This is a genomic window from Amycolatopsis sp. NPDC104775 (assembly GCF_055583325.1).
In genome coordinates this window covers 1,308,354-1,366,024 of sequence record NZ_JBVJOE010000001.1, presented here as the reverse complement: position 1 = coordinate 1,366,024, position 57,671 = coordinate 1,308,354, and the positions used below count along the sequence as shown (strand labels likewise).

Sequence of the window (57,671 nt, the reverse complement as noted above, 5' to 3'; positions counted from 1 at the left end):
AGCACGCCGTGCCGGGCGCAGGTCGGGTCGGCGTGGTGGGAGTTGTGCCACGACTCGCCCATGGACAGCAGCGCCAGCGGCCAGAAGTTCGCCGCGCGGTCGCGGCTCGCGAACGGGCGGTCGCCGATCAGGTGGCACACCGAGTTCACCGACCAGGTCACGTGGTGCAGGAACGCGATCCGCACCAGCCCGGCCCAGAAGAACGCCGTCAGCGCGCCCTGCCAGGCGCCGCTGAACGCCCAGCCGAGCGCGGCGGGCAGCGCGAGGCTGAGCGTGATCCACAGCCAGAAGAACCGGTTCACCAGGCGCAGATCGCGGTCGCCGACGAGATCCGGGGCGAAGCGGTCGGCGTTGGTGACCTCGCGCTGGAACATCCAGCCCATGTGCGCGTGCCAGAACCCGCGCAGCAGCGCCGCCGGCGAGGTGCCGAACAGCCACGGCGAATGCGGATCGCCCTCGCGGTCGGAGAACGCGTGGTGGCGGCGGTGGCTCGCGACCCAGAAAATCACCGAACCCTGCACCGCCATGCTGCCCGCGATCGCGAGCGCGATCCGCAGCGGGCGGCCCGCTTTGAACGCGCCGTGGGTGAAATAGCGGTGGTATCCGACGGTGACGCCGAGCGTGGCGAGCACGTAGAAGACGGTCGCGAGGATCAGGTCGGTCCAGCCGATGCCCCATCCCCACAGCAGCGGCACGGCGGCGATCAGCGCGGCGAACGGCACGAGCAGGAACGTCTTGAGCACGAGCATCTCGGCGGTCCCGCGCCGGCCGGAGAGAAGGGGTTTGCCGGGGCGGGCAGGGGCGGTCGACATGGCGGCACCTCGGGCTTTTCGGAAAGCCGGACGGCGACGACGGTAAGCCGCGGATCTGTCCGCCGGGCCGACGCGCAGTTACGCCAGGATGACCGTCAGTTCGCGGTGGCGAGTTCCCGCTTCGGCGCGGGCTCCAGCGAAGTCACCGGACCGCGGTCGCGGGTGCCCGTCCACAGCACCGCCGTCACGACGATCACGAGCGCCGAGCCGAGCACGTGGAAGGACACCATCGCCTCGGGCACGCCCAGCGCGTACTGCACCGTCCCCAGAACGCCCTGCAGCAACGCCACAATCCACACCCACGCGTACCGCTGCCACACGCTCTTCGGCGCGCCGGCGCGCATCAGCGTGAGCCCGAAGACTCCCAGCACCACGAGGTACGCGATCAGCAACGCGCTGTGGACCCGCGCCAGCTGCTCGATCGGGGCGTCCAGGCGGTGCGTGTTGGCGTCACCGCCGTGCGGGCCCGCGCCGGTGACCGTGGTCCCGGCGATCAGGACCGCCCACATCAGCACGGTCAGCAGCACCAGCATCTGCCGTCCCAGCTTCGGGACCAGCGGGCGCGCCGGTTCGTCTCCTTCGCGGAACGCCTTCAGCAGCAGGACCGCCAGCCACACGAGCGGCGTGGACGCCAGGAAGTGGATCGCGACCGTCCACCATTCCAGTTTCGCCAGCACGGTCATCCCGCCGATGACCGCCTGCAGCACGACGCCGCCGGGCATCGTCCAGGCGAGCTTCACCAGCCGCTTGCGCTCCGGGTGGTCGATCTGGATCCGCCACGCGGCGAGCACGGCCAGCGCCGCCACCACGATCACGACGCCGGTCAGCATCCGGTTCGAGAACTCGATCCACTGCGTGACCTCGTCGATCCCGGAATGCCGCACCGGCACCAGGCTGCCCGCGACGCACTGCGGCCAGGTCGGGCAGCCCAGCCCGGACCCGGTCACCCGCACCACGGAACCGGTGACGCCGATGCCTGCCTGCGTGACCACCGCGGCGATCCCGACGCCGCGCTGGACCCCGGCGGACGGATACGGCAGGCGGGCGATCAAACTGCGAAGGGACACGCGACCACGATACTCGTGCGTGGCAAAGCCGGTTCTCACCGGCATAGGCAGGCACGAGCCCTTGTCCCCAACCTGCTTGCTTATCCACAGTTTTCTGAGACCGCCGCCACAGCTTCGATGCCGCGGCGAAAGTGGATTCATGCCTCTTCATTCACGATGGTCGGAAAACGACCGGATTCCCGAGGAACACGCCGGTGGCTGGCGTTCGATGGTGCGCAGCCAGGCAGGAGTGGTGTCGTTCGCGCAGTTGCGAGCCTATGGGCACAGCCGGCATGACATAGCGTCGAATCTGGCGGCGGGCCGATGGCAGCGTGTTCTTCCCCGCGTCTACGCGACATTCAACGGCAAGCTGGACCGCGCCGCTTTGCTGCGCGCGGCTGTTCTTTACGGCGGGAAGCACGCGGTGCTGAGCCATCGGACCGCCGCGGAAGAATGGAAAATGGTGCCGGTCGGTACCGGCCCGATCGAAATCACGGTGCCGTACGGGAGTTCAGCGGTGTCGCAGATGCCGCTCGTGCGGGTGCACCGGTCTCGCGCGCTCAGGTACTCGACGCTCGCGAGCGATCCGCCGCGAACACGGAGGGCCGACACGATCGTCGATCTGGCAGTGGCTGCAGCCGACTCGCGATCGGCGACATACGTGGTAGTCGACTTGGTCAGCAGTCAGGCGCTGAGCGTGCCGGAGATGCTCAAGTGCGTTGAAGCGCGGCCGCCGCTGCGTTATCGGACGGCGATCGCGCGTGCGTTGCAGCTTGTCGGAGGCGGCCTGATGTCCGCGCTGGAGGTCGAGTATCTCGACAAGGTGGAGAGAGCACACGGTTTGCCGCACGGCCGGAGGCAAGTTCCGGCAGTGGTCGACGGCAAGACGTTGTGGGAGGACGTGGTCTATGAACTCGGCGGGGAAAGCTTAGTCGTCAGGCTGGACGGCCGTGCGACGCACAGCGTGGCCGGGGTCGCCTTTCGCGATCGGCGCCGCGACAACGCAGCCGAACTCGCGGGACGCGCCCGTCTTGTGTACGGATGGTGGGACGTGCATCGGGACAGTTGCGGGGTGGCGCGGGAAGTGAGGACGGTACTCGCGCGGTTCGGGTGGGTGCCGGGACCTCGTGAGTGTCTATGCCGGTTAGAACCGGCTTGAACACTCACAAGCCCCAAGCCGCCCCGCACGCCCCCTCAGGTGAGTTTTGTCGTCCGCGTCGCCAGCGCCCCGGCCGCCGCGGCCCACGCCACCAGCACCACGGCCGGGCCGAGCGGGAACTGCCCGTCCACCAGCGCCGCACGCATGCCTTCCGCCAGCGCGCCCGACGGCAGCAGCGACACCACCACGCCGACCCCGGACGGCAGCGCCGACGGAGCCAGCAGGATCCCGCCCGCCAGCAGCAGCACGAACCAGACGATGTTCGCCAGCGCCAGCACGGCTTCCGCGCGCAAAGCGCCGCCCAGCAGCACGCCCAGCGCGCCGAAGGCCAGCGTTCCCAGCACCAGCAGCACCACCGCGGAGCCGATCCCGGCGGCCGACGGCGACCAGCCGAGGAAAGCCGCCACCGCGCCGAGCACCACGGACTGGAGCACCACCACGACCAGCGCGGCCACGAGCCGTCCGGCTACGAGCAGCCAGCGCGGCAGTGCGGTCGCCGAAAGCCGTTTCAGCACGCCGTACCGGCGGTCGAAGCCGAGTGCGATCGCCTGTCCGGTGAACGCCGACGACATCACCGCCAGCGCGAGGATCCTCGGCGTCATCCAGTCCACTTTGGACGTCGAGCCGAGCTGGCTCGCGGGCAGGATGTCCAGCGAGCTCAGGCCGATCAGCAGCGCGAGCGGGATGATCAGGGTGAGCAGCAGCTGCTCGCCGTGCCGCAGGGTCAGCGCGGCCTCGACGCGGGCGTGCGTGCGCAGCATCTTGCCGAGCGAGCCGCGGCCGGGCGCGGGGGCGAAGGTGCCCGCGGGGAACGGAGAACTCATGCGCGCAGCTCCCGTCCGGTGAGTTCGAGGAACACTTCTTCGAGCGTCCGCCGCCCGACTTGCAGTTGTTCGGGCAGCACGCCCTGCTGCGCGCACCAGGCGGTGACGGCGGAGACCACCTGCGGGTCGACCGCGCCCTCCACCAGGTACGAACCGGGCGCGGTTTCGCTGACCCGGTAGCCCTCCGGCAGAGCCGCTTCGAGCAGCGTCGTGTCGAGCTTCGTGCGGGCGCGGAACCGCAGCTGAGCCGCCTCGCCCGCCTCCAGCGTCAGCGCGTGCGGCGTGCCTTCGACGACCACCTTGCCGTGGTCCACGATCACCACCTGGTCGGCCAGCGTTTCCGCTTCCTCCATCAGATGCGTGGTGAGCAGGACGCTCACGCCGTCCGCGCGCAGGGCCGCGAGCAGGTCCCAGACCAGCCGCCGCGCCTGCGGGTCCATGCCGGCGGTGGGCTCGTCGAGGAACACCAGTTCCGGACGGCCGACCAGCGCGCACGCCAGGGAAAGCCGCTGCTGCTGCCCGCCGGAGAGCCGTTTGAACGGCGTCCGCTTCGCGCCCGCCAGCCCGAGCACGTCGAGCAGCCACGCCGGATCGTGCGGGTTCGCCGCGCAGGAAGCCACTAGCCGCAGCATTTCCTCCGCGCGCACGCCCGGGTACGCGCCGCCGCCTTGCGGCATGATGCCGACGCGCGGGCGGAGCCGCGAACTGTCCGCGACGGGGTCGAGGCCGAGCACGCGCACCTGGCCCGCGTCAGGTCTGCGGAAACCCTCGCAAATCTCGACAGTGGTCGTTTTTCCGGCGCCGTTCGGCCCGAGCAGGGCCAGCAGGGAACCACGCTCCATGCGCAGGTCGATGCCGTCGACCGCGGTGGTGGAGCCGTAGCTTTTCGCCAAGCCGGAGATCTCGACGGCGGGGTTGTCCACAACGGTTCACGATACGACGTCGGCGGGCGCGCGCGGTGCTGGGGACGCCGGAGGTGTCCTGGACAACAGCAGCGGCGAAACCCGGTACACGATCGCGAGCCCGCCGAGGGTGACCAGGGCGGCCGCGCCGTAGGCCCACGGCAGGACGTAGGAGCGGCCGTCGAAGGTGCCGCCGGTGGGCGGCAGCAGGAACGGCAGCCCGGCGCTGACGACCGTGGCGGCCACCCGGAACCGCGACGTCCCGGCCGCCGCGGCGAGCGGGATCACCGCCCACAGCAGGTACCAGGGCTGGAGGTTGATCTGCAGGATCATCGCCGCGCCCAGCGAGACGCCGAGGCCGATGATCGGCCGGTAGCGCCATTTGAAGCTGGCCCACAGGAATTTGACCGTGACGGCCGCGGTGATCACGTTGCCGAGCGTGCCGAGGATCGGCACCAGCGCGTCCGTGTGGTTGCCGAGCCCGAGCGCGATGCCGAGGACGCCGCTGAGGTTCGCGATCTCGGCGGTGGGGGAGATGAACGACCGCACCAGCCCCGGGGTGCTCGCCGTCGCGCCGATCCAGCCGAAGCCCAGCCCGGTGCCGACGCAGATCGCGGTGAGCACCACGCCGAACAGCACCGCCATCGGCGCGCCCGCCCACACCAGGTCTTTCAGCCGCCCGTGCCATCGGCGCGCCACCATCACCGAGAGGAACGGCAACGCCAGCACGGCCGGGATCTTCACGGTGGCGCCGATCGTGATGACGACGACGCCGAGCGCGATGAACAGCAGTTCGCCCTTCGCCAGCGGCGGCGGGCTGTCGCCTTTGACCCGCACCGGCAGCCGCCGGATGCCGATCTCCAGCCCGGCCACCATCAGCCCGATGGCCAGCGAATCGTTGTGCGCCCCGGCGACGAAATGGAAGATCAGCAACGGGTTCGCCGCGCCGAGCCACAGCGCGGTGGCCGGCTGCACGCCGAACCGCCGGGCCAGCCGCGGCACCGCCCACACGATCAGCAGCACGCCGACCATCGCGAGACCGCGCTGCAGCAGCACGCCGACGACGATGTTGTTGCCGCCGACCGGGGCCAGCCAGCCGCCGAGCCGCAGCAGCAGCGGTCCGTAGGGGGCGGGTGTCTCGCGCCAGATGTTGGTGACGCCCGCGGTGAGCGGGTCCGCGACGCCGAGCGCCTGCGCCGGGCCCAGCTGGTACGGGTCCATGCCGCGGTGCACGATCTCGCTCTGCGCGAGATAGCTGTAGACGTCGCGGGAGAACAGCGGCGGGATCAGCAGCAGCGGCGCGACCCACATCGCGACGGTGCGGGCGAGCTGGCCGCTGGTCGCGAGCCGGGCGCTCGCCGGACGGGCGAACCGGGCGAGCATCAGCCAGCTCAGCACCAGGATGCCCATCCCGGAGAAGGCGATCGCGAGCGAGACCGTCGGGATCCGGATGAACAGCCGCAGCACCGGCAGGTCCTGCACCGGGTTGATCACCGGCGCGGCCCCGGCCCCGAGCGAGCCGAGCGCGAGGAACAGCGAGCCGACCGTGCCGAAGCGCCGGACCACGTCGAGGCCGCGGGTCTCGGCGGCGTTCAGCGGATCGGTGCGGCGCGGGCCGACCGGGGACGGCGGGGCAGCGGTGGCGGCAGGGGAGACAGCGCTGCCGGAGACGCCGGAAAGGTCCGGTTCCGGGGCCCGCTGGTCCGGGTGCTCGCCGACTGCCACGTCCGGAAGCGTATCGAGTCCGGTCCGGGCGGCGTGGCGAGTCCGGCCGGAAGGCTGTTGCCGGGTGCGGTGAGGCGGGTTGCAGGGTGGTTCGGGAGTGGGCGGAGGGTGGATCGAGTCGGGTCGGGGCGGCGGGTCCGGGCGGAAGGTCGTGGCCGGGCGTGGCGGGGCGGGTGCGGCGTTTCGGTGGATTGAGAGGGGCGCGGATCAAGTCTGGTTCGGGCAGCATGGCGAGTCTGGCCGGGAGGCTGCTGGTGGGCGTGCCGCGGCGGATTGCGGGGTGGTTCGGTGGGGCGGGGCGTGTCGAGTCCGGTTTGGACGGCGTGGAGAGTTCGGCCGGAGGGCTGTGGGCGGGTGCGCCGGGGCAGGTTGCCGGACTGATCGGCGGATCGGAGCGGAAAGGCGGATCGGGTCCGTCCGGAAGATCGTTCTGGGTGTGCCGCGGCGGGTTGCCGGGCTGATTCGGCGGATCGGGGCGGCGGGGCGGAGCGGGTCCGTCCGGAAGATCGGTCCGGGCGCGCCGCGGCAGGTCGCCGCGCTGATCCGGCGAACCGGAGCGGATCGGCGGATCGGCTCCGGTTCCGCGTGAGTCGGGTCACTGCGCGAGACCCCGCCTTTGCCCGGCGGCCGGAAATAAGACACACTTGTGTTGTGAAAAAGAACGGGAGCACCGGCGAGGGGCGCGGCGAGCAGCCGCGCACCGGGTCCGCTGGCGTTCCCGTGCAGGTCAGCGCCGCGAACGTGGCCGAGGGCCGCACCCGGCACGAGGTCGCCCGGCTGCTGCTGGAGCAGGGGCCGATGACCGCCGCGGTGGTCGCCGAGCAGCTCGGGATCAGTCCCACGGCGATCCGGCGGCACCTCGACGCGCTGCAGGCCGACGGCGAGGCCGAGACCCGCGACGCCCCGCGCAGGGGCCCGCGCGGACGCGGCCGCCCGGCCAAGCTGTTCCTGCTCACCGAGGCGGGCCGGGCCCGGTTCGGGCACGCCTACGACGACCTCGCGTCCTCGGCCATCCGCTTCCTCGCCGAGCACGCCGGGCCGGACGCGGTGCGCGCGTTCGCCGAGCGCCGGGTCGAGGGACTCATCGGGCCGCACCGGCAGGCGATCACCGGATCGGATGATCCGGTCGAGCGCGCCGAGGCCCTCGCCGCCGCGCTGAGCAGGGAGGGCTACGCTGCCTCGACCCGCCAGGTCGGGGCGGGAGCCGCGGGCGCGCAGCTGTGCCAGCACCACTGCCCGGTCGCGCACGTCGCCGCGGAATTCCCGCAGCTGTGCGAGGCCGAGACGGAAGCGTTCGCGAAGCTGCTGGGCACCCACGTCCAGCGGCTGGCGACCATCGCGCGCGGAGACAACGCGTGCACCACACACGTACCCGCCGGACCGGCGGGTATCCCGGCCCATCCCGAGCCGGACCGCACGACGACGCCTGGAAAAGCGGTTCCGCCGCCGGAAGGGCACGCACCACGGATCCCGAATGGAGGGAAACCCGCATGACTGCCGCTGCCGAGCAGCGCACTCCCACCACCGAGCCGTTGAGCCAGGAAGAGACCATCGCGTCCCTTGGCAACTACGCCTTCGGCTGGGCGGACTCCGACGAGGCTGGCGCCAGCGCCCGCCGCGGCCTGAACGAGGATGTCGTCCGCGACATCTCCGCGAAGAAGTCCGAGCCCGAGTGGATGCGCGACGCCCGATTGAAGGCGCTCAAGCTGTTCGACCTCAAGCCGATGCCGAACTGGGGCGCCGACCTCTCGGGGATCGACTTCGACAACATCAAGTACTTCGTGCGGTCCACCGAGAAGCAGGCGGCCAGCTGGGAAGACCTGCCCGAGGACATCAAGAACACCTACGACAAGCTGGGCATCCCCGAGGCGGAGAAGCAGCGCCTCGTGGCCGGCGTCGCCGCGCAGTACGAGTCCGAGGTCGTCTACCACCAGATCCGCGAGGACCTGGAGGAGCAGGGCGTCCTGTTCCTGGACACCGACAGCGCGCTCAAGGAGCACCCGGAGATCTTCCAGGAGTACTTCGGCTCCGTGATCCCGGCGGGCGACAACAAGTTCTCCGCGCTGAACACGGCGGTGTGGTCCGGCGGCTCGTTCATCTACGTGCCGAAGGGCGTGCACGTCGAGATCCCGCTGCAGGCCTACTTCCGGATCAACACCGAGAACATGGGCCAGTTCGAGCGGACGCTGATCATCGTCGACGAGGACGCCTACGTCCACTACGTCGAGGGCTGCACCGCGCCGATCTACCAGTCGGACTCGCTGCACTCCGCGGTCGTCGAGATCATCGTGAAGAAGGGCGCCCGCTGCCGCTACACGACGATCCAGAACTGGTCGAACAACGTCTACAACCTGGTCACCAAGCGCGCCAAGTGCGAAGAGGGCGCCACCATGGAATGGGTCGACGGCAACATCGGCTCCAAGGTGACCATGAAGTACCCGTCGGTCTTCCTGATGGGCGAGCACGCCAAGGGCGAGGTCCTGTCGGTCGCGTTCGCGGGCGAGGGCCAGCACCAGGACGCCGGGGCCAAGATGGAGCACCTCGCGCCGCACACCTCCTCGACCATCGTGTCGAAGTCGGTGGCGCGCGGCGGCGGCCGGACCTCCTACCGCGGCCTGGTCAAGGTCGCGAAGCGGGCGCACCACTCGCGCTCCAGCGTGGTCTGCGACGCCCTGCTGGTGGACACCATCTCGCGGTCGGACACGTACCCGTACGTGGACATCCGCAACGACGAGGTGTCCATGGGCCACGAGGCCACCGTGTCCAAGGTCAGCGAAGAGCAGCTGTTCTACCTGATGTCGCGCGGCCTCGACGAGGCCGAGGCGATGGCGATGATCGTGCGCGGGTTCGTCGAGCCCATCGCGCGCGAGCTGCCGATGGAGTACGCGCTCGAGCTGAACCGCCTGATCGAGCTGCAGATGGAAGGGTCCGTCGGCTAAATGTCCGTCGCAGAGAACAACGTTTCGGAAGCCCTCCGCGAGGGGGCCGTCGTCCCGGCGGCCTCCCGCGCGGAGCGGTTCACCTCTTACGACGTCGAGGCCTTCGAGGTCCCCGGCGGGCGTGAGGAAAACTGGCGCTTCACGCCGATGAAGCGCCTGCGCGGCCTGCACGACGGTTCCGCCGTCGCCTCCGGCGAGATCACGCTGGAGACCGAGGCCGCGCCGGAGCTGAAGATCGAGACCGTCGGCCGCGACGACGCGCGCCTCGGCGAGGCGGGCGTGCCGAGCGACCGCATCGCGGCGCAGGCGTACTCGTCTTTCGCCAAGGCCACGATCGTCACCGTGCCGAAGGAGACCGAGGCGTCGAAGCCTTCGGTGCTGCGCGTCCACGGCCCCGGCGAGGGCAAGGTCGCCTACGGCCACCTGCAGGTGCGCGCCGAGGCGTTCGCCAGCGCGGTGATCGTGCTCGACCACGTCGGCTCCGGCACCTACGCGGACAACGTCGAGTTCGTCATCGGCGACTCGGCCAAGATCACCGTCGTCAGCGTCCAGGACTGGGCCGACGACGCGGTGCACGTGTCCGAGCAGCACCTGCGGCTGGGCCGTGACGCGACGCTCAAGCACACCGTGGTCACCCTCGGCGGCGACCTGGTGCGGGTGTCCCCGACCGCGACCTTCGCCGACAAGGGCGGCGACGTCGAGATGCTCGGCCTGTATTTCGCCGACGCCGGCCAGCACCAGGAACACCGGCTGTTCGTGGACCACGCGGTGCCGAACTGCAAGTCCAACGTGATGTACAAGGGCGCCCTGCAGGGCGACGACGCGCACACGGTGTGGATCGGCGACGTGCTGATCCGGGCGGCCGCCGAGGCCACCGACACCTACGAGCTGAACCGCAACCTCGTGCTCACCCCCGGCGCGCGCGCCGACTCGGTGCCGAACCTCGAGATCGAGACCGGCGAGATCGAGGGAGCGGGCCACGCGAGCGCCACGGGAAGGTTTGACGACGAGCAGTTGTTCTACCTCCAGTCGCGCGGGATCGGCGAGGAGGCCGCGCGGCGGCTGGTCGTGCGCGGGTTCTTCCACGAGATCCTGGCCCGCATCGGCGTGCCCGAGGTGCGCGAGCGCCTCGAAGCCGCGATCGAGGCCGAGCTCGAAGCCGTGGGCTCCTGAGCCCGTCGTCCGTCCACTTCAGACTCTTTTAGGAAAAGCAGAATGGCTACCCTGGAAATCAAGGACCTGCACGCGTCGGTGAACACCGACGAAGGCGCCAAGGAGATCCTCAAGGGCGTCAACCTGACCATCCGGTCCGGCGAGACGCACGCGATCATGGGCCCGAACGGCTCCGGCAAGTCCACCCTGTCCTACGCGATCGCCGGCCACCCGAAGTACACGGTGACCTCCGGCGAGGTGCTGCTGGACGGCGAGAACGTGCTCGAGATGAGCGTCGACGAACGCGCCCGCGCGGGCCTGTTCCTCGCCATGCAGTACCCGGTCGAGGTGCCCGGCGTCTCGATGTCTAACTTCCTGCGCACCGCGGCCACCGCGGTCCGGGGCGAGGCTCCCAAGCTGCGCCACTGGGTCAAGGAGGTCAAGGAGGAGATGGGCAAGCTCGGCATCTCCCAGGAATTCGCCGAGCGCTCGGTGAACGAGGGCTTCTCCGGCGGCGAGAAGAAGCGCCACGAGATCCTCCAGCTGGCGCTGCTCAAGCCGAAGTTCGCCATCCTCGACGAGACCGACTCCGGCCTGGACGTCGACGCGCTGCGCGTCGTGTCCGAGGGCGTCAACGAGTACAAGGCGGGCAACGAGGTCGGCGTCATGCTGATCACGCACTACACCCGCATCCTGCGGCACATCACCCCGGACTTCGTGCACGTGTTCGCCGACGGCCGCGTCGTCGAGTCCGGCGGCCGCGAGCTGGCCGACGAGCTGGAGGAGAACGGCTACGTCAAGTACGTCGGCTCTCCCGAACCGGCCAAGGCCTGACCCTTTCCGCGCCCCGTTCCCGACGACACCGAGAGAGAGGAGTTGGCTCGATGACCACCACGGCTTCGAACAGCCCGACCAACTCTGTTCCCCTTGACGTGGCGGCACTGCGTGCCGACTTCCCGATCCTGACGCGCACCGTGCGCGACGGGAAACCCTTGGTGTACCTGGACTCCGGAGCGACCTCGCAACGGCCGGTGCAGGTGCTCGACGCGGAACGGCGGTACGTGTTCACGTCGAACTCGGCCGTGCACCGCGGTGCCCACCAGCTGTCCGAAGAGGCCACCGACGCCTACGAATCCGCGCGCGCGAAGGTCGCGGAGTTCGTCGGCGCGGACCCGGAGGAGCTGGTGTTCACCAAGAACGCCACCGAGGGCATCAACCTCGTGGCGTACGCGATGAGCAACGCCGCCACCGCCGGGCCGGAGGCGGAACGCTTCCGGATCGGCGAGGGCGACGAAATCGTCATCACCGAGATGGAGCACCACGCGAACCTGGTGCCGTGGCAGCAGTTGTGCCAGCGCACCGGGGCGACGCTGAAGTGGTTCAAGGTCACCGCCGAGGGCAGGCTCGATCTGTCCGATATGGACAGTGTGATCACGCCGCGCACCAAGGTGGTCGCGTTCGCGCACCAGTCCAATGTGCTCGGCACGGTCAACCCGGTGGCGAAGCTGGTGGCCAAGGCCAAGGAGGTCGGCGCGCTGACCGTCCTCGACGCCTGTCAGTCGGTGCCGCACTTCCCGGTGGACTTCCACGCGCTGGGCGTCGACTTCGCGGTGTTCTCCGGGCACAAGATGCTGGGCCCGTCCGGGATCGGCGTGCTGTACGGCCGGACCGAACTGATCGAGGCGATGCCGCCGTTCCTGACCGGCGGCTCGATGATCGAGCTGGTCACGATGGAGCGCACCACGTTCGCCGCGCCGCCGCAGCGGTTCGAAGCCGGGGTGCCGATGACGTCGCAGGCGATCGGCCTCGGCGCGGCGGTGGACTACCTGTCCGCCATCGGGATGGACCGCGTCGCGGCGCACGAGCACGAGCTGGCCGCCGCGGCGATCGCGGGCATCAGCGAGATCCCCGGCGTGCGCATCATCGGGCCGACCGATCTGGAGGACCGCGGCGCGACCGTCGCGTTCGTGATCGACGGCGTGCACCCGCACGACGCCGGCCAGGTGCTCGACAGCCTCGGCATCGCCCTGCGGGTGGGGCACCACTGCGCGTGGCCGCTGCACCGGGCCTGTTCGGTGCCGGCGACCGTGCGGCCGAGTTTCTACCTGTACAACACCCTGTCCGAAGTGGACGCTCTGGTCGCCGGGATCCGCGAGGCGCAGAAGTTCTTCGGAGTGGGCCAGTGAACCTGGAGAGCATGTACCAGGAGATCATCCTGGACCACTACAAGAACCCGCACGGGCGCGGCCTGCGCGATCCGTTCGACGCGGAGTCGTTCCAGGTCAACCCGACCTGCGGCGACGAGATCACCTTGCGGGTGAAGGTCAGCGACGGCAAGGTCGAGGACGTGTCCTACGACGGGCAGGGCTGCTCGATCAGCCAGGCGTCCGCGTCGGTGCTGACCGACCTGGTCGTCGGGCACACGGTCGACGAGGCGTTCGCGACCATGGACGCCTTCGTGGAACTGATGCAGGGCAAGGGCAAGGTCGAACCGGACGAGGACGTACTGGAGGACGGCGTCGCGTTCGCGGGCGTCGCGAAGTACCCGGCGCGCGTGAAGTGCGCCCTGCTCGGCTGGATGGCGTTCAAGGACGCGGTCTCCAGTACCACCACAGGAGCTGAGAAGGCATGAGCGAAGAGACGGTCACCGACCCGCGCGAGGGGCGCACCGCCGCGGACCTGCCCGAGCAGGCCGCCGTCCCCGCCGACATCGCCAAGATCGAGGACGTCGAGGAAGCGATGCGCGACGTCGTCGACCCGGAACTCGGCATCAACGTCGTGGACCTCGGTCTGGTCTACGACATCCGGGTGGAAGCCGACAACACCGCGACGCTGGACATGACGCTCACGTCCGCGGCCTGCCCGCTGACCGACGTGATCGAGGACCAGACGTCGGCGGCGCTGACGTCCGGCGGTCTGGTGAACGACTTCCGGATCAACTGGGTCTGGATGCCGCCGTGGGGCCCGGAGAAGATCACCGACGACGGCCGCGAGCAGTTGCGGGCGCTCGGTTTCACGGTCTGAGGATCGCTTGCGAAGGCCGCTTCCGGTTCGCCGGGGGCGGCCTTCGGCGTATCCGGAGTGGTGCGTTCGGGCGTACCTGGGCGGAACGCCGGATTCTGTCGGTACCGGGTGCTATCACTGATCAATGACCGAACCCGTGCCCGAATCCGTGTCCGAAGCCGAAGAAAGACCGAGCCGCGGCTTGGCCGTGGGAGCGGTGTCCGTGGCCGCGGTGAGTTTCGCGCTCGCGGTGCTGACCTGGCTGGCCTGGCTGCTGGTCCGGCCCCGGCTTCTGACGACCGGGGTGTACCCGATCGTGGCCGAAGTGTTCATTCTGGTGCTCGGCGCGCTGTGGTTCGCGGCGCTGCTGGCCGGGGTGCTGGCGGTGGTGCTGGGGATGCTCGGCGGGGGACGGCGCTACGGCGGCGACCTGGCCCGCAAAGGCGCGCTGCTGGGCGGGCTGACCGTGGTGGTGGCGCTGGCCGGGACGGTCGCGTTCACGGTGAGCCCCGGCCTGATGCCCGTTTATGGCGACAGCGGACGGCCGCTCAATTCGATCCTCCGCGAATGAATACCGTATAACGACCTATACGGCCGCACGGGTTGCCTATGTCCATTATGGACAGATCAGGATAATCCGCCCGGACGATGCCCGGCCGCGTAACGGATTCTCGGCAGCCGCCGATCCTCGCGAGGTGATCGACGGTTCTCCGGCCCCGCCGCCGGGTTCCCGCGCCCCTCGCCGGTTTTCGGCGGTGCTGGCGCTGTTCGTCGTGGTCGCGCTGGCCGGGGTGGCCGGGTGCGGGTCTGGGTTGCTGACGGTGTTCAGCTATCGCTGGGTGAAGGTGCCGACGAACGTGATGGCGCCCGCTGTGCCTGCCGGGACGGTGATCATGATCGGCAAGCGAGAGCGGCAGCTCTACCACCGCGGCGACGTGGTGCTGGCGCGCATGCCCGCGCATCAGGGCGACCGGGCTTTTACCGTGCTGGGCCGGGTGATCGGCGTCGGCGGCGACGACGTGCGTTGCTGCGACGAGAAACACCGGATCGTGGTGAACGAAAAATCCGTCGACGAGTCCTACTCGAGCGGTGACGGACCCACGTTCCGCGCGCTCGTGCCAAAGGGCGCGGTCTTCGTGGCCGGTGATCGGCGTGATCTCGGCTGGGACTCCCGAAACGTGGAGGCCAGCGGACTGGACGGCTCGATCCCGCTGTCCGAGGTGTACGGGGTGGTCGTGGCCGCCGGGCCGAATCGGTGGTGGGTGCGCACACTGCCGCCGACGACGGCGTTCACGGCGGCGGGATTGCCGAGTGCGCCGGAAGCCGATCAAGGGCCGTTCCTGGGGCGGGTACTGGCCGGGGCGGGAGCGGGGGTGTTCCTGATCGGGTTCGTGGGCGCTGTGGTGACGGGTGCGCGCCGGGGCCGGAAACGGCGTCGGTAAATCGTCGCCGCGGGGTCGGTCCCTGCCGCGTAACGACTGTCCGGCGTCGGGAGAGCGCCGCAGCGGGGTCGCTCACCGCCGGGTAACGACTGTCTGGTGCGAGCCGATGATCGCTTTGTGACAGAAGGCTTCCCTGCTGCTCCGCCTCCGGCCGTGCGTGTGCCGCGCCGGTTTCCCTGGTTGCTCGCGGTCTTCGCGGTGGTCGCGATCGCGGGGTCGGTCGTGGCGGTGACCGGGCTCGTCAAGGTGTTCAGCTACCGGTCGCTCACCGTGACTGGCAAGGCGATGGCGCACACCATGGTTCCGGGCGAGCGGGTGGTCTTCGGGTTGCGCGAGGGCCAGGAGATCCATCGCGGCGACGTCATCGTCTTCAACGCCAGTGCGTTCCGCGACGGACGGCGCGGGATGTTCCTGCAACGCGTGATCGCGGTCGGCGGCGATGAGGTCGAGTGCTGCGACCTGCAGCACCGGATCAAGGTGAACGGCAAGTCGATCGACGAGCCTTACGCGGTCGGCGAGCAGACGCCGTTCTACGCGAAAGTGCCGCAGGGCACGGTGTTCACGGCGGGGGACCAGCGGGACCTCGCGGACGACTCCCGGTGGCGCGTCAACAATCCCGGTGGCGGTGCGGTGCCGCTGTCCGAAGTGCACGGAGTCGTCTCGGCGACCGGTAACCTGTTCTGGGTCAAGGAAATCCCGCCGACGACCGCGTTCACCGACGCCGGGCTGCCCGGCGCGACCGAGCCGGATTCCGGGCCGGTGACCGGCCGGATTCTCGCCGGAGCCGGGGCGGGAGTGTTCATCATCGGGTTCGCCGGTCTGCTCGTGACTGCCTTCCGGAGCGCCGGAAGACGACGAAAAGCAGCCGCAGTCCCGCCAGTGCGCTGATCATCAGCAGGTTGTAGCCGAACACGTGGTTCAGCGTCAGCCCCGGCACCAGCTGCGGGCCGCTCGAACTGGCCAGCAGCAGCACGGCCATGAGCCCGGTCGCGATGCCGACCAGCGCCAGCAGCACCTCGTGCACCAGGCCGGTGACCAGGTCGCGGTCGCGTTCGTCGGAGAACAGCCGAAGGTTCACCGACAGCCTGCCTTCTTCCAGCGCCGCGCCGATCCGGTCGATCCGGCGCGGCAGGCGGCGCAGCACCGGCAGCAGTGCGGTGAATTCGTCGGTGACGGTGCGGCGCAGGGTTTCCGGGCGCAGGCCGAGGCGGTCGGTGGCGAACGCGCGGGATTCGGCGACCAGATCGAAGTCCGGGGCGAGCGTCGCGAGGGTGCCTTCCATGGTCGCCAGCGCCCGGAACACGGCGGCGATCGGCGGCGGGACGGCCAGCCGGAAGTCGGCGATGACGCGGAACAGACCGGTGAACAGGTCGAGACCGGGCGTCCTGCCGGGTCCGAAGTGGCGGGCGAGCAGGGTGCCGAGGGCGCGTTCCAGGCGTTGCTCGTCGAGGTCGTCGGGGCGGTGGACGATGTCCAGCAGTCCGTCGCGGACACCGGCCGGATCGCCGCGGTCGACGGCGGGCAGCAGGGCTTGCAGACCGGCGCGCAGCCCGGTGTCGAGGCGGCCGACGGAACCGAAGTCGAGCAGGCCGAGGGTGCCGTCTTCGAGCAGCAGAACGTTGCCCGGGTGCGGATCCGCGTGGAACACCCCGCCCAGCAGCACCTGGTCGAGCAGGCCGCGCAGGAAGGTGCGGGCCAGGTCTTCGCGGGAGCGCCCGGAACAGGTGGACAGCGGTTTGCCGTCGAGCCGTCGCATCACCAGAACGCGCTCTGTGGACAGTGCTTTGTGGACAGTCGGCAGGGTGACGCCGGGGATCGGATGCGCGGCGATGGCTTCGATGTTCGCGGCTTCGGTGCGGAAATCGAGTTCGTCCTCAAGGGATTCGGCGAATCCGTCGGCCAGCTCCAGCACGCCGAGGGAACGCGCCCAGGCCGCGCGTTCGTACAGCACGGCGGCGAGGCGGCGGACGATGTCGATGTCGCGTTCCACCTGTTCGCGGATTCCGGGCCGTTGGACCTTCACGACGACCTCGGCGCCGGAGCGCAGCCGAGCACCGTAAACCTGCGCGATCGACGCTGCGGCAAGGGGTTTGTCGTCGAAGTGGGCGAAGGCGGCGAGGTCGATTTCTTCGTCCAGCAGAGCGCGAACCTCGTCTTCGGGCGCGGGCGGAACCTGATCGTGCAGCCGGCTGAGTTCGCGGATGTACACCGGAGGCAGGAGATCCGCGCGAGTGGAGAGAAGCTGGCCGAGTTTCACGAACGTCACGCCCGCTTCTTCGAGTGCCAGCCGCAGTGACCGCGCGAGTTTCGCCGAGCCGTCGGGATCCGCGGTGCGACGGCCGGTGAGGAACGAGCCGAGGCCGTGGCGGATCGCGATGCGCATGATCCGGGAGTAACGCCGGGTGCGGGCCGCGCGGGACCGCAGCGACCGCATCCGGGCGAACAACCCCGGCCCGCCGGACGGGATCGCGAGTTCGGCGACGAAAAGGACCAGCAGCGTCACCGCGAGCGCGCTGCCCGCCAACGGGACCAGCAGTCCGATCGCGACCCCGGCGTTGGTCAGGACGGCGATCGGGAACAGCCGGACGACGGTGCCCGCGACGATCCAGCCCGCGAGCGCCGCGCCGAGCGCCCGGACGAGACCGACGCGCACCCCGAGCACTTTGCGGGCCGCGGCGACGAGCGGCCACAGCGCGACGACATAGGCCAGCAGGCCGAGCAGCAGCGTTTGCATGCCGACCAGGACACCAGCGCGGCGGCACGCGCGGATCCAGCCGGGGCGGGACGGGCCTCCCTCTCGCGGGGGAGCGTCCTACTTTCGGACGTAGTCGCCACTGGTGGTGAACTTCTAACGTCATCCAGCGGACAAAGGGTTGCTTGCTTTCCCGATGAGCTACGGAGGACACGATGCACGCACGAGGGTTCCGGCGGATCGCCGCGCTGGCCGCGGTCGCCGCCGCGCCGTTCGGTCTCGGCCTGGCCACCGCACCCGCCGCGTCCGCCGCCGCGGCGACCACCGTCTACTACAGCTCGGCCGGCGCGCCGGACTACCTCGCGCAGATCGACCAGGGCGCGGCCAACTGGAACGCCGCGGTCAGCGACGTGCGGCTGGTGAAGGACGAGGGCAAGGCGACGGTCGTGATCCACGAGGTGCACAGCGGCGGGTCGTACACGCAGACCGACGGGCACGGCAACGGCGACGTCTACCTGGACACGAGCCAGGTCGCCGAGGGCTACGACCCGACCCGCATCGCCGCGCACGAACTCGGCCACAACCTCGGCCTGCCGGACCACTACGAGGGTCCGTGCACCGAGCTGATGTCCGGCCACGGCCCGGGCACGTCGTGCACCAACGCCAAACCGGACGCGCAGGAAGCGGCGAAGGTCCAGCAGTTGTGGGCCAACGGAGTCCGGGCCGCGGGCACCCGGGTGACCACGACTGTCTACTGAGGACGATGCGCGGGCCGGAGCGGATCCGGCCCGCGCGCTCATTCCGCCCGCGGCAGGAAGCTCGGGCTGACGCACAGCATCTGGTAGTCCTTGAGGAACGGCTTTCCCGCCTCCGGCACCGGTTTCGGTTCGCTGAGCACCGAGAGCCGGAATCCGGCCTCGGTGAACGCGTCCGCCGGGATTGACGAAGCGGTGGCGGCCAGTCTTGAGTATGCCGGTGCTGACGTCGAATCCCGCCACCTCTAAGCCGCTTTCGCGCAGCGCGACAGTCAGCGGTTCGGTGCCGTAACCCGCGTCGAAAATCCGCCCTCCGGCCAGCGTCAGTACGGCGGGCTGCTCGTGCCAGGCGTACTGGATCTCGACGTCCGGTGAGACAGTGCCGGGTCTCCGACAGAAAATTCGGCGGCCGGGTCCCGCCCAGGAGGGAGGCGTCCGGCGAAACCGCCTGTCAGGATTGGCGGGTGCGTTTCTTCCGTCCGCTGGTCAGCGCGGTCACCTATCGCCGGTGGGTGTACTTGATCCTCGGTGCCGCGCTCAGCGTGCCGTATCTGCTGCTCGCCATGGTCGCGATGCCCGCGTTGGTGCCGTTCGCTACGACGATGGGGTGGGCGAGTCCCACCGGGTTCGTCGTGATGCTCGTCGTGCTCGGCGCGACCGCGTTCCTGCCCGCGGTGCGGGTGCTGGAGGCCGCGGCGGTGCGGGAATTGCTCGCTCAGCCCGCGCCCGGCCGCGGACGGCTGCGGTGCGCGACGATGTTCGTGCTGCACGTCGTGACCGGTCTGTTCACCGGGCTCGCGACGCTCGCGGTGCCGGCTGGGTTCGGCTTCGCGATCAACGCGGTCTTCACGGGTCGGCTTGTCGACACGCCGGATTTTCACCTGACGGTTCCGCGCGGTTGGGCTTCGGCGTGGCTGCCCGCGGTCTTCGCGGTGGCATTCGTAGTGCTGGTCTATGCCGTGTGGGGCGTCGGCGGATTGCTGCGCCGCGCGGCGGCTCGGTTGCTTGGCTGGTCCGCCGCCGAACGCATCGCGCAGCTCGAACGTCGTACCGATCAGCTCGCCGAGCGCACGCGGCTCGCACGCGAGCTTCACGATTCCGTCGGGCACGCGCTTTCCGTGGTCACGCTGCAAGCCGGGGCTGCGCGCAAGACGTTGCACACCGACCCCGGCTTCGCTGAGGAAGCGCTCACCGCGATCGAGGAATCCGCCCGCACCGCGCTCGACGACCTGGACCACGTGCTCGGCCTGCTTCGCGACGAAGCCCGCGACCGGACCCCGCACGCGGGCCTCGCCAACCTGCCCGCGCTGATCACCGTCACGCAGCAGTCCGGCACGGATTGCCGCTACGAACTGGAGGGCGACCTCGCGAAAGTGCCCGCGGTGGTTTCCCGCGAGGTGTACCGGATCCTGCAGGAATGCCTCACGAACGCGGTGCGGTACGCGGGCAAGGTGCCGGTCAGCGTCGCGGTGACGGTCGCGGAGGGACAGTTGCGGGCCGCGGTGGCGAACCCGCTCGGCGCGGCCCGGCCCTCGCGCGCCCGCGGCGGACGTGGGCTGCGGGGCATGGCGGAGCGGGCGGAACTGGTGGGTGGCAAGCTGTCCGCGGGGCCGGTGGGCGAAAACTGGGAGGTCGTGGTGACGGTGCCGTGGGGGAACCGGTGAGCGTGCGAGTCCTGCTGGTGGACGACGAACGGCTGATCCGGGCCGGGCTCCGCGCGATCGTGGACAGCGAACCGGACCTGACCGTGGTCGGCGAGGCGTCCGACGGCGCGGAAGTGCCCGGGCTGGTCGCGCGGCTGCGGCCGGACGTCGTGCTGATGGACGTGCGGATGCCCGCGGTGGACGGGATCCGCGCGACCGAGCATCTGCTGTCCACTGTGGAGGATCCGCCGAAGGTGATCGTGGTGACCACCTTCGAAAACGACGACTACGTGTATGACGCGTTGCTCGCTGGCGCGAGCGGATTTCTGCTGAAACGCGCCCGGCCGGAGGAAATCGTCGCGGGGATCCGCACGGTGCTGGCGGGGGATTCGCTGCTGTTCCCCGCCGCGATCCGGGGCATGGCCGCGCGCCGTTCGCCGAGTGCTGCGGCCCCGCTGGACTTCCTGACCGAACGGGAACGCGACGTGCTGCGCCTGATGGCGGCGGGACTGTCCAATGGGGAAATCGCCGCGGAGCTGTTCCTGGGGGTGCAGACGGTGAAGACACACGTCGGGAACGTGCTGTCGAAACTGGGCGCGCGGGACCGGACGCAGGCGGTGATCCGGGCGTACGAGTCGGGATTCGTCAGGCCGAACGGCTGATGGCGACGTCCCGGCCGATGCCTCGCAACACCTCGACCCGGTCGCTGCCGGGGCGGCTGAGGACCCAGCTGGAGCCGGGGACGGCTTTGGCACGTTTCTTGAGCGGTGCGAGCAGCCGGGAAGCGTCCCGATAGGACGGAATGGAGCCGCTGCCGCAGACGAGGGTGGCCAGGGAGACCGTGACCGGCATGCCCTCGGCGGACCAGTGGGTGTCGAGCAGAGCCGCGGCGACCGTGCCGATCTCGTCCACGTCGCACACGATCAGGAAATCGTCGCCGCCGACGTGGCTCACCCGCATCCGCGGCAGCCGCCGGGAAAGGTCGGTGAGGGTTTCGCCTAGCGCGCGGATCAGGTCGTCGCCCGCGGCGAACCCGGCGTTGTCGTTGACCGACTTGAACGCGTCGACGTCCAGCCACGCCGCCACGAACGGCTCGCCGCTGGCGATCCGGCGTTCGACGTCGCGCGCCGCCGCCTCGCTGCCCGGCAGCCGGGTGAGCGGGCTGAGCGTGACCGCTTCCTCGACCTTCGCCTCGGCGACCCCGCGCACGACCTCGGTCACCAGCACGACACCGAGGCAATGCCCGGCCGCGTCGACCACCACGACGTCGTCGCCGGTGCGGCCCCAGTCGGCGTCGGTGACCAGTTCGAGGAACTCCAGCGCGCTCGCGCCCGCCTCGATCAGATGCGGTTTGTCCGCCAGCCGCGCGGCGGCGCGTTTCGCGTGCAGGGCGTGCCCGTACGGACCGGTGATCGTCACGAGGAACCGCGTCCGGTCGACCGACCACTGTGGACGGTTGTCCGCGTCGACGCCGACCACGCCGCTGGGCGCGTCGGCCGCGGCGAGCACCTCGCGGACGTCGTCGCAGGTCGCGTCGACCGGCAAAGTCGTTGCGGGGCGCAGGAAATCGCCGACGCGCGGGGCCTGCGGCGGGGCGGGCGAGCGCCGGTCCTCGGGAAGGACCGCGCCGGAGGCCGCCGCGGACCGGTGCGCGGCGGGCGGGGCGAGCAGGTTGCCCTGCGCGATCCGGACGCCGAGGCTCTGCGCCGCGTCCAGCTGCGACTCGGTCTCGATCCCGGTCGCGACCAGCCGGATGTTCGTGCGCGTCGTGTAGTGCAGCAGCGCCTCGACGACGGCGGTCGACGCCGGGTCGCCGGGCAGGCCGCGCAGCACGCTGCGGTCGAGCTTCACCAGGTCCACCGGCGACTGCGCGAGCAGCGCCAGCGGGAGGTCGCCGCGGCCGAGGCCGTCGAGAGCGAGCCGGAAGCCCAGTTCGGTGAGCGCGCGCATGCCGTCGAGCAGGCGGCCGGTCGGCAGGTGCGTGAACGGCGGGCCGATCTCGAGCACCACGTCGCGGGTGCGCCGTCCGGCCGTGCCGAGTTCGGCGATCAGCTCGTCGAAGGTCTCCAGCGGCGACGCGAGGGTGCGCGCGGAGACGTTGAGGTGCAGCGGGAGCGCGCTGGGCCGCTCGGCCTCCTGGCGCACCGCGGCGGCGGCCAGCCCGAGGTCGACCTCGGCGAGCCGGCCCGCGCGGCGGGCCTCGGCGAGCAGTTCGTGCGCCGTGCCCCGGCCCGGCCGGGCCAGCGCTTCGTACGCGACGACCCCGCCGGTGTGCAAGCTGTACATCGGCTGGAAGGCGAATCGGACCGCACGCAGCGTCGTCACGGACGCGATACTGGCACCGCCGAAGGCCGCCGCGAAACCGTTGTCAGCTGATGTTCACCAGCGCGGCACTTTGGCCACCGGAACGGAGTAACAAAATGCATTTCCGTTCCCTCGATCGGGAAGGGGAAAATTCCCGGCGCCGCCTCAGCCGAGCAGTCTCCGGCGCAGCCCGGCCGGAGCCGTCCGGAACAAGTTTGCCATGGTCGCGACGGTGCCGGGCAGGTCGGCGCGGCCCGAGGTGAACGCGCGCTGCGCCGGGACCGGAAGAGCGAAGAACAGGTCGAAAAATTGCGCTGACTGAGCGGGTGACATTCCGCACAATGCACGGAGTCCGTGGCGGCGCAAGGCATGCACGGCACGGGCTTCGGGCGGCCACAATGCCTTCCGGGCAGCACTGGCCGCGGCCGCCGGGCCCGCGTCGAACGCGCTCGCGAGAGCCTCCGCGACGCGCGGCGCGAGGTGCAGTGCGGCCGCGAGGCTGTAGCCGGTCGCCGGGTGCACGAGCGCGCCCGCGACCCCGAACGGCACCGCCTGGCCGCGCTTCGGCAGCGGGACGTCGAGCACGATCCGCACCCGCTCGACCCGGCCCGCCGGAGCGATTCCGGCCGCGGCGAGCCGCCCGTGCAGCCGGCGGGCGAGTTCGGCCACCGGAAGCCCGGGCTTACGGGCCAGCGACGTCTCCTCGACCAATACGGAGCCGTCGCCGAGGGGCAGGACGTAGCGGAAGCTGTCCGTGCCGTCGCGCCAGTCCATGAATACGGCGGCGTCGGGCGGGGCCAGTCGCTCGGCCTGATCCGCGGGCAGCACGAGCCCGTACGCGGTCTGCTCGGCTCGCGGGGGACGGAGCTTGGGCGCGCCGGACGCGTCCACGAACACCGCCGCCGCCAGCCGCCTGCCGTCGGCGAGCAAGACCGTCGAACCGTGCGGTCCGTGCTCCGCGCCGGTTGCCTTGCCTGCGATGACCTGGACCTCCGGTTCGGTGAGCCATTCCCGCAGCCCGGCGTTGTCGAGCACCCGGTACCCCCGGTCGATGCGGTGCTCGCGGGTCCCGAACGCCAGCGTCGTCGCCGGAGCCGCCGCGACCGCTTCGTCCGGCAGGTCCGGCACTTCGTCCGCCCACAATCCGTAAGTGTTCGGCCACTTCCGGTGCGGATCCGGGTCGAGCACGGCGGTCTCCAGGCCCCGCCGGGCGCACGCGGCCGCCAGCGCCCGTCCGGCCGGGCCGCCGCCCGCCACCAGCACGTCGGTCATCCCGCAATCCTGCCGGACGGCCGGATACGGTGAGACACATGGACGAGACCGATCCGAGGGCAGCTCGCCGGGACCCGCAGAACGGGGCAGGCGGGTTCACCGATCTGGCGACCAGCCCGTTCCGCGTCGACCGGGACCGGATCACCGCGTCGCCGTTCTTCGCGCGGCTCGGCGGGGTCACCCAGGTGGTGAGCGCGGGCGGGGCCGGGCTGCTGCACAACCGGCTGACGCACAGCCTCAAGGTCGCGCAGGTCGCGCGCGGGATCGCGGAGCGGATCACCGGGTCGAGCGAACCGGCCGAACTGGCCGCGAAACTCGGCGGCTGCGACCCGGACGCGTGCGAGGCCGCGGCGCTGGCGCACGACCTCGGGCACCCGCCGTTCGGGCATCTCGGCGAGCAGACCCTGGACCGGATCGCGCGGCACCGGTTCGGCCTCGCCGACGGGTTCGAGGGCAACGCGCAGTCGTTCCGCATCATCACCACGACCGACGTCCGCGGTCCGTCCGCCATCGGCCTCGACCTGACGACCGCGGTCCGCGCCGCGGTCTTGAAATACCCGTGGGCCCGCCTGCACTACCCGCAGCCGCATCCGACCGAGATGCCGTTGCCGCCCCGCGGCGCCGCCGAGCCCGACGACGCCCCGGGCACCGGCGCGAGCAAGTTTTCCGCCTACGTCACGGAATTGGACGACTTCGAGCAGGCGCGGGCCCCGTTCGCCGGGCGGATCGAGCCGTGGCAGCAGACGGTGGAAGCGTCCGTGATGGACACTGCCGACGACATCGCGTACGCGATCCACGACCTGCAGGACTTCCACCGCATCGGCGTCCTGCAACACGCGCCCGTCGCCGCCGAACTGGGGGAGTGGCTGGCGCACGCCGTCGAGCTGGCGTCTCTGGACGACGCCCGGCTGACCGCGGAGATCCGCCGCCCAGGCCGTTCCCTGGAGCGGATGCGCCGCCGGATGCACCTGAAAGACAGCTGGATCGTGGACGACGACGCCTTCGCCGCGGCGGTCGCGCGCGTGCAGCGCGAACTGGTCGACGGCCTGCTCGCGGACGGTTTCGACGGTTCCACCGAAGCCGAGCAAGCGACCGCCGCGTTCTCGGCGAACTGGATGGCGCGGCTGGTGGACGGGGTTTACGTCCTGCCGTCGCCGCCGATCCGGTCCGGGCACGTCTCGCTGCGGCCCGCGCAATGGCACGAGGTGCAGGTCTTGAAGTTCGTCCACCGTCGGTTCGTGCTGCTGCGCCCCGATCTCGCCCTGCACCAGCGCGGCCAGGCCAGCCTGGTGACGACGCTGGTGGACGCGCTCGACGCGTGGCTGCTCGATCGCGATGAGGCCTCCCGTCTGCCGCGCCGGCTGCACGACCTGATGGAACTGGCGCGCGAGGAGTACGCGGACCTGGCCCGGACCGCGCCGGAGCTGCTTGTCGGTGCCACCGGGGAGCGGATCGAAGGCGCGGACGCGGTGCGCGGGCTGGCCCGAGGCCGGGCGGTGGTCGACTTCGTGGCTTCGCTGACCGACAAGCAGGCGGTGACGTTGCTGGACGCCTTGTCGGGCCGGTCGAGCCAGCCTTGGTCGGACTCCTTCGTGCTGTAAATCGGTTGCGCTCGCTGGGGCTTGATCAGCACGGTAGGCGGATGCCTTTTGCGATCCGGGAAGCCGGAGCCGGCGATTGGCCGGGGATCTGGCCGATCATCCGGGATGTGGTGACCGAGCAGCGGACGTTTCCCTACGACCCGGCGATGACCGAGCCGGAAGCCCGCCGGCAGTGGCTGGTCCCCGCCCCGGCGCGGGTCGTCGTCGCGGTCGACGGCGACCGGGTGCTGGGCACGGCGAACATGTACGCCAACCGGCCCGGCCCGGGCAGCCACGTCGCTTCGGGGAGCTTGATGGTGTCCCGGGACGCGCGCGGTTCGGGTGTGGGGCGGGCGCTGGCGGTCGACCTGATCGCCTGGGCTCGGCGGACCGGGTTCGCGGCGATTCAGTTCAATGCGGTGGTCGAGACGAATGCGCCCGCGATCCGGTTGTACGAGAGTCTCGGGTTCGTGACGCTGGGGGTGGCGCCGGGAGCGTTCCAGCATCCGGTCGAGGGACGGGTGGGGTTGCGGATCATGTGGCTGGAGCTGTGACTCGCTTCGCGGAGGTTTTCGCTCTCGACGCCCGGCTGCCCGGCCAAGTGTTCCGGGAGCCGCTGGGGGATTCGCTGTTCTGCGAGTACGACGTGGTGCTTGCCCCGGAACTCTGGCCCGCGCTCCGCGAAATGGCCCGCTGGCACGGCGACGACCGGATCGACCTCCTGGTGCTGGAACCCGGTGACCGACGGACGGTTTCGGTGCCCGCGGAGGCGGACGAGGACGCTTACTGGGCGGCGATCGGCCCTGGATCGGGGGCCGCCGGGATATGGGAGAAACCTGCCAAGTGAGCGCGTAGGGCCTGGTCAGGCGTCGCCGCGTTGGTGGAAGGAGCGGGCTCGTTCGTTGTGCCAGGTGATGCCGGCGTGGATCTGCGCGACCGTCAGGCCGGTCTCCGCGGCCAAGAACGCGTCTTCGATGTACCGGCCCGGATTCTCGCTCACTGCCCGCAGAACCTTTCCTGCCCGCAGTTCCGAGTCGACGTACGGACGTCGGCGGTACTACTCGGCCAGCTCGTTCACATGCTGTTCGGAACAGGCACTGACCAGCCGCTTTCCGTCCATCGACGGGCTGCTCGCCTGGAGCGCCGAGGAATCCGGCACGACAGCGAACAGCGCGGTCTCGTCACCGACGAGCGTGCCGCTTCCGTGTCATGCCAGTCCTCCTGCGAGTGGGTTTCACCGGTACAGACGGGCGCGGCGCGGAAACCTCATCGGTGCGCGATCTGCGCCGGCATGCCGGATAGCGGACCTGCGGGAGCGGATACCGGTGTCGATCGCCTTCGTGGTGCCGAAGAAGGCAGAAAACGTGCGGCTTGCCGGTCGGTTCGGCCGTCCGCAGGCCTGCGCGCTCTCGAAATCGCACCTGTTCTTTCGGACTGGAAGGGCCGACCCGCCGAGGTCGTTCCGGGCTTCGCTCCGCCGGGCACGCATGAGGGCGCCGTCCAAGTGAAACCCGCGCTCGGCATCCGGCGATGCGGTCGCCGGATGCCGAGCGCGCCCCGGTCAGCAGATCGCGCGCGGAATCAGCACAGATGGCCAGTGAACACCGATTCCAGAACGCGGTCGGCGGGCCCGACCGGGATGTCGATAAACGGCTGCGTGTCGCAGAAATTGTAGCCGCCGCCGCCGAAATAGTTCACGCGAACCTCGACGTGGGTGTTCCAGTCGCAGTGCTTGTAATACGCCGTGTTGGCGTCCTTCCACTGGCCGCAGGGCGAGTCGATCAGGCTCGCCCCGTCGTGCGGAGCCGCTTGGGAGACGGCGGGCGAGGCGATGGTCGCGAGGGCGATCCCCGTTGCCGCCAATAAGCTGGTCGAGAGTCTCATTTTTCACGCCTTTCGGTTGGGTTTTGCCGGAATTCCGCGAAATCTGCATCTGTTCGGCTGTGCGCGCCATCCTCGCGGAATGAGGTGACGGTCACCGGTGCTTGTTTAGTGCGGACGGGTTGTTTCGGGTCGGCCCGTGGACGGTGAACAATCAATTCGTGAACAATCAGCGAGGCAGGACAGGGGGTGGGGCATGGCGCGACGGGAGCGGCCGCTCGACAAAGGGGACAGTCCCCTTCTGCGGTTCGCGGCCGATCTGCGCGGTCTCCGGGAGAAGGCCGGGCACCCCACTTATCGGGAACTCGCCGGCCGGCTGCACTACTCGACCGCGTCGTTGTCCGGTGCGGCGGCGGGCCGGAAGCTGCCGAGCCTGGCGGTGACCCGTGCCTATGTGCGCGCCTGCGACGGCGACGTGGCCGAATGGGAGCGGCGCTGGCACGCACTCGCGGCCGAACTCGCGACGGCCGGTTCGCCGGCCGCCGACGCCGGCTCACGGTCGCCCTACGTCGGTCTTGCCGCGTTCCAGCCCGAGGACGCGGCGTGTTTCTTCGGCCGCGAAGACCTGGTGGTCGAGACCGGGGAACGCCTGCGCGGCAACCGGATGATCACCGTGTTCGGGGCTTCCGGTGCCGGCAAGTCGTCCCTGCTGCGGGCCGGGCTGGTTCCCCGGCTCCGGGATGCCGGGCACCTGGTCGTGCTGCTGGCGCCGGGGCCATCCCCGCTGGAGGAGTGCGCGGTCCGCCTCGCGCGAATCACCGGCGCCGCACCGGAATCCGTCGATGCCGGACTGCGCGCGGACCGGCGCGCCCTGCACCTCCTGGCACGGCGCGCGCTGGCGGACCGGCAGGCGGAGGCCGAGCTGGTGCTGGTGATAGACCAGTTCGAAGAGGTCTTCACGGTGTGCCGGGACCCGGCGGAGCGGATCCGGTTCATCGAGGCGCTGACCGCGGCCGTCGCCGCGCCGAGCAGCCGTTGCCGGGTCGTGCTCGGGATTCGCGCCGACTTCTACGCCCATTGCACCGCCCATCCCGGCCTGGTGGCCGCGCTGCGGGACGGCCAGGTCGTGGTCGGTCCGCTGAACACGGAGGAGTTGCGGCGGGCGATCACCCAGCCCGCGATCCGCGACGGTTGCGCGATCGAGAGCGCGCTCCTGGCCGAACTGGTGGCGCGGACGGACGGGCGGGCCGGGGTGCTGCCGCTGCTTTCGCACGCGCTGCGTGAAACCTGGAAACGGCGGCGCGGCAACACTCTCACCCTAGGCGGCTACCTGGCCGCGGGCGGCATCCACGGCGCGTTGGCGCAGACCGCCGAATCCATCTACAACGAGCTGGCCGAGCACCAGCGACGACTGGTGAAAGCGCTGTTTCTCCGGCTTGTCGCGCTGTGCGAGGGAACCGAGGACACGAAGCGGCGGATCGCCAGGGACGAACTGGACGTAGCCGACCCGGACACGGCCGCGGTGCTGGAACGCCTGGCGAGCGCCAGGCTGCTCACTCTCGCGGAAAGCAGCGTGGAGATCGCCCACGAGGCGCTGATCGCGTGCTGGCCCCGATTGCGCGACTGGATCGCCGAGGACCGCGAAGGTCTGCGGGTGCACCGCAGGCTCACCGAAGCCGCCGGGACGTGGATCGCCCTCGGGCGGGATTCCGGCGCACTGTACCGGGGCGCCCGGCTGGAGCAGGCCCGGGACTGGGCGGCGACCGCCGACGTGGTTCTCGGCCCCGTCGAACGAGAGTTCCTCGACGCCAGCCTGGCCGCCGAGGACAGGGAACGCGAGGCGGCCAGACGCCGCGCTCTCAGGCTGAGGCAATTGGTGGCGCTGCTGAGCATACTGCTCGTCACGGCGATCGCGACCACTCTGACCGCGGTACGCGCGCAACGCACGGCGGTCGAAAGCCGCAACGTTCTGTTGTCGCAAAAGGTGGCCGCCGAGGCAGTCTCCCTGCGCGCCACCGATCCGGCGCTGGCGGCGCAGCTCAGCCTCGCCGCCTACCGGCTGGCGCCCTCCGCCCAGGCGTACAACGGGGTGCTCGGCACCTTCGGCGCCAGCTACGCGACCCGGCTGACCGGACACACCGGCAGCGTCGAGCGAGTGGCCGTCAGCCCGGACGGCCGGACCCTGGCCACTGCGAGCGAAGACCACACCGTACGGCTGTGGGACATCGCTGATCGGCACCGTCCCGCATTGTCGGCGACGCTCACCGCGCACACCGACCGGCTCTGGTCGGCGGCCTTCAGCGCGGACGGCAAGATCCTCGCGACCGGCGGCAACGACCGGACTGTGCGCCTTTGGGACGTAACCGATCCGAGACGGCCGGGCGAACTGGCCCAGCTGACCGGACACACCGACAGCGTCATCGCGATCGCGTTCAGCCCGACCGAGCCGGTACTGGCTACCGCGGGCAAAGATCGCACCGCGCGCCTGTGGGATGTCCGAGACCCCCGGCGTCCGCGCGAACTGAATATGCTGATCGGGCATACCGACCTGGTGAACACGCTCGCGTTCACCCCGGACGGCGCCACCCTGGTCACCGGAAGCTGGGACCGCACGGTCCGGCTCTGGCGGCTCGCCGGCGCCGGCCGGGCCGGAGACCCGGCAGTGGTCGCCGCGGACGCCGGAATCGACCGGGTCGCGGTCAGCCCCGGCGGCGCCGTGCTGGCCACGCTGACCCGTGACCACGTCATTCGCTTGTGGAGGCGCACCGGCAGCGGGTCGCTGGAGAATCTGGCCACCCTGCCCGACGCCTCGGACGCCCATGCGCTGGCGTTCAGCCCGCGCGGCGACACGCTCGCGATCGCCGGCCTGGACCGTACTGTCGCCATGGTGGATGTCACCGATCCGCGGAACCCCAAGCGGCTCGTGGTGCTCAGCGGGCACACCGGCCCGGCCGTCGCGGTCGCGTTCACCCCCGACGGCCACACCCTGGTCTCCGGCTCGGTGGACCGTTCGGTCCGGCTGTGGGACCTGGCCGGGCGGGTGCTCGCCGGCCACTCCGACTCCGTCTACGGCGTGGCCTACCGACCCGACGGCCGTGTCCTGGCCAGCGCCGGCTACGACGGCACAGTGCGGCTGTGGGACCTCGCCGGAGAACCCCAGGAACTGCCCACGCTCACCGGGCACCGCGGCGCGGTGAACGCGGTGGCCTTCAGCCCCGACGGACGCACGGCGGCGACCGCGGGTTACGACCGCACCGTGCGCCTGTGGGACCTGAGCGACCCTCGGCGCCCAGTCCGGCGGTCGGTGCTGACCGGACACACTGACTCGGTGAACGCGGTGGCGTTCAGCCCGGACGGCCGCACACTGGCCACCGGTAGCGCAGACCACTCGCTGCGGCTGTGGGACGTGGCCGGCGGCCAGCAACGAGCCGTGCTCACCGCCGCCGCTGACGTCGACAGCGTCAATTCCGTGGCGTTCAGCCCAGACGGAAACCTGCTGGCCGCAGCGGATTCCGGCCTCAAAGCACGGCTGTGGGACCTGCACGACCCGCGGCAGCCGTCGGAACTTCCCCCGTTGACCGGCCATACCGACAATGTGAAGTCAGTGGCGTTCAGCCCCGACGGCCGGACCCTGGCCACCGGAAGCTCGGATCACAACGTGCGCCTCTGGGACATGACCGTGCCGGGACACACCGCCCAGCCGATCACGCTGTCCGGGCACACCGACATCGTGCACGCGGTGGCGTTCAGCCCGGACGGCCGGACCTTGGCCTCCGCCAGCGCGGACCTCACCGTGCGGCTGTGGAGCGTCGCTGACCGGCACACGCCGCGGGAACTGGCGACCCTGGCGGCGCACACCGACCGCGTCTACGCCGCGGCCTTCGCCCCCGACGGCCACACGCTGGCCACTGGCGGGCAAGACCATCTGGTCCGCCTGCTGGAATCCGACATCGACCACGCGGCGAACGGCATCTGCGCGATGGCGGCACCGGCGATCAGCGCTGAGGAATGGCACCGGTATTTCCCCGACCTGCCCCGCGAACTTCCCTGCTGACCCGGCGAGCGGACATCGCCTCGAGCCAAGACCACGTTCCCGGTGATCGGCTTGGCCCGCGTGATGGCGACAGAGCCCTGCCGGACCGAGCGCCGTTCAACGTGCCTTTGCCGCGGGGCCGTTCGGGCAGTTGGCGGACGCGAAGAATCGGCGATGCGCGGCTTTCCCCCCGCTCTCACGCACCCGCCCTCCATAGTGCACCGTGCACCACCGCACTTCCCCCGTTTCGTCACCCGGCCCGAAGCGCCGAACCCGCCGCGCTCCCTACCGTCGAGCTCGACGTTGTGATCCCGCATGACAGGAGCCCGCCGATGACCCGCCCCTCTCGCAGCCGACGGGGCAGGATCTCGACGTGCGGCTCGCGGCGCTGCGCAAGGCCCGCTGCCGCACGATCTTCTCGGAGAAGATCTCCAGCCGGATCAAGCAGCGCCCCGAGTTCGAGAAGGCTCTGGCGCTGGCCCGCCAGATCAAGGCGGCCGCGCCACACCAGCCGGTGACCTTCACCGTGCACGAGTACAAGCGGCCCGCCCGCAACTCCGCCGAGATGATGACGACGGCCACGGACCTGGAGGCCGCCGGCATCCAGCTGGAACTGCTCACCGCGCCGCTGACCGGGATCTACGATCCCAACGGGGTCGGCTCGATGCTGTTCGCGGTGCTGGCGAACTCCGCCCAGCTCGACCGCGACTACATCCGCGAGAAAACTCTCGAAGGCCAGCAAGCCGCCGCTGCCAAAGGCCACCACGGCGGCCGCCCCAAAGTCATCGACGAAGACTCCCTCACCTTCGCCCGCGCCCTCTGCGACAACGGCACCCCCATGCCCGAGATCGTCAAGAAGCTCACCATCAAAACCGGCAAGAACGCCGGCAAACACCCCTCAGTTGCCTCGCTCTACCGCGCCCTCGCCGACAACAACGCCTGACCAGGCCCTACGCGCTCACTCGGCAGGTTTCTTTCGTATCCCGGCGGGCCCCCTGGATCCGGCGTCTTCCTGGACTCGATCGCGGTTTCGGCGGACGTGCTCGCGGTGACGGGACCGTCGGGGAAGTGGGGATGCTGGGGCGAACGCGGTCCGGAGCTGGCGGTTTTCCAGGGTTTCCCGGATGCCGCGGCTCGCGCCGGATGGCGTGACGAGTTCGGTCCGTTCCTGGAGGCGGCCGGGGCGGTGGAGTCGTATGTGTGGATGGCGTTCGGCGGTCGCGGACCGGTTCCGGACGAGTTCGCGGCCGAACTGGTCGTGAATTACAGTGCCGGTTAAAGCGGGTTGAGCCTCGACGGGCGGGAATGGTGTTGTATCGGCTTGTCTCCCAGGAGGATCGGCCTGGTTTAGTGCTGCCTTTCGAGTCCCTGTCCGGCTTCTTCGCTGACGACCCGACGGCTTTGGTGACTCTCGAAAACGTCAGCGGAGCGGCTGACGCGATACCGGCGACTGTCGACGACGCGGAGATCGAAGTAGTCGATGATGCCGGAAAGGCGATCGGCCGCTACTGGCTCGGCCGGGTGGAATTGCGGCGGAAAAACCTTGTCCGGACGCCGGATGGATTGGCGAACCTCGAAATTCCCTCCCTCGGTGGTCGGGGGCACCCGCACGCGAAGGCGATCTGGGCCCGGTGGTGCCACGGCTCGATCCTTCCTTCCGAGTGGACTCGGTATCCCGAAGCGCAGCACGGCGACTGGCTTCACGTCGTGCAAAACGCGTGGTTCGTTTCGGGGAAAGACGCCATGCGCTACGGCACGGGCGACATCGTCCTCGACGGGCGGCGCTTGGCGTCGCGGGATTCGTTCTATTGCGCCCTCGGCGAGGCGGCGAACGGGTCAGGCGGGTACTTCGGCTCGAACTTGGACGCGCTCAACGACTGTCTCCGAGGCGGATCCGAGGTGAAGCCGCGCTATTCGGTGCTCTGGAACGCCGCGGCGGACTCCCGGCGCACCCTGGGCGACGAGTTCGTGGACGCGGTCGCGGAAGTCTTCGCCGACCACGGCCTCGCACTGCGTGAACGGTGACCTCACTGTCCAGCCCCGCGCCGCCAGGACAGCCGGGGCGGCAGCAGATCCGCCGAACGGCCTACGACGTCCGGCGGACACCGGAAATTGCCTCCCCAACGTCACTCCAACGGCCGTTTTTCCCGGACACGAGTGGTACTTAGCTGGATCGAGCCGGTGATCACCGGCGTTGGCCAGCGTGAGTCGGGGCACGCGGTGTGAGATCGGAGGCGCACGTGCGTCGTACCCGTTCCCCTGGAGCCTCGACAAGAAGACGGACGGGCGTGGTCGCCGCGGCGGTGCTCGTCGCCGGGCTGGCGACCCCGCCCCTCGCGGAAGCGCAGGAGTCCACTGTGGACTCCACGGCGAACAGTCAGATCGCCGCTTTGCAGGCGGTGAAAGCGGGACAGACCGCTGCTGAGTCCAAAATAGACAGCAAGCTGCTCGTCCAGGAGAAGATGCGCACGCGGAGCCTGAGCGCCGAGGCGCTGCCGGGAATCGCCAAGGGCGCGGACAAGGCGTTGGTCGACCTCCGCGTGACGAAGGTCAGCGACATGCTCGTCAGCGACCTGCGCAAGGCCGGGGCCGAGGTGCGCGCGGTGTCGAGCACGGCGGCGAGCATCCGCGCCGAGGTGCCGCTGACCGCACTGCCGGAGATCGCGCAGCGCGGCGACGTTAAGCACGTCGAAACCGCGGATCAAGCGATGACGGCGCGGCAGCGGGTGAACAAAGAAGACCCGGAAACCAAGCAGCAGAAGGCTGATCGCATCGATCGGCAGCTCAAGGAAGCCATCGGGACCACAACCCAGGTCGTCAGCGCGGGAGACCGGGCGCACAACGCGGACACCGCGCGCCAGCAATTCGGCGTGACCGGCACCGGAGTCAAGGCGTGCGCGCTGTCCGACGGTGTCGATTCCCTGGAGGTTTCCCGCACCAAAGGCGAGCTTCCGGCGGTCGATGTCCTGACCGGGCAAGCCGGGAGCGGCGACGAGGGCACCGCGATGCTGGAGATCATCCACGATCTCGCCCCGAACGCGAAGCTCGGTTTCGCGACGGCATTCACCTCGGACGCGAGTTTCGCCGACAACATCCGCAAACTCCGGTTCGAAGCGCATTGCGACGTCATCGTCGACGACGTCATTTACTTCAAGGAATCCCCGTTCCAGGACTGGATCATCGCGCAAGCGGTGAACGACGTGACGGCCGACGGCGCGTTTTACTTCTCTTCCGCGGGCAATGAGGGCAACGTCGCCGACGGCACCGCGGCGCACTGGGAAGGCGACTTCGTCGATTCGGGCGTCCCGATCGGCAAGTTCGCCGGCACGGCGCACAACTTCGCCGGCGCGGTCGGAAAGCAGGTGTTCGAGCCGATCTCGGACGCGTCGTCGGCCAGCATCCCGGTGACACTGCATTGGTCCGACCCGCTCGGCGCGGCGGCGGACGATTACGACCTCTACCTTCTCGACGCCCGCGGCAACGTCGTGAGCTTCAGCCAGGACGTCCAGAACGGCACCCAGGACCCGTACGAGCAGCTCGCCACCCCGCTGTTCGGCGGCACCGGGCTGCGGCTGGCCGTGGTGAAGTTCTCCGGGGCCGCCCGGTATCTCTCGCTGACGGCGTTCGGCAGCCGGTTCCGCGATTCCGCGGACGGGCTCAAGGCGTACTCGACGCCGGGCGCGGTCGTGGGCCACGCCGCGGCGCGCAAGGCGTTCGCGGTCGCGGCGGCGCCGGCCGAGGCGGCGTTCGGGCGGCCGCTCGAACCGGGCGATCCGGCGAACCCGACCGGTCCGTATCCGGCGGCGTACTCGGCGGCCAGCAAGGCGGAGCGGTTCAGCTCGGACGGTCCTCGGCGCGTGTTCTACGAAGCCAACGGCACGCCGATCACGCCGGGCAACGTGTCGTCGACCGGCGGAGAAGTACGGCAGAAGCCGGAGATCACCGCTGCGGACGGCGTGCACACCTCGGTGCGCGGCTTCGATCCGTTCTTCGGCACCTCGGCCGCGGCGCCGCACGCGGCCGCGATCGCGAGCCTGGTCCTGTCCGGCAACCCCGGACTGTCCTCTTCGGACCTTCGCGAGGCTTTCCTGAAAACCGCCGTGGACATCGAAGCGCCGGGCACGGACAACCTCACCGGTGCCGGAGTGTTGTTGGCGGACAAGGTCTTGGCGTACACCGGAGCCAGCCCGCAGCCGTACGCGGAGGCGGGACAGCCGACAGTCCGCGGACCCAACGGCGGCAGCACGCTCAATCCCGGCGACACCGCGACCGTGACGCTGCCGGTGAAAAACACCGGTGACGGCACCGCGGTGTCCACGAGTGTCGTGCTCACCTCGGCGACTCCGGGCGTCACGATCGAGCCGCGGGCGAAGTCGTACGGCACGATCAGCCCCGGGCAGACCGGAATCAACGACTTCACCGTCACAGTCCCGGCCAGCCAGCAGCTCGGCGCACCGGTGGTGCTCAACGCCAAGGTGACTTTCGCGGGCGCGTATTCGCCGCGCACCAGCACGTTCGCGCTGCCGGTCGGCACGCCGTCGCCGGTTTCGCAGGTGTTCGCCTACGCCGGCCCGGCGGTCGCGATCCCGGACAACTCGCCGCTCGGCGCGTCGGTTCCGCTCGTGGTGAGCGGCATCGGACCGGCGTCAAAGGTGTCGCTTTCGATCGACGGCAGCACCTGCACCACGGCGGAAAAGGCGACCACGGTCGGCATCGACCACACCTACGTCAACGACCTGGTCGGCACGCTGACCTCGCCGTCCGGAGCGACGGCGACGCTGTTCCAGAAGGGCGGCGGCAGCGGCAACAATCTCTGCCAGGTGGTCTTCGATGACTCCGCGACCAAGCTGTTCAGCACGACCGGATCCGCGGACGCGCCGTTCACCGGCACCTACCGGCCGGTCACGCCGCAGAGCCAGCCGGGCACTTCGGCGGACGGCACGTGGACGTTCAAGGTCGTCGACACCACCGGCGGCGACACAGGTTCGATCCGCAGCGTTTCGCTGCACGTCAACGGGTACATGGCGACCGGCCGCCCGGCGGACGCGCACAAAACGGTGACCACGGGGCCGGTGCGGCCTCAGCTCGCCTGACCCTGAGCGAGGCGGGGCCGTCGCACCGCGCGGCGGCCCCGTACCGTTCCCGGCATGGCACGGCAGGTCGCAGGCGGCGGACGGGCGGTGGAAGTCCCGCCCGAACGACTCGACGGCTGGTTCGCGCGATTCGCCGAACGCAACGACGGCGTGCGCACCACGGTTCTCGCCGCGACACAGGTCCGGGTCGAGGCGGAAAACGGAACAGCGGTCACCGCGACTGTCCCGTTTGGACCATTGCGAACTCAAGGCGAATACCCGGGGCTGGCCGTCGAACCACTGCTGCACCACGTGCGAACACCGCGGCTGATCGCCCTGCTGCTGATCCGAAAAGGCGGGCACTCGCTCGGGCTCGCCTACGACGGCCGCATCGTCCTTTCCCGGACCGGTCACCACCACGTGCAGGGCCGGACCGCGGCAGGCGGCTGGTCGCAGCAACGCTTCGCGCGCCGCCGCGAAGGCCAGACCCGAGCCGCACTGCAGTCGGCCGCTGAGGACGCGTACGAGGTCCTGATGCCCAGACTGTCCGAAGTGGACGCTGTAGTGCTCGGTGGAGATCGCCGGGCGCTGGACGAACTGCGCACCGACCGCCGGCTCGCCAAGCTGTTCGACCGGGCCGAGCCCCGCGTGCTGGAGATCCCCGAACCCCGCCGCGACGTCCTGGCCGAAGCCGCGCAGCGGGCGCGCGCGGTGGAGCTGGTGGTGAGGGACCCGACAGCGGAACGCGAGTGAATCCGGACACGGCCGCGAAAACCGTTCGACGCCTACCCGTACACTGGGTTCGTGGTCAACAGGGCATTGGTGCGGATTCAGAGAGAGTAGCCGCCCGCCCCGCATCGCACGCGGTGCCGGGGCGCTCCAGCACGTCCATCTGACCGCCCCCGTCTCCGGGAGTTTCCTTGATCACGGCCACTGGCCTTGAGCTGCGCGCCGGTTCGCGCATCCTGCTCAACGGCGCCACCCTCCGCATCCAGTCCGGCGACCGCATCGGCCTCGTCGGCCGCAACGGCGCGGGCAAGACCACCTCGCTGAAAGTCCTCGCGGGCGAGGGCGAACCGCACGCCGGCGACGTCCGACGCAGCGGCGAACTCGGCTATCTGCCGCAGGACCCGCGCGAGGGCGACCTGTCGGTCACCGCGAAGGACCGCGTGCTGTCCGCGCGCGGCCTCGACACCCTGCTGCGCGACATGGAAAAGGCGCAGACCTCGATGTCCGAGCTGGTCGACGACAAGCAGCGGGACAAGGCGATCAACCGCTACGCGCGGCTCGAGGAACGGTTCTCCTCGCTCGGCGGGTACGCCGCGGAGAGCGAGGCGGCGCGGATCTGCTCGAACCTCGGCCTCGCCGACCGCGTCCTCGCCCAGACGCTCAGCACGCTGTCCGGCGGTCAGCGCCGCCGCGTCGAGCTGGCGCGGATCCTGTTCGCCGCCGCCGAGGCGGGCGCCGGCGGCAAATCCGAGACGATCCTGCTGCTGGACGAGCCGACCAACCACCTCGACGCCGACTCGATCAACTGGCTGCGCGGCTTCCTCAAGCAGCACGACGGCGGTCTCGTGGTGATCAGCCACGACGTCGAGCTGCTCGGCGACGTCGTCAACAAGGTGTGGTTCCTCGACGCCACGCGCGGCGAGATCGACATCTACAACATGAGCTGGCAGCGCTACCTCGACGCGCGCGCCACCGATGAGAAGCGCCGCCGCCGCGAGCGCGCGAACGCCGAGAAGAAGGCGTCCGCGCTGCAGGCGCAGGCCGCGAAACTCGGCGCGAAGGCGACCAAGGCCGTCGCGGCGAAGAACATGGCGCGGCGCGCGGAGCAGATGCTGTCCTCGCTCGACGAGACGCGCCAGGCGGACAAGGTCGCCCGGATCAAGTTCCCGGAACCGGCCCCGTGCGGGCGCACGCCGCTCACCGCCGACGGATTGTCCAAGTCGTACGGTTCGCTCGAGATCTTCACCGGCGTCGATCTGGCGATCGACCGCGGCTCGAAGGTCGTCGTGCTCGGATTGAACGGCGCCGGAAAGACGACCTTGCTCCGGCTGCTCGGCGGAATGGAAACGCCGGACACCGGATCCGTCGAACCGGGTCACGGATTGCGGTTGGGCTATTACGCACAGGAACACGAAACTCTCGACCACGAAGCGTCGGTGTGGGAAAACATCCGCCATCTCGCGCCGGACACCGGCGCGCAGGAGCTGCGGAACCTGCTCGGCTCGTTCCTGTTCACCGGCGAACAGCTCGACCAGCCCGCCGGAACGCTCTCCGGCGGCGAGAAGACCCGGCTCGCACTCGCTGGACTCGTGTCCAGCCAAGCCAATGTGCTGCTGCTGGACGAACCGACGAACAACCTCGACCCGGCCAGCCGCGCGCAGGTTCTCGACGCGCTGCGCAGCTTCGCCGGCGCGGTCGTGCTGGTGACGCACGACCCGGGCGCGGTCGAGGCGCTCGAACCCGAGCGCGTGATCCTGCTTCCGGACGGAACCGAGGACCACTGGTCCGCGGATTATCTCGAACTTGTCCAGCTTGCCTGACCGAGTGCGTCCGTTCGGGTGCTGACCGTATCGGGCAAAGCACTGGAATGGCCCAATGTGATCGCGGTTTCGATCGTTTTACGGCTGTCGTCTGGCAATCCGGCGCGTAGTGTTCGATCATTGCCCCGGCAGGGGCCGCGAATGGCCCGGAACAACCACTCGGCGGGAAGGCGATCGACGTGGCTGATCTCAAGAAAGGCGCGCGGATCACCGGCAACACGCGCGACAAGCTGGCCGCTGACCTGAAGAAAAAATACGAGAAGGGCTCGAGCATCCGGGCGCTGGCGGAATCCACCGGACGGTCCTACGGGTTCGTCCACCGGGTGCTGTCGGAGTCCGGGGTCCAGCTGCGGGGGCGCGGCGGGGCCACGCGAGTCAAGAAGAAGTAGCGTCAGCGCGGCCGTTGCGCGGGGGGCGCACGGTCGGTCCGGAGGCCCGGAAGGTCAGCGCGGCGCCGAGGAGTACCAGCGGGTACACGAGGTAGCCGTACCGGGTGGCCGGGGTAAGCAGGATCAACGCGCCGAGTCCGACGGCGGTTCGCGTCAGTGCGGCGGATCCCGTCGCGGGGGGCCGGCGTGCCAGCCAGAGCAGCATCGCCACTGCCGCAACACCCACCAGTGCCAGGGAAATCGCGGTGCCGGCCGGTCCGGCCTGCGCGATCAGATGCCCGGGCAGCGGGCTCGCCGCGGGGGAGCGGACCGCGCCCATGCCGAGCGGGAAGCGGATCACGTGCTCGGTGAACGCCTCCGGATTCGCCAGATACACCGGCAGGTGCAGCGCGATCGTCGTCGCGGCCAGCGCGGCCGCGAAGCGACCTGTTGCCGCCCAGGGGTTTTCGCCGCGAGCACGCCGGTAAACGAATACCGCGAGCACCGCGGCCGCTGGCGCGACGATGAGTTTCGCGCTGATCACCAGCGCCAGCACGAACCCAGTCCATCCTGGACGCCCCGCCGCGGCGAGCGCGAAGCTCAGCACGAGCAGGCCGACGATCGCGAGGTCCGGACCAGCGACTGCCCAGGTCAGCGCGGTCAGCGGACAGGCGATCGCGAGCTGCGCGGCGAAAACCGGGATCCGGGGCCGGTTCAGCAGCCGCCAGGACGCGTACGTGCAGATCACCGCGGCGAGCGCGAACATCCAGCGCGCGTCGGTCAGCGCGTCGAGGACCGGATTTCCGCCGAACAACGCGCGCGGCAGCCCGAAAACGGTCATCACCGGGCCGTACGGCGTGTAGTCGTTCACCACCGGAGCGCGGTTGAGCGAGGCGAGGTCGACATAGGGGGTTCCGTGGCGCAGCAACAGATCCGCGCTGCGTTCGATCACCCACACCTCGGGCTGGGAGGCCCAGGAGAACGGGGTGATCAGCCAGTCCGTTCCGGTCAGCCGCCGGATCACGAGCATCAGCAAGGGCGCGCACATCGCGAGAACGACAACCGCGCCGATACCGATCCAGCGCGATCCGAATTTGCCGTTAGTTTGCATTCCGCGGCGCGCGGAAATCGTCAGCCACGCGCTGTGCGCGGCCGCCAATCCGTATCCGGCGACGGCGAAATTGCCCCAGATCCGGTAGCCGTAGAACTCCGAAGCGAGTGCGGTGCCGAGCGCGAACGCGAAGCAGCCGAGATAAAAGACGAGATCCCACGCGGCGACGCGCACGGGGTGAGCCGCTTCGCCGCGCGCAGGGGCCATCAGCAGTTGCACCCGCGTTTCCTCCCCCGGTTCGCCGACCCCGAAACGCCAGGCTACCGAGCCGGGCCGCCCCGTCCGTGCCCCGGCCCGGTCCAGCGGCCCCCGCGGAAGCCGGAGTCGCTTGGAGGTGCACTCCGGCGTCGGGAAGAATGCCGGGCGTCCCGGTGTTGTGCAGGGCATCTCCGGAAAAAAGTTCAACTAATCTAGAGGTTTTCACGAGCTGGGGGACACTCCAATGGACAACACCTGGGCGCTGCTGAGCTCCGCGATGCGGGCGGGCGACGCGCCGAAAGCGCTGACCCGGGGCACTCTGCGCCGCGTCGCGCGGTTCGCCCGGCCGCACTGGAAACGGCTGCTGGCCTTCCTGGTGCTCACCGTGATCTCGGCGGTGCTCGCCGTGACGACGCCGGTGCTCGCGGGCAAGGTGGTCGACGCGATCGTCGGCGGGCACGAGCTGAACGTGGTGGTCTGGCTGTCGGTGGTGATCGCGGCGCTCGCGATCCTCGACGCCGGTTTCGGCCTCGCCGAACGCTGGCAGTCCTCGCGGATCGGCGAGGGCATCATCTACGACCTGCGCGTGGCGGTGTTCGAGCACGTGCAGAAGCTGCCCATCGCCTTCTTCACCCGCACCCGCACCGGTGCGCTGGTCAGCAGGCTCAACAACGACGTGATCGGCGCGCAGCGCACGTTCACCGCGACTTTGTCCGGTTTGGTCACCAACGTGATCCAGCTGGCGCTGTCGCTGGTGGTGATGCTGTCGCTCTCCTGGCAGGTCACGCTCGTGGCGCTGGTGCTGTTGCCGATTTTCGTACTGCCCGCCCGGCGGCTCGGCCACCGCATGGCCGGGCTGCAGCGCGAGGCCGCGCAGCTCAACGCCGGGATGACCACGCAGATGACCGAACGCTTCTCCGCGCCGGGCGCCACGCTGGTGAAGCTCTTCGGCCGCCCGCGCCAGGAGGTCGCCGACTTCGGGCTGCGCGCCGGACGGGTGCGCGACATCGGCGTGCGGACCGCGATGCTGACGCGCTGGTTCATGACGAGCCTGACGCTCGTGTCCGCGCTCGCCCAGGCGCTGGTCTACGGCCTCGGCGGCTACCTGGCGCTCACCGGGAAGCTCGAACCGGGCACCGTGGTGGCGCTCGCGCTGCTGCTGACCCGGCTGTACACCCCGCTGACCGCGCTCGCGAACGTGCGCGTGGACGTGATGACCGCGCTGGTGTCGTTCGAGCGCGTTTTCGAGGTGCTGGACCTGGAGCCGATGATCAAGGAACCGGCCGAGCCGAAGAAGCTGCCCGAGGGCGGGGTTTCGGTCGAGTTCGCGGACGTCCGGTTCGGCTACCCGGCGGCGGACAAGTTCTCGCTCGCGTCGCTGGAGGATGTGGCCACTTTGGACAGCCGGGGCGGCGACGAGGTGCTGCACGGCGTGAGCTTCCGCGCCGAGGCCGGGCAGATGGTCGCGCTGGTCGGTTCGTCCGGCGCGGGCAAGTCGACGATCGCTTCGCTGCTGCCGCGGCTGTACGACGTGGACGCCGGTGCGGTCCGGCTGTCCGATGTGGACGTCAAAGACCTGAGTTTCGCTTCGCTGCGCGAAACCGTCGGCGTGGTGACCCAGGACGGCCACCTGTTCCACGACACGATCCGCGCCAATCTGAGCTACGCGCGCCCGGGCGTCGCGGACGACGAGATCTGGGCCGCCCTGGAGAAGGCCCGGCTGAGCGACCTGGTGCGTTCGCTGCCGGACGGACTGGACACGACCGTCGGCGAACGCGGCTACCGGCTCTCCGGCGGGGAACGGCAGCGGCTCACCATCGCGCGGTTGCTGCTGGCGCAGCCGAAGGTCGTGGTGCTGGACGAGGCGACCGCGCACCTGGATTCGGAATCCGAGGCCGCGGTGGGCGAAGCGCTCACCGGCGCGCTGGAGGGACGGACGTCGCTGGTGATCGCGCACCGGCTGTCGACCGTGCGGGCGGCGGATCTGATTCTGGTGGTGGAAAACGGGGACATCGTGGAACGCGGCACGCACGAGGAATTGCTGGCGCTGGAAGGCCGGTACGCGGAGCTGTACCACACGCAGTTCTCGGAAGAACCGGCTGCGGCGTAAGGGCTCGTGAGTGCTGGCGCCGGTTCTCACCGGCGCCAGCACTCACCACGTCCTCAGCGCAGGGCAGGCACTCGCGGTTCGTACTTGGCCAGCAGCGCCGCGTTCGCCGCGTCGCCGCCCTCCACATTGGAGCTGCGCCACAGCGGAACGTCGAGCCCTTCGGCGGTGCCGCGGTCGTAAACCTCGGCCAGGATCAGGTTCCACAGGAACGCGTTGACCACAGTGGACATCGGCCCGGTGCGCGGCGCGGACGCCGGATAGCTGGCATCGCCGGGAATCACCAGCGAATCCAGCACCACCGTGCCTTCCTCGACCAGCGTCGTGGCCGACCGGCGCGGCGCGGCGGCCACGCAGGCCCGCGACGTCATGGCGATCACCGCGGCGCCCCGGCGGCGCGCTCCGGCGGCCAGTTCGACCGGGTACGGATTCACGCCGGACGTGGAGAACACGACCAGCACGTCGTCCGGCCCCGGCGCGCGATCGGCCAGGACTTCCTCGGCGAGCCCGGAACGGCGCTCGGTGCGCGTGCTGTGCTGCGCGCCGTGCAGCGGCAGCAGTTCCGGGTGGTACAGCGGATACACGCAGGCGAGGCCGCCCGCACGATAGAACGTCTCGGCGACTGCCGCGAGCGAGTGCCCGGCGCCGGCGGTGAAGACCAGCGCGTCGGCCCGGATCACCCCCAGCAGCAGATCGGCGGCGGCGGACACCTGCGCGGCGTTGGCCTCCGCGGCCGCCGCAAGCTGGTCCGAAGTGTTCTTCACGAGATCCGTGGCGCTCACCACACCTGCCCTTCCTCGCGGGTCCGGGCACCGAATCTATCGGGTGGACACGCTTCGTGGTGGATTACCGTGGGGTTGATCGAAATGGGGGTGCCGGTGAACGGGAAACGGCAGAACGGCCGGACGGATCCGGCCGTGCGGACGTGGCGGGCCCCCGGGCAGACCCGCGCGGTGGCGCTCGTCTTGCACGGCGGGGCCGAACGCAGCACCGCGGTCGTCCAGCCGTGGCGATTGGCGTATCAGCGGATGGTGCCGCTGGCCCGCTCGCTGCACCGGGCCGGGAAGCGGCACGGCCTCGAAGTCCGGCTGATGCGGAACCGGCTGTACGGCTGGAACGGGCGGACGGAAAGCCCGATCCCGGACGCTCGCTGGGCGCTGGAACGCATCCGCGCCGACCATCCCGGGCTCCCGGTGGTCCTCGTCGGCCATTCCATGGGCGGCCGGGTCGCGCTCCGGGTCGCCGACGATCCGGCGGTGACCGGGGTGTGCGCGATGGCCCCGTGGACGCCGCAGGGCGAGCCGGTGGACGCCGTGGCGGGCCGGGCGGTCCTCATCGCGCACGGCACCCGCGACCGGATGACCTCGCCCGCCGAGTCCTACGCCTTCGCCGCGCGCGCCCGCGAGGTCACCGACCTGGTGGCGCGGTTCGAGATCGCCGGCGAAGGCCATTCGATGCTCCGCCGTCCCGCGGTCTGGACCCGGCTGATGTGTGCTTTCACACTGGACCGGATCGGAGTGGGCGAGACGGACGAGACTCTTCGTCAGGCCTGGTCCCGCCCCTCTGCCGACCGGCTGCGCATTCCCGGGTAACCGGAGGGCGCGGCCCGGTCGCGAGGGCGACGGGGACGAAGCGGGAATATCATGGGGAAGGGCTCGAAAGCCCGTTCGGAGGGAGTGTCTTGTCCACGTCACGAGTCGATCCGACAGTGGTCTCGCAGCTGGTCTCGCAGCCGGTGCCCGACGAATCCCGATGGCCCGGCCTCGCCACGCCGCCGCATTCGCCGTTGCGGGCGCGCGCGGCCGAGGCGCTGTTCCGGCACGCGGTGAAATCGCTGGACGTGCGGGTGACCTTCCCGGACGGCACGGTCCTCGGCGCGGGCGGCCCGGACGCGCCGGAGATGCGCATCCACCGGCCCGCGGCGTTCTTCCACCGGCTCGGAGCCGACGCGAAGATCGGCTTCGGCGAGGCGTACCTGGTCGGCGACTGGACCGCGGAAGACCTGGCCGGCGTGCTGACGCCGTTCGCCGAGCGGCTCGCCACGCTCGTACCGCCGTTCCTGCAGCGGTTCCGCCGGTTCGCCGAGCGCGTGCAGCCGTCGGCGGAAGAGAACACGATCGAGGGCGCCCGGTCGAACATCCACCGGCACTACGACCTGTCGAACGACCTGTTCAGCGCGTTCCTGGACGAGTCGATGATGTACTCCTCGGCGCTGTTCGGCCCTGGGGACACCCTCACCCAGGCGCAGCACCGCAAGCTCGACAGCGTGCTCGACTACGCGGGCGTGCGCGAAGGCAGCGAGGTGCTGGAGATCGGCACCGGATGGGGTGAATTGTCCATCCGCGCGGCTTCTCGCGGCGCGAAGGTCACGTCGCTGACCATCTCGCAGGAGCAGAAGGTGCTCGCGGACGCCCGGATCGCCGAAGCGGGCTTCTCCGACCGCGTCGACGTGCGGCTGTGCGACTACCGCGAGGCCACCGGCGAGTACGACTCGGTGGTCAGCGTCGAGATGATCGAGGCGGTCGGCGCGTCCTACTGGCCCACGTTCTTCTCCACGATCGGCAAGCGCCTGCGCCCGGGCGGGCGGTTCGGCCTGCAGGCGATCACCATGGACCACGACCGGATGCTGGCCTCGGCGAAGTCCTACACGTGGATCCACAAGTACGTCTTCCCCGGCGGCATCATCCCGTCGGTGCAGGCGATCGAGGACGGGATGCGGGAGAACACCCGGCTGAAACTGGCCGGGATGCGCGAGTTCGGCCAGGACTACGCCCGCACGCTCAAGCTGTGGCGGGACCGCTTCCAGCAGCGCTGGGACGACATCCGCGGCTTCGGGTTCGACGACGTGTTCCGGCGGATGTGGGAGTTCTACCTCGCCTACTCCGAGGCCGGGTTCCGGTCGGGGCATCTGAAGGTCCACCAGTTCGGGTTCGCCGACCCGCGCTGAGGCGACCTCTCCCCGCCGGGACAACCCGCGTAGGGTGCCGCACGTCCACCGCAGGAGGACCGCGCAGGATCCTGTGCGGTCACGCGCACCACCGGATCGGGGAGACAGGCCCATGACGTACGGAGGCGACGACGGCAGGCGGCGGATGCCGCCCCGGCCACCGCAGCCCCCCGCACGCCCGCGCCAGCAGCAGCGGGCGCAGATGCTGCCGCTGCCGGGAAGAGGGCAGAGCCCCTACGACGGCCGCACCCGGCCGATGGGCGCTCGCGGCGAGGCCCCGGCCCCGCCGCCGCCCGCACCGCCGCGGCAGGACCCGCCGGAGTACGGGGGCAGGCAGCCGCGGCCGCGCCGACGCCGCCGGTGGAGCGTCGGCAAGATCCTGATGACGCTGCTGATCGTGTTCGTGCTGTTCGTCGGCGCGATCTGGGCGTATCTGGAATTCAGCATCAACCGGGTGGACGCCATCGGCGACTACTCCGGGCGCCCGGCCGCGGCGTCGGGCACGAACTGGCTGATCGTCGGGTCGGACAGCCGCCAGGGCCTGTCCGAGGCGGACGAGGAGCGGCTGGCCACCGGCGACACCGGCGAGGCGGGCGGGCAGCGCACCGACACCATCATGATCGCGCACCTGCCGGACAACTCGACCAAGCCGACGCTGCTGAGCCTGCCGCGCGACTCGCAGGTGAAGATCCCCGGCCACGGCACGAGCAAGATCAACGCCGCGTTCGCGCTCGGCGGGCCGAAACTGCTGGTCCAGACGGTCGAGCAGGCCACCGGGCTGCGGATCGACCACTACGCGGAGATCGGCTTCGGCGGGTTCGCGAACATCGTCGACGCGATCGGCGGGGTCGACATGTGCATCGACAAGGACATGAACGACCCGATGACCGGCATCGACATCCCCAAGGGCTGCCAGAAACTCGACGGCCGTCAGGCGCTCGGCTTCGTCCGGATGCGGCACGCCGACGCGACGCCGCGCTCGGACCTCGACCGGGTGGCGAACCAGCGGAAGTTCATCGGCGCGCTGGTGAGCCAGGTCGCGAGCCCGGGGACCCTGTTGAACCCGTTCGACTTCTTCCCCCTGCTGGGCTCGGCGCCGGACGCGCTGACCATGGACACCGGCGACCACGTGCACAACCTGGCCGGGCTGGCGATCGCGATGCGCGGCATCTCCTCCGACGGGGTCACGACCACGACGGTGCCGCTGACTGACGCTTCGGCGCAGCACTGGGACAAGAAGAAGTCGGCGCAGCTGTTCGATGCGTTGAAGAACGACACCGAGGTGCCGCCCGACATCGTGATGAACTGACGCTCAGCCCCGGGACGGCGGCAGGCTTTCGCTGAAATTCGCGAGCCTGCCGCCGTTTCTGCTGTCAGGATGGCTCGCATGGACACTCTCACCGACGGCGTGATCACCCTCGTTCGCTGGCGCCCGGAACATCGGGACGCGCAAGTGGCGGCTGTGGTGGGATCCCTGGCCCACCTGGCCGCCTGGATGCCCTGGGCGGTGGATGGGTACGACCAGGCCAAGGGAGACGAGTTCCTCGCGCGCGCGGCCGCGCAGTGGGAAAGCGGCGAGGAATACAACTACGCGATCTTCTCCCCGGACGGCGAAATGGCGGGCAGCTGCGGGCTGATGCGCCGTGAAGACGGGTGGGAGATCGGGTACTGGCTGGCGAAAACCCAGACTGGCAAGGGGTTTGTGACTCGGGCTGGTGCGTTGCTGGTGGATTTGGCTTGGCGGCTGGACGCTACGCACGTGGTGATCAAGCACGATTCGGAGAATGTGCGCAGCGGTGCCGTTCCGGCTCGGCTGGGGTTTTCGAAGGTGCGGGAGGAGAAGGCTGAGGGAGTGATTCCGTCGGCTTGTAGCGGGGTGAATGTAGTGTGGCGGCTTGATCGGCCGGAATGACCGGAATGACCGTCGCGTGCCACCCGGCCCGCGGTTAGGCTGAAATCGTGGACAAAATCCGTCGGCGTGCTTCGGCGTGGTGGTATTCGCTGCCGTTCGGGTTGATCGCGTTGACGGTTTTGTGCGGACCGTTCGCGCGCGCACAGGGAACCGGGACCGCCGAGCGTGCGGCGAATCCGGCAGCCGGTCCGGGATCCGTGCTCACCCTGGAGATGAATCCGGGGGTTACTTATCGACTGTTTCAAGATAATCAAGACCGAAAAATCGGCGGAGCATGCCGGTTCTCGGTGGGGAATCAGTTGTGGCCGGGCCTGGAAGGCAGCGGGGAGTCCCCTGCCGGGTTTCGCAATCCGCCGCAGCAGGTCGTCCACGACGGCCGTGCGTTCGCTTACCTCACGTCCGTTTTCAGCGAGCGTGAGGTAAGAGCGACGATTTCCTGCGAAGGCGGGCCGTTGCTGGCCGAGGAGGCCGCGGTGTCCGGCCCCGCGGTCGCTGGCGTCGCGATCATGGCCGGGGTGAGTTTGCTGGCGCTGGTCCTGGTGGCCGCGGCCCGGCTGCTGACCCGGCGGTGGCCTTCCCGACCCGCGGCCGTCCGGGGCTGTCTCTCCGCTTCCCGCCGGGGATGGGCGGTCGCCGGAGCGGCTCTGGCAGTACTGGCGAGCGTCGTGATCGCCACCTCGCCGAATGTCTCGGACGGCACCGCCGGTGTCTACTGGTTCTTCACCCTCGCCGCCGCCGTGCCGGTTTTCGCGATCGGCCCCCTGCAGTTCCGTGCTTCCTGTCTCGTGGCAGGCACGGCGCTCGTCGCTTTCTCTGTGATCGGGTTTTTCTGGTTCTTCGTCTATCTGCTCCCGTCCGGAATCATTTTCCTGGCGACGGGGTTCAGCACGCCGGTCAGGCTTCCGCCCGCTCCCGAAGCACCTTCAACGCCCGATCAGCGTGCGCCGTGAAGTTCAGTTCGCTCTTGATCACGTCCAGCACCCGCCGGTCCGTGTCGATCACGAACGTCTGCCGTTTCGTGTGCAGGGGCAGGATTTTGCGCCAGACGCCGAACTGCTTCGCCACCGCACCGTCCACATCGGACAGCAACGGATAGTCGAACCCGTGCTTGGCGGAGAACTCGCGCTGTTTGCCGACCGCGTCCGGGCTGATGCCGACGCGTTGCGCGCCCGCTTCGGCGAATTCCGCGGCGAGGTCCCGGAAGTGGCAGCTTTCCGCGGTGCAGCCGGAGGTCATGGCGGCGGGGTAGAAGAACAGCACGACCGGGCCGTCGGCGAGGAGGGCCGACAGGGTGCGTTCCACGCCCTGGTCGTCGGGGAGGGTGAAGTCGGGGGCGAGGTCGCCGGGCTGCATCGTGGAGAGGTCCTTCCAGAAAGGTCGTCGTGCCCGGTAGTTCGGAGCCGAGCGGGCGGCGGATGGGTCAGCTGGCGTGCCGGGCGATCATCTCGTCGACCTCGTCACCCGTCGCGGACTCAGCCACGAACGAACCCCGCGCTGCCAGTACGCCCAGTTCCCGCAGGCGTTCGGCGTGGGCCGCGTCGCGCACGCCCTCCGCTCCGATGCGCAGGCCCAGTTCCTTCGCCCGCGTGACCAGCTGCGCCAGGTGCCGTACGTCGGTCTCGGCCGGGTCTTCTCCGGCCAGGGCGTCGACGACGGGGCCGCTCAGGATCACGTGCTTGACCGGCAGCTGGTAGCGCGGGATCAGTTCCAGGTCGGACGATCCGGAGATGGTGAGCACGAGCTGCGCCCCGAGGTCGGCGAGCACGGTGAACGAGTCGAGGACCTCGCCGTCGCCGTCGAAGATCGACGCGCGGTCGGTGCACAGCCGCAGCGCTCGCGCGGGCAGGCGGTGCCGGTCGAGCTGGTTTTTGACCAGCAGCACCAGATCCGGGTCGATGGCCAGCCGCTTCGGCAGCCGGATGCAGACGTCCGGTGCGGCGGGGCCGTACCGTTCGCGCCAGCGGGCGGTCGCGCCCAGCGATTCCTGCAGCAGCCATTTGCCGAGCGGCACGGTCATGCCGGTGGTCTGCGCGAGCGGGTAGAACTCCTCGGGGCCGAGTTCGCCGCGTTCGGGGTGGTGCCAGAGCAGGCCGGCGTTCACCGCGGCGATCTCGTCCGGCTTCGCGAGTTTGACCGTCGGCTGGTAGTTCAGCGAGAACTCGCCGTTTTCCAGCGCACCGGCGATCACCGCGCCGAGCTGGTAGCGATTGCGGTCTCGCGCGTCGAGCTCCGGATCGAACAGCATCCACTGCGCCTTGCCCGCCTCCTTGGCGCGGTGCAGTGCCAGTTCGGCCGCGCGCAGCAGGTCGCCGTGGCTGCCTTCGTTCGCCGGGCGCACGACGATCCCGATGCTCGCGCTGACGCCGATGCCGTGTTCGTCGACGTACACCGGCTCGCTGAGTTCGTCCAGCACCCGGTCCGCCAGCACGACCGTTTCCCGGGCGGTCAGTTCCGGGCCGCGCAGCAGCACCGCGAAGCCGTCGCCGGACAGCCGCGCTACGTAGCCCTCGTGCTGACCGGCGAACACTGATTCCAGTTTCCTGGAAATCGCCTTCAGCACCAGGTCGCCCATGCCGGCGCCGAGCCCGTCGTTGATCACCTTGAACCCGTCGATGTCCAGGTACAGCAAGGCGATCTCCTCGGAGCCGCCGGAGCCGAGCGCGCGTTCCAGCTGGGCGGTGAAGGCGGCGCTGTTGGGCAGTCCGGTCAGCGCGTCGTGCAGGTTCTGGTGCCGCAGCCGTTCGCCGAGCAGGTGCAGGTCGTCGTCATCGGCCGCCATGAACACCGGGAAGTACGTTTCGGGCCGGTCCCCGGGAAGCGTCGCGAGCGTGACGTTCGTGGTGAGCTCGCCGTCGCGGCTGTGGCCGAGCTGCACGCTCTGGACGGTCCGGCGGGCGCCGGCGGCGAGCGGAAGGGCGTCGAGCGCGGCGCGCAGCCGTTCGGCGTCCTGCGGGCCCGCGGCGAGATCCGCGATGTGCTTGTCCCGCAACGCGGTCGTGGACGTGCCGAGCAGCCGGGCCAGCGCGCCGTTCGCCTCGACGACGGTCCCGGACGGGTCGGTCAGCGCGATGCCGAGCGGCGCGGACGAGAAGAGCGCGGTGAACCGCCGCGTCGCGCCGGTGTCCTCGGGGCGCGCGGCGACCTCGCCGGCGAAGTCGAGCAGCAGCCGCTCCACCTCGGCGGGCGGGAGCGTTACTCCGTTGGTGTCAGTCAGCGCCGCGGCGTACTTGCGCGCGACGTCGACCAACCCTGGCCTGGCACCAGGCTCCGGCACACTCCACCTCTTCATACGCGGACAAAGACCAGCTCAGGCCCGGTGCGGAGGATCCGAAGACCCACACTGGGTACGAGTTGGCCGCAAGTGATGCCACGGCATCACGGACCAAACAGGGTGTCTACCGGCTGAACGAGTGATGGGCACTACACAACTGGTGACATCAAGTCACCTTGAGTACACGAAGGTGGCTTGTACTGCGGTTTTGTCTCCAGCTGTTGACCTTTCTGTCCGGCTCGGCGGCCGTCAACGATAGGCCAGCCGGGCCGGCAGTCCGTCGGCGGGCACCGGAAGCGAGACGTAGTCCCACTTGGCCACGTAGTCCTCGGGCACCGACCAGCGGTGCGCCCGCAGCAGCTCGTGCATGAGCGCCTTCACCTCCAGGCCGCCGAACTGCAGCCCGATGCACTTGTGCGCGCCGCCGCCGAACGGCATCCACGCGAACCGATGCGATTTGTCCTCGCGGCGGTCCGGGCCGAACCGCTCGGGATCGAAGCGCAGCGGATCGGTCCAGTGTTCGGGGGAGTAGTGGTTCAGCGTCGGCGAGACCGCGACCATCGTGCCTTCCGGCAGGTAATGGCCGAGGACCGAAGTGTCCTTTGTGGTCTTTCGCGCCAGCGACGGCACCGGCGCGCGCAGCCGCAGCGCCTCCTTCATGACGAGGTCCAGCGTTTCGAGGCTTTCCAGCGCTTCGAGGTCCGGCAGGTCGTCGCCCAGCCGCAGCGACTCCTCGCGCGCCCGCTCCTGCCATTCCGGGTGTTTCGCGAGGTAGTAGGCCATCGCGCTGGCGGTGATGGTGGTCGTGTCGTGCGCGGCCATCATCAGGAAGATCATGTGGTTGACGATGTCGGCGTCGCTGAACCGGTCGCCGTCCTCGGAGACGGCGTGGCAGAGCGCGGAGAACAGATCGTCGCCGTCCGCGTCGCGCTTCGCCGCCAGGTTCTCGCCGAAATAGCGCTCCAGTGTCCGCCTGCCGCGCAAACCCGCGGCCCAGCGCCCGCCAGGCACCGGATACCGCACCACGGCGGTACCGGCGCGCACAGCGGCCACGAACGCGCGGTTGATGCGCTCGGCGTCGGCGGCCGACCGCATGCCCATGAACACCTGGGTCGCGACGTCCAGCGTCAGTTGTTTGAACGCCCAGTACAGCTGGGGCCGCCCGGACGGCAGCGCGGCCACGCCTTCGCGCAGCGCCGGGCCCATCTGCGCGACGTAGCCGCGGAGCCGGTCGCGGGTGAACGCCTCCTGCATGATCCGGCGGTGCAGGTGGTGCTCGCCGAAATCGAGCAACATGAGCCCGCGCTCGAAGAACCGCTCGATAAAGAACTTCCAGCCCTCCTGGGAAAACGCCTTGTCCTTGTTCACGAGCGCGGCCTGAGTGGCCTCGGGCCCGGACAGCGACACGATCCGCTGGCCGAACACGCCCATCCACGACACCGGGCCGAACTGCTCGAAGCGGCGCAGGCTGAACTCCAGGCCGAAGCGCATCCCGTCGAGGGTGTGGCCGATCAGCGGCGGGCCGTCGTCGCCGAGCACTGGTTTCAGGCCGCTGCCTGCCGGGGGTGCGGCGAGCTCGCGGACCGGCCAGCGTGCGCCGAGCCAGCGTTCGTCCACCTTGCGCGGCAACGGGATCGCGGTCAGCGGCGGGATCCGGCCGCGGAGGTTTTCCGAGAGCCGGGTGACGCCGTCGCTCCCGGCGTGGGCGAGGCTGCCGAGCGCGCCGGGTGTCGTCGGGGTACTCGGGTTTCCGGTCACGTCCGCCATGACGACCACCTCCCGGCCAGGGTATCGGCCGCGTCTACGGTCCCGTGTTATTGACGGGATGACAATACCTTGGGGGCTGCCGTTCGGGTGATCCTCGGACTGGTGCCGGGCGGCTGGTCGCGCCGCCCGGCACCAGTGGGGTCAGCGAGGTTCGGCGCGCAGTTCCCGGGCCGCGCCGACCAGATGCCGCAGCGCCGGTTCGACCTCGGCGTAGTCACGGGTCTTGAGGCCGCAGTCCGGGTTGATCCACAGCCGCTCCGCCGGAACCGCGCCGAGCGCCGTGCGCACCAGACCGGCCATCTCGTCCCGGTCCGGCACGCGCGGCGAGTGGATGTCGTACACCCCTGGCCCGACGCCGCGGCCGAAGCCCGCTTCGTTCAGGTCGGCGAGCACTTCCATCTTCGAGCGGGCGGCTTCGATGCTGGTGACGTCGGCGTCGAGGGCGTCGATCGCGGGCAGCACGTCACCGAACTCCGAGTAGCACATGTGCGTGTGGATCTGCGTGCTTTCCGCGACGCCCGAGGTGGCCAGCCGGAAAGCGGGCACTGCCCAGCCGAAGTACGCCTCGCGCTCCGCCGCGCGCAGCGGAAGCAGTTCGCGCAGCGCGGGTTCGTCGACCTGCACGATGCGGATCCCGGCCGCCTCAAGGTCGGCGACCTCGTCCCGGACGGCCAGCGCGACCTGGCGCGCGGTGTCGGCCAGCGGCTGGTCGTCGCGGACGAACGACCACGCCAGGATCGTGACCGGACCGGTCAGCATGCCCTTCACCGGCCGGTCGGTGCGGCTTTGCGCGTACCGCGTCCATTCGACAGTCATCGGTTCCGGCCGGGAGACATCGCCGAACAAGATGGGCGGCCGGACGCACCGGGAGCCGTACGACTGGACCCAGCCGGACGCGGTCGCTGCGAACCCGGTCAACTGCTCGGCGAAGTACTGGACCATGTCGTTGCGTTCGGGTTCGCCGTGCACGAGGACGTCGAGGCCGAGGTCTTCCTGCAACCGCACGACACGCTCGATCTCGGCGCGCATCGCGTCGCGGTAGCCAGTGTCGTCAAGTTTGCCCGCGCGGTGCGCGGCTCGGGCTCGGCGTACCTCGCCGGTCTGCGGGAAGGAGCCGATCGTGGTGGTTGGCAGCGGCGGAAGGTTCAGGGATTTTTGTTGCGCCGCAGCACGTTCCGCGTACGGGGCGCGGACGGTGTCCTCCGGGCGGAGCGCCGCGACACGAGCCCGGACGTCGGCGTCGTTCACCTCCGCGGCCCCGGCCCGATCGGCGACCGCGGCCCGCGCGGGGCCGAGATCCACGTCCTCGCCGCGGAGTGCCCGGCCGAGCAGGACGACCTCGTCCACCTTCTGCTGTGCGAAGGCGAGCCAGGTTTTCAGGCGCGGGTCGAGATCTGTCTCTGCTGCCACGTCGTAGGGCACGTGCAGCAGCGAGCACGACGTCGAGATGCTCACGTGAGCCGCGGTGTCCTTCAGCTGGGTCGCGCGGGCCAGTGCGAGGTCTGGATCCGTGCGCCAGACGTTGCGGCCGTCCACGACTCCGGCAAGGACTTCCTTGTCCCGCAACGCGCCTTCCGCCACTACTTTGTCTACAAAGGACTTTTCAGTGACCAGGTCCACTGCGACCGCTTCGACAGGGGAGCGGGCCAGTACGCCCAGCGCCCGGCCGAGCCCGCCGAAGTACCCGGCTGCCAGCAGCTTCGGGCGGTGTTTTTCCTTGGCCAGCCAGTGATAGGCGCGGGTGAGCGCGTTGAACTCCGGAGTCGTCCGGTCCGCGGCGAACGCTGGTTCGTCCAACTGGACCCATTCGACGCCCTCGTCGGCCAGTTGGCCCAGCAAATCGGCGTAGGCGGGCAGCAGTTCGTCGAGCAGTTCCAGGGGCGCGAACCCGGGTACGGTCGGCTTGGCCAGCAGGAGAAAGGTGACCGGTCCGACGAGCACCGGACGCGGCGTGATCCCGAGCGCGCGGGCCTCGCGGACCTCGTCGATCGATGCGGTGCCGGTGAGGGAAAACCGGGTGTCCGGGCCCAATTCCGGGACTAGGTAGTGGTAGTTCGTGTCGAACCACTTCGTCATTTCGAGTGCGGGCGCGTCCGGTACCCCGCGCGCGGCGGCGAAGTAGGTGTCCAGCGGCGACAGGCCTAGCCGGGTAAAGCGTTCCGGCAGTGCGCCGAAGAGCGCCGCGGTGTCCAGTACGTGGTCGTAGAGGGAGAAAGTGCTGGACGGGATCGAATCGAGGCCTTGGTCGCGGAGGGTCGTCCAGGTTCGCTCGCGAAGGAGTCGTCCGGTGGCTCGCAGTTCTTCCTCAGGGCTCTTTCCCGACCAGTAGGCCTCGAGTGCCCGTTTGAGTTCGCGGGCCGGGCCGATTCTGGGGTAGCCGAGAATCGTGGTGCCGATCGTGTTCACAGCATGCATCCTCACGTGCTCGCCGGAAGAGTCCGGGCACGCGGAAACGCGGTGCTTCGGTCGTGCCTTGTCCCGCGAGGCCCGGACTCACGCACGCCGTCGGCGTGCGTGCCATTGGCAGGTATTCGGACTCGTGGGCGTATCGCTCGTGCCTACCGGCTGTCGCTTCCCGGGCTGGCGCCCAGTGCTTTACCGCGTTCGCGGTGACAGCTTTCGTTCCCACATACCGCTGCGGGGCAGTCCCGGATTCGCACCGGGTTCCCTGTTGCCTCGTCAGAACGCGGGTGCGTGCTGGCGAACCAGTGGCGGGGGTGAGCTTACCGGGTCCGGGGCCAGGAGGCGGGTGTCCCAGGGTTCGGGAGGGATCGTGCTGCTTGCCGGAGCAGGGGGAGCGTTGGAAGGTGCTCGTTGTCCGGCGGTGACATCGCACCCGGCGTGTGCGAGACGAACGGGGGAGTTGCCCTGTGCTGTCTGGCGTCTCGCCGACGTCGAGCATGGTGCGGCTGATGTTTTTGGCGCACTGTCCGTTGACGCCTGGCCATTGCTCACTGACGGGTCGTATTTTCTGCTTATTTTTCCATCTCTGCTCGAAACCGCTGCGCACGCAGGGCGTATCCGTTGACTGGGTTGTCACCCAGTCGGCGGTTCCTTGTGTGCGACAGGCGGGACAAAGTGCGGAGTTGTTGGTGGCCAAACAACATTCGCGGCGGGTGTCAGTCAGGCAAGCGCGGTCAGTCAACCTGGACACCTGGGTTGAAGCGGGAATGACCGCAGGTACGCTGTACAGTTCCCCCGGGGCGAGAGAAAGGGTTTCTGTGGTACTGGGCGGATCAGCGGCCAGGGGCTCCGTACCGTGAGTTCTACATCAAGTCCGCGCATGAGCTTGCCAGCGAGAACGTGACCTTCAGCTGGGTTCCCGGCAGCCCCAACTGGGAGATTCGCCAGAATGGGGATCTTGTCGGTATTTCCGAAGGAAACGGGGCATTCGGCGGCCAAGCGGACAATGGGCTCGAGGTAACGGTGCCGAGTGCTCGAGTTTTCGCCAACTCTTCAAAGTTTCAATACCAGGATACTGGCAACAATTGGCATCCCGCTCAAGCGGAACTGGTCAACGATCGACCAGATCTATTTCTTATGTACACAAACGGGCAAAACATAACGGGCGCAACGCGCAAGCCTTGCGTAGACAAGGCGGAGAAGATGTCTGCCGAAAGCAACGTCACGCCGCCTACTTCCGCTGACCTGCTGGGTGTGGCGAAGAGGCTGGCCGCCGCGAATGGCGAGGGCAGTCCGGCCGATATTCGATATGTGAAAACCGATCGCAATGCTCTCAAGCATATTGACGGAACGCAGCCCAAGACCAACGATCCGGTGTACTTGATTCAAATGACCGGCAACTTCGTGGGGTACGCCGCCAAGATCCCCAGGGGAAGCAAGCCGCCCAGGGGAAACGTGCTCACCGTCACGGTAGATGCGAAATCCGGGCACATGCTGGGCTGGTCGATCCTGGTGGAGCCGCACGACCTTGCGACGTTGGGAGTGGTGCCGGCACTGCAGTAGCGAAGAGGCCCGGTCGCGATGCGATTGGTTGTCCGCTCAGAGCCTGAATGCGGTGTGCCCGCATACGAACTCGGCCGCACCCAGGGCAGGGTGCGGCCGAGTTTCAGCAGGTGACTCGGGGTGGGATCAGTCCCAGTCCAGTGCGCCGCCGGACTGGTACTCGATGACCCGCGTCTCGAAGAAGTTCTTTTCCTTCTTCAGGTCCATCGCCTCCGACATCCACGGGAACGGGTTCTCGTTCTCGCCGTAGATCGGGGACAGGCCGATTTGCTGGGCGCGCCGGTCGGTGATGAAGTGCATGTACTGCTCGCACAGGTCGGCCGACAGGCCCAGCATGCCGCGCGGCATGGTGTCGCGGGCGTACTTCACCTCAAGCTCGCACGCTTCCTGCAGCATGCCGCGCACCTCGGCCTGGAACTCCTCGGTCCACAGGTGCGGGTTCTCGATCTTGATCTGGTTGATGCAGTCGATGCCGAAGTTCAGGTGGATCGACTCGTCGCGCAGGATGTACTGGTACTGCTCGGCGATGCCGACCATTTTGTTCCGCCGGCCCAGCGACAGGATCTGCGCGAAACCGGTGTAGAACCACATGCCCTCGAAGATCACGTAGAACGCCACGAGGTCGCGCAGGAACGCCTGGTCGGCTTCCGGGGTGCCGGTTTCGAAGTCCGGGTTCTCCAGGTTCTGCGTGTATTTCAGCGCCCACGCGTCCTTGTCCGAAATGGACGGGACCTCGCGGTACATGTTGAACAGCTCGCCCTCGACCAGGCCGAGGCTTTCGCAGATGTACTGGAAGGTGTGCGTGTGCACGGCTTCTTCGAAGGCCTGGCGCAGCAGGTACTGGCGGCACTCCGGGTTGGTGATCTGCCGGTACACCGCGAGCACGATGTTGTTGGCCACCAACGATTCCGCCGTGGCGAAGAAGCCGAGGTTGCGCTTGAGCATCTGCCGCTCGTCCTCGGTGAGGCCGTCCGGCGACTTCCACAGCGCGATGTCGGCCTGCATCGCGACCTCGGTCGGCATCCAGTGGTTGTTGCATGCCGCGAGATACTTGTCCCAGGCCCACTTGTACTTCATCGGCAGCAGCTGGTTGACGTCGGCGCGCGCGTTGATCATGCGCTTGTCGTCGACGTTGATCCGGGCCGCGCCGACCTCGATTTCGCCGAGGCCGGTCGCGTCCGTCGTTTCCACGTTCGTCATTCAGGTCACCTTGGAGTCGGGGTCGGGGGGGGGGGGGGGGGGGGGGTGGACGAACACGCACCCCCCGACAGAGGCCGCGACTCGTCCCGGGTACGAGCG

48 protein-coding genes, 1 pseudogene and 1 riboswitch (1 of these 50 only partly in view) are annotated in these 57,671 nt (G+C 69.6%); of the genes and pseudogenes, 32 read left to right on the top strand and 17 right to left on the bottom strand.

What is annotated here, in order from left to right; genetic code table 11:
• Together ACZ63D_RS05950 and ACZ63D_RS05945 are read right to left on the bottom strand one after the other, a co-directional pair.
• Positions 1-812, bottom strand: the 5' portion of a protein-coding gene (locus ACZ63D_RS05950) for an acyl-CoA desaturase (RefSeq protein WP_465353172.1). It extends 118 nt beyond the left edge of the window; 812 of the gene's 930 nt are visible here — the first part of the coding sequence; the start codon lies at positions 810-812; its stop codon lies beyond the left edge, outside the window.
• Positions 813-907: 95 nt separating this feature from the next.
• The gene (locus ACZ63D_RS05945) at positions 908-1,879 is read right to left on the bottom strand and encodes a COX15/CtaA family protein (protein ID WP_465353171.1); all 972 of its coding nucleotides are present in this window, start codon (positions 1,877-1,879) and stop codon (positions 908-910) included.
• A gap of 139 nt (positions 1,880-2,018) precedes the next feature.
• On the opposite strand from ACZ63D_RS05945, the gene ACZ63D_RS05940 reads away from it, so the two are divergent.
• The gene (locus ACZ63D_RS05940) at positions 2,019-3,017 is read left to right on the top strand and encodes a hypothetical protein (RefSeq protein WP_465353170.1); all 999 of its coding nucleotides are present in this window, start codon (positions 2,019-2,021) and stop codon (positions 3,015-3,017) included.
• A gap of 35 nt (positions 3,018-3,052) precedes the next feature.
• Here ACZ63D_RS05940 and ACZ63D_RS05935 read toward each other — a convergent pair whose 3' ends face one another.
• The 3 genes from ACZ63D_RS05935 to mptB are packed head-to-tail and all read right to left on the bottom strand — an operon-like array spanning position 3,053 to position 6,339.
• Entirely contained in the window at positions 3,053-3,841 is a 789-nt protein-coding gene (locus ACZ63D_RS05935) for an ABC transporter permease (protein ID WP_465353169.1), read from the bottom strand.
• A complete protein-coding gene (locus tag ACZ63D_RS05930; RefSeq protein ID WP_465353168.1) occupies positions 3,838-4,764 on the bottom strand; it encodes an ABC transporter ATP-binding protein in 927 nt (308 codons plus the stop codon). Before ACZ63D_RS05930 ends, ACZ63D_RS05935 begins: the two co-directional genes overlap by 4 nt.
• A 6-nt stretch (positions 4,765-4,770) precedes the next feature.
• Complete coding sequence (gene mptB, locus ACZ63D_RS05925) at positions 4,771-6,339, bottom strand: polyprenol phosphomannose-dependent alpha 1,6 mannosyltransferase MptB (protein ID WP_465353699.1); 1,569 nt, start codon at positions 6,337-6,339, stop codon at positions 4,771-4,773.
• Between the two features lie 780 nt (positions 6,340-7,119).
• Between mptB and ACZ63D_RS05920 the strand changes: the two genes are divergently transcribed.
• From ACZ63D_RS05920 to lepB (ACZ63D_RS05875), 10 genes are all read left to right on the top strand, one after another.
• Positions 7,120-7,962: a helix-turn-helix transcriptional regulator gene (locus ACZ63D_RS05920; protein WP_465353167.1), complete on the top strand. Its 843-nt coding sequence runs from the start codon at positions 7,120-7,122 to the stop codon at positions 7,960-7,962.
• Positions 7,959-9,407: a Fe-S cluster assembly protein SufB gene (gene sufB / locus ACZ63D_RS05915; RefSeq protein WP_465353166.1), complete on the top strand. Its 1,449-nt coding sequence runs from the start codon at positions 7,959-7,961 to the stop codon at positions 9,405-9,407. Before ACZ63D_RS05920 ends, sufB begins: the two co-directional genes overlap by 4 nt.
• Positions 9,408-10,580, top strand: a complete 1,173-nt coding sequence (sufD, locus tag ACZ63D_RS05910; RefSeq protein WP_465353165.1) for a Fe-S cluster assembly protein SufD — start codon at positions 9,408-9,410, stop codon at positions 10,578-10,580.
• A 42-nt stretch (positions 10,581-10,622) separates the two neighbouring features.
• A complete protein-coding gene (gene sufC / locus ACZ63D_RS05905; RefSeq protein WP_465353164.1) occupies positions 10,623-11,393 on the top strand; it encodes a Fe-S cluster assembly ATPase SufC in 771 nt (256 codons plus the stop codon).
• A 50-nt stretch (positions 11,394-11,443) separates the two neighbouring features.
• Positions 11,444-12,745, top strand: coding sequence for a cysteine desulfurase (locus ACZ63D_RS05900; RefSeq protein ID WP_465353163.1), 1,302 nt, complete (start codon positions 11,444-11,446; stop codon positions 12,743-12,745).
• On the top strand, positions 12,742-13,191 hold the full coding sequence (gene sufU / locus ACZ63D_RS05895; RefSeq protein WP_009075916.1) for a Fe-S cluster assembly sulfur transfer protein SufU: 450 nt from the start codon (positions 12,742-12,744) through the stop codon (positions 13,189-13,191). Before ACZ63D_RS05900 ends, sufU begins: the two co-directional genes overlap by 4 nt.
• A complete protein-coding gene (locus ACZ63D_RS05890) occupies positions 13,188-13,583 on the top strand; it encodes a metal-sulfur cluster assembly factor (protein ID WP_465353162.1) in 396 nt (131 codons plus the stop codon). Before sufU ends, ACZ63D_RS05890 begins: the two co-directional genes overlap by 4 nt.
• Positions 13,584-13,707: 124 nt before the next feature.
• Positions 13,708-14,133: a hypothetical protein gene (locus ACZ63D_RS05885; protein ID WP_465353161.1), complete on the top strand. Its 426-nt coding sequence runs from the start codon at positions 13,708-13,710 to the stop codon at positions 14,131-14,133.
• A gap of 124 nt (positions 14,134-14,257) precedes the next feature.
• Positions 14,258-15,004 (top strand): signal peptidase I, encoded by a 747-nt coding sequence (gene lepB, locus ACZ63D_RS05880; RefSeq protein WP_465353160.1) that lies wholly within the window; start codon positions 14,258-14,260, stop codon positions 15,002-15,004.
• Positions 15,005-15,121: 117 nt separating this feature from the next.
• Entirely contained in the window at positions 15,122-15,892 is a 771-nt protein-coding gene (gene lepB, locus ACZ63D_RS05875) for a signal peptidase I (RefSeq protein WP_465353159.1), read from the top strand.
• Here lepB (ACZ63D_RS05875) and ACZ63D_RS05870 read toward each other — a convergent pair.
• Positions 15,807-17,738 carry an ABC1 kinase family protein gene (locus ACZ63D_RS05870; RefSeq protein ID WP_465353158.1) on the bottom strand — a complete coding sequence of 644 codons (1,932 nt, stop codon included), beginning with the start codon at positions 17,736-17,738 and terminating at the stop codon, positions 15,807-15,809. The two genes, lepB (ACZ63D_RS05875) and ACZ63D_RS05870, sit on opposite strands and share 86 nt — an antisense overlap.
• Before the next feature lie 173 nt (positions 17,739-17,911).
• Here ACZ63D_RS05870 and ACZ63D_RS05865 point away from each other — a divergent pair, with 173 nt between their 5' ends.
• From ACZ63D_RS05865 to ACZ63D_RS05855, 3 genes are all read left to right on the top strand, one after another.
• A complete protein-coding gene (locus ACZ63D_RS05865) occupies positions 17,912-18,454 on the top strand; it encodes a snapalysin family zinc-dependent metalloprotease (protein ID WP_465353157.1) in 543 nt (180 codons plus the stop codon).
• Between the two features lie 461 nt (positions 18,455-18,915).
• A complete protein-coding gene (locus ACZ63D_RS05860) occupies positions 18,916-20,115 on the top strand; it encodes a sensor histidine kinase (RefSeq protein WP_465353156.1) in 1,200 nt (399 codons plus the stop codon).
• Positions 20,112-20,756, top strand: a complete 645-nt coding sequence (locus ACZ63D_RS05855; protein WP_465353155.1) for a response regulator transcription factor — start codon at positions 20,112-20,114, stop codon at positions 20,754-20,756. The genes ACZ63D_RS05860 and ACZ63D_RS05855 overlap by 4 nt, the downstream gene beginning before the upstream one ends.
• Here the strand turns inward: ACZ63D_RS05855 and ACZ63D_RS05850 are convergent.
• A complete protein-coding gene (locus ACZ63D_RS05850; protein ID WP_465353154.1) occupies positions 20,740-22,419 on the bottom strand; it encodes an EAL domain-containing protein in 1,680 nt (559 codons plus the stop codon). The two genes, ACZ63D_RS05855 and ACZ63D_RS05850, sit on opposite strands and share 17 nt — an antisense overlap.
• Before the next feature lie 144 nt (positions 22,420-22,563).
• Positions 22,564-23,670: a lycopene cyclase family protein gene (locus ACZ63D_RS05845; protein WP_465353153.1), complete on the bottom strand. Its 1,107-nt coding sequence runs from the start codon at positions 23,668-23,670 to the stop codon at positions 22,564-22,566.
• Positions 23,671-23,708: 38 nt separating this feature from the next.
• Here ACZ63D_RS05845 and ACZ63D_RS05840 point away from each other — a divergent pair, with 38 nt between their 5' ends.
• The 3 genes from ACZ63D_RS05840 to ACZ63D_RS05830 are packed head-to-tail and all read left to right on the top strand — an operon-like array spanning position 23,709 to position 26,097.
• Positions 23,709-25,271: a deoxyguanosinetriphosphate triphosphohydrolase family protein gene (locus ACZ63D_RS05840; RefSeq protein ID WP_465353152.1), complete on the top strand. Its 1,563-nt coding sequence runs from the start codon at positions 23,709-23,711 to the stop codon at positions 25,269-25,271.
• Positions 25,272-25,312: 41 nt separating this feature from the next.
• Entirely contained in the window at positions 25,313-25,804 is a 492-nt protein-coding gene (locus ACZ63D_RS05835; protein WP_465353151.1) for a GNAT family N-acetyltransferase, read from the top strand.
• Positions 25,801-26,097 carry a hypothetical protein gene (locus ACZ63D_RS05830; protein ID WP_465353150.1) on the top strand — a complete coding sequence of 99 codons (297 nt, stop codon included), beginning with the start codon at positions 25,801-25,803 and terminating at the stop codon, positions 26,095-26,097. The genes ACZ63D_RS05835 and ACZ63D_RS05830 overlap by 4 nt, the downstream gene beginning before the upstream one ends.
• Before the next feature lie 15 nt (positions 26,098-26,112).
• Here the strand turns inward: ACZ63D_RS05830 and ACZ63D_RS05825 are convergent, their stop codons facing one another.
• Both ACZ63D_RS05825 and ACZ63D_RS05820 read right to left on the bottom strand, forming a co-directional pair.
• A complete protein-coding gene (locus ACZ63D_RS05825; RefSeq protein ID WP_465353149.1) occupies positions 26,113-26,250 on the bottom strand; it encodes a hypothetical protein in 138 nt (45 codons plus the stop codon).
• A gap of 581 nt (positions 26,251-26,831) precedes the next feature.
• On the bottom strand, positions 26,832-27,134 hold the full coding sequence (locus ACZ63D_RS05820) for a DUF6355 family natural product biosynthesis protein (protein ID WP_465353148.1): 303 nt from the start codon (positions 27,132-27,134) through the stop codon (positions 26,832-26,834).
• A gap of 193 nt (positions 27,135-27,327) precedes the next feature.
• Between ACZ63D_RS05820 and ACZ63D_RS05815 the strand changes: the two genes are divergently transcribed.
• The 8 genes and pseudogenes from ACZ63D_RS05815 (at position 27,328) to ACZ63D_RS05780 (ending at position 39,114) form a co-directional block, all read left to right on the top strand.
• A complete protein-coding gene (locus tag ACZ63D_RS05815; RefSeq protein WP_465353147.1) occupies positions 27,328-31,125 on the top strand; it encodes an nSTAND1 domain-containing NTPase in 3,798 nt (1,265 codons plus the stop codon).
• A gap of 346 nt (positions 31,126-31,471) precedes the next feature.
• Positions 31,472-32,047: pseudogene (locus tag ACZ63D_RS05810) on the top strand (recombinase family protein); the annotation flags it as partial.
• A gap of 105 nt (positions 32,048-32,152) precedes the next feature.
• Positions 32,153-32,383, top strand: coding sequence for a hypothetical protein (locus ACZ63D_RS05805; protein ID WP_465353146.1), 231 nt, complete (start codon positions 32,153-32,155; stop codon positions 32,381-32,383).
• 71 nt (positions 32,384-32,454) lie between these two features.
• On the top strand, positions 32,455-33,129 hold the full coding sequence (locus ACZ63D_RS05800) for a barstar family protein (protein ID WP_465353145.1): 675 nt from the start codon (positions 32,455-32,457) through the stop codon (positions 33,127-33,129).
• Between the two features lie 263 nt (positions 33,130-33,392).
• Positions 33,393-36,197, top strand: a complete 2,805-nt coding sequence (locus tag ACZ63D_RS05795) for a S8 family serine peptidase (RefSeq protein ID WP_465353144.1) — start codon at positions 33,393-33,395, stop codon at positions 36,195-36,197.
• A 54-nt stretch (positions 36,198-36,251) separates the two neighbouring features.
• Complete coding sequence (locus tag ACZ63D_RS05790; protein ID WP_465353143.1) at positions 36,252-36,929, top strand: acVLRF1 family peptidyl-tRNA hydrolase; 678 nt, start codon at positions 36,252-36,254, stop codon at positions 36,927-36,929.
• Between the two features lie 167 nt (positions 36,930-37,096).
• Positions 37,097-38,725, top strand: a complete 1,629-nt coding sequence (locus tag ACZ63D_RS05785; protein ID WP_465353142.1) for an ABC-F family ATP-binding cassette domain-containing protein — start codon at positions 37,097-37,099, stop codon at positions 38,723-38,725.
• Between the two features lie 179 nt (positions 38,726-38,904).
• Positions 38,905-39,114 (top strand): helix-turn-helix domain-containing protein, encoded by a 210-nt coding sequence (locus tag ACZ63D_RS05780; protein WP_003071237.1) that lies wholly within the window; start codon positions 38,905-38,907, stop codon positions 39,112-39,114.
• Here the strand turns inward: ACZ63D_RS05780 and ACZ63D_RS05775 are convergent.
• A complete protein-coding gene (locus ACZ63D_RS05775; protein WP_465353698.1) occupies positions 39,101-40,411 on the bottom strand; it encodes a glycosyltransferase 87 family protein in 1,311 nt (436 codons plus the stop codon). The two genes, ACZ63D_RS05780 and ACZ63D_RS05775, sit on opposite strands and share 14 nt — an antisense overlap.
• 235 nt (positions 40,412-40,646) lie before the next feature.
• On the opposite strand from ACZ63D_RS05775, the gene ACZ63D_RS05770 reads away from it, so the two are divergent.
• Entirely contained in the window at positions 40,647-42,512 is a 1,866-nt protein-coding gene (locus tag ACZ63D_RS05770) for an ABC transporter ATP-binding protein (RefSeq protein ID WP_465353141.1), read from the top strand.
• Between the two features lie 53 nt (positions 42,513-42,565).
• Here ACZ63D_RS05770 and ACZ63D_RS05765 read toward each other — a convergent pair whose 3' ends face one another.
• Entirely contained in the window at positions 42,566-43,294 is a 729-nt protein-coding gene (locus ACZ63D_RS05765; RefSeq protein WP_465353140.1) for a sugar isomerase domain-containing protein, read from the bottom strand.
• Positions 43,295-43,375: 81 nt separating this feature from the next.
• Between ACZ63D_RS05765 and ACZ63D_RS05760 the strand changes: the two genes are divergently transcribed.
• From ACZ63D_RS05760 to ACZ63D_RS05740, 5 genes are all read left to right on the top strand, one after another.
• A complete protein-coding gene (locus ACZ63D_RS05760; protein WP_465353697.1) occupies positions 43,376-44,101 on the top strand; it encodes an alpha/beta hydrolase in 726 nt (241 codons plus the stop codon).
• A gap of 89 nt (positions 44,102-44,190) precedes the next feature.
• Positions 44,191-45,456, top strand: a complete 1,266-nt coding sequence (locus ACZ63D_RS05755) for a class I SAM-dependent methyltransferase (protein WP_465353139.1) — start codon at positions 44,191-44,193, stop codon at positions 45,454-45,456.
• Positions 45,457-45,568: 112 nt separating this feature from the next.
• Positions 45,569-46,765: an LCP family glycopolymer transferase gene (locus ACZ63D_RS05750; protein WP_465353138.1), complete on the top strand. Its 1,197-nt coding sequence runs from the start codon at positions 45,569-45,571 to the stop codon at positions 46,763-46,765.
• Between the two features lie 78 nt (positions 46,766-46,843).
• On the top strand, positions 46,844-47,368 hold the full coding sequence (locus tag ACZ63D_RS05745) for a GNAT family N-acetyltransferase (protein ID WP_465353137.1): 525 nt from the start codon (positions 46,844-46,846) through the stop codon (positions 47,366-47,368).
• Positions 47,369-47,415: 47 nt separating this feature from the next.
• Complete coding sequence (locus ACZ63D_RS05740) at positions 47,416-48,318, top strand: hypothetical protein (RefSeq protein WP_465353136.1); 903 nt, start codon at positions 47,416-47,418, stop codon at positions 48,316-48,318.
• Here the strand turns inward: ACZ63D_RS05740 and ACZ63D_RS05735 are convergent.
• The 4 genes from ACZ63D_RS05735 to metE all read right to left on the bottom strand — a co-directional run bounded on the left by ACZ63D_RS05735 (position 48,263) and on the right by metE (position 54,821).
• A complete protein-coding gene (locus tag ACZ63D_RS05735; protein WP_465353135.1) occupies positions 48,263-48,721 on the bottom strand; it encodes a peroxiredoxin in 459 nt (152 codons plus the stop codon). The two genes, ACZ63D_RS05740 and ACZ63D_RS05735, sit on opposite strands and share 56 nt — an antisense overlap.
• A gap of 67 nt (positions 48,722-48,788) precedes the next feature.
• Positions 48,789-50,642, bottom strand: coding sequence for a diguanylate cyclase domain-containing protein (locus ACZ63D_RS05730; protein ID WP_465353134.1), 1,854 nt, complete (start codon positions 50,640-50,642; stop codon positions 48,789-48,791).
• 246 nt (positions 50,643-50,888) lie between these two features.
• Complete coding sequence (locus ACZ63D_RS05725; RefSeq protein WP_465353133.1) at positions 50,889-52,406, bottom strand: cytochrome P450; 1,518 nt, start codon at positions 52,404-52,406, stop codon at positions 50,889-50,891.
• A gap of 141 nt (positions 52,407-52,547) precedes the next feature.
• Complete coding sequence (gene metE, locus ACZ63D_RS05720; protein ID WP_465353132.1) at positions 52,548-54,821, bottom strand: 5-methyltetrahydropteroyltriglutamate--homocysteine S-methyltransferase; 2,274 nt, start codon at positions 54,819-54,821, stop codon at positions 52,548-52,550.
• A 90-nt stretch (positions 54,822-54,911) separates the two neighbouring features.
• A riboswitch (cobalamin riboswitch) is annotated at positions 54,912-55,131 on the bottom strand.
• Between the two features lie 578 nt (positions 55,132-55,709).
• Here metE and ACZ63D_RS05715 point away from each other — a divergent pair.
• Positions 55,710-56,372 carry a hypothetical protein gene (locus ACZ63D_RS05715; protein WP_465353131.1) on the top strand — a complete coding sequence of 221 codons (663 nt, stop codon included), beginning with the start codon at positions 55,710-55,712 and terminating at the stop codon, positions 56,370-56,372.
• 126 nt (positions 56,373-56,498) lie between these two features.
• On the opposite strand, the gene ACZ63D_RS05710 is transcribed toward ACZ63D_RS05715, so the two are convergent.
• Entirely contained in the window at positions 56,499-57,572 is a 1,074-nt protein-coding gene (locus ACZ63D_RS05710) for a ribonucleotide-diphosphate reductase subunit beta (RefSeq protein ID WP_465353130.1), read from the bottom strand.
• Between the last annotated feature and the right edge of the window lie 99 nt (positions 57,573-57,671).

Bases quoted from the DNA above. Each gene is read 5' to 3' on its own strand.
- ACZ63D_RS05940 (WP_465353170.1), top strand. From the start codon at position 2,019: ATGCCTCTTCATTCACGATGGTCGGAAAACGACCGGATTCCCGAGGAA.
- ACZ63D_RS05935 (WP_465353169.1), bottom strand. From the start codon at position 3,841: ATGAGTTCTCCGTTCCCCGCGGGCACCTTCGCCCCCGCGCCCGGCCGC.
- sufB (WP_465353166.1), top strand. From the start codon at position 7,959: ATGACTGCCGCTGCCGAGCAGCGCACTCCCACCACCGAGCCGTTGAGC.
- sufD (WP_465353165.1), top strand. From the start codon at position 9,408: ATGTCCGTCGCAGAGAACAACGTTTCGGAAGCCCTCCGCGAGGGGGCC.
- sufC (WP_465353164.1), top strand. From the start codon at position 10,623: ATGGCTACCCTGGAAATCAAGGACCTGCACGCGTCGGTGAACACCGAC.
- ACZ63D_RS05900 (WP_465353163.1), top strand. From the start codon at position 11,444: ATGACCACCACGGCTTCGAACAGCCCGACCAACTCTGTTCCCCTTGAC.
- ACZ63D_RS05890 (WP_465353162.1), top strand. From the start codon at position 13,188: ATGAGCGAAGAGACGGTCACCGACCCGCGCGAGGGGCGCACCGCCGCG.
- ACZ63D_RS05885 (WP_465353161.1), top strand. From the start codon at position 13,708: ATGACCGAACCCGTGCCCGAATCCGTGTCCGAAGCCGAAGAAAGACCG.
- ACZ63D_RS05870 (WP_465353158.1), bottom strand. From the start codon at position 17,738: ATGCAAACGCTGCTGCTCGGCCTGCTGGCCTATGTCGTCGCGCTGTGG.
- ACZ63D_RS05865 (WP_465353157.1), top strand. From the start codon at position 17,912: ATGCACGCACGAGGGTTCCGGCGGATCGCCGCGCTGGCCGCGGTCGCC.
- ACZ63D_RS05845 (WP_465353153.1), bottom strand. From the start codon at position 23,670: ATGACCGACGTGCTGGTGGCGGGCGGCGGCCCGGCCGGACGGGCGCTG.
- ACZ63D_RS05840 (WP_465353152.1), top strand. From the start codon at position 23,709: ATGGACGAGACCGATCCGAGGGCAGCTCGCCGGGACCCGCAGAACGGG.
- ACZ63D_RS05835 (WP_465353151.1), top strand. From the start codon at position 25,313: ATGCCTTTTGCGATCCGGGAAGCCGGAGCCGGCGATTGGCCGGGGATC.
- ACZ63D_RS05820 (WP_465353148.1), bottom strand. From the start codon at position 27,134: ATGAGACTCTCGACCAGCTTATTGGCGGCAACGGGGATCGCCCTCGCG.
- ACZ63D_RS05815 (WP_465353147.1), top strand. From the start codon at position 27,328: ATGGCGCGACGGGAGCGGCCGCTCGACAAAGGGGACAGTCCCCTTCTG.
- ACZ63D_RS05790 (WP_465353143.1), top strand. From the start codon at position 36,252: ATGGCACGGCAGGTCGCAGGCGGCGGACGGGCGGTGGAAGTCCCGCCC.
- ACZ63D_RS05775 (WP_465353698.1), bottom strand. From the start codon at position 40,411: ATGGCCCCTGCGCGCGGCGAAGCGGCTCACCCCGTGCGCGTCGCCGCG.
- ACZ63D_RS05770 (WP_465353141.1), top strand. From the start codon at position 40,647: ATGGACAACACCTGGGCGCTGCTGAGCTCCGCGATGCGGGCGGGCGAC.
- ACZ63D_RS05760 (WP_465353697.1), top strand. From the start codon at position 43,376: ATGGGGGTGCCGGTGAACGGGAAACGGCAGAACGGCCGGACGGATCCG.
- ACZ63D_RS05750 (WP_465353138.1), top strand. From the start codon at position 45,569: ATGACGTACGGAGGCGACGACGGCAGGCGGCGGATGCCGCCCCGGCCA.
- ACZ63D_RS05745 (WP_465353137.1), top strand. From the start codon at position 46,844: ATGGACACTCTCACCGACGGCGTGATCACCCTCGTTCGCTGGCGCCCG.
- ACZ63D_RS05735 (WP_465353135.1), bottom strand. From the start codon at position 48,721: ATGCAGCCCGGCGACCTCGCCCCCGACTTCACCCTCCCCGACGACCAG.
- ACZ63D_RS05725 (WP_465353133.1), bottom strand. From the start codon at position 52,406: ATGGCGGACGTGACCGGAAACCCGAGTACCCCGACGACACCCGGCGCG.
- metE (WP_465353132.1), bottom strand. From the start codon at position 54,821: ATGCATGCTGTGAACACGATCGGCACCACGATTCTCGGCTACCCCAGA.
- ACZ63D_RS05710 (WP_465353130.1), bottom strand. From the start codon at position 57,572: ATGACGAACGTGGAAACGACGGACGCGACCGGCCTCGGCGAAATCGAG.